This window comes from Kitasatospora sp. NRRL B-11411, from assembly GCF_000721345.1.
Classification (GTDB): Bacteria; Actinomycetota; Actinomycetes; order Streptomycetales; family Streptomycetaceae; genus Kitasatospora; species Kitasatospora cineracea.
This window is the reverse complement of record NZ_JOGH01000065.1, coordinates 1-41,082: the sequence shown is the minus strand read 5'-3', so window position 1 is coordinate 41,082 and position 41,082 is coordinate 1. Positions and strand designations below refer to the sequence as shown.

General features: G+C 76.5%; 36 protein-coding genes and 1 pseudogene. 14 read left to right on the top strand and 23 right to left on the bottom strand.

What is annotated here, in order from left to right; translation table 11 throughout:
* The first annotated feature begins 410 nt into the window (after nucleotides 1–410).
* A complete protein-coding gene (locus IH44_RS0125200) occupies nucleotides 411–1,886 on the top strand; it encodes a SulP family inorganic anion transporter (protein WP_030461999.1) in 1,476 nt (491 codons plus the stop codon).
* Between the two features lie 65 nt (nucleotides 1,887–1,951).
* Here the strand turns inward: IH44_RS0125200 and IH44_RS0125195 are convergent, their stop codons facing one another.
* Nucleotides 1,952–2,755 carry a DUF1206 domain-containing protein gene (locus tag IH44_RS0125195; RefSeq protein ID WP_030461998.1) on the bottom strand — a complete coding sequence of 268 codons (804 nt, stop codon included), beginning with the start codon at nucleotides 2,753–2,755 and terminating at the stop codon, nucleotides 1,952–1,954.
* Nucleotides 2,756–2,821: 66 nt separating this feature from the next.
* On the bottom strand, nucleotides 2,822–3,091 hold the full coding sequence (locus tag IH44_RS0125190; RefSeq protein ID WP_030461997.1) for a hypothetical protein: 270 nt from the start codon (nucleotides 3,089–3,091) through the stop codon (nucleotides 2,822–2,824).
* 179 nt (nucleotides 3,092–3,270) lie between these two features.
* Between IH44_RS0125190 and IH44_RS0125185 the strand changes: the two genes are divergently transcribed.
* The gene (locus tag IH44_RS0125185) at nucleotides 3,271–3,441 is read left to right on the top strand and encodes a hypothetical protein (RefSeq protein ID WP_030461996.1); all 171 of its coding nucleotides are present in this window, start codon (nucleotides 3,271–3,273) and stop codon (nucleotides 3,439–3,441) included.
* 126 nt (nucleotides 3,442–3,567) lie between these two features.
* On the opposite strand, the gene IH44_RS0125180 is transcribed toward IH44_RS0125185, so the two are convergent.
* On the bottom strand, nucleotides 3,568–4,818 hold the full coding sequence (locus IH44_RS0125180) for a phosphatidylserine/phosphatidylglycerophosphate/cardiolipin synthase family protein (protein ID WP_030461995.1): 1,251 nt from the start codon (nucleotides 4,816–4,818) through the stop codon (nucleotides 3,568–3,570).
* 116 nt (nucleotides 4,819–4,934) lie between these two features.
* Between IH44_RS0125180 and IH44_RS49475 the strand changes: the two genes are divergently transcribed.
* Genes IH44_RS49475 through IH44_RS0125165 form a run of 3 tightly spaced genes read left to right on the top strand, consistent with a single transcriptional unit; the run spans nucleotide 4,935 to nucleotide 8,520 of the window.
* On the top strand, nucleotides 4,935–6,650 hold the full coding sequence (locus IH44_RS49475) for a diacylglycerol kinase family protein (RefSeq protein WP_081967102.1): 1,716 nt from the start codon (nucleotides 4,935–4,937) through the stop codon (nucleotides 6,648–6,650).
* Nucleotides 6,650–7,711, top strand: coding sequence for a YihY/virulence factor BrkB family protein (locus IH44_RS0125170; protein ID WP_081967101.1), 1,062 nt, complete (start codon nucleotides 6,650–6,652; stop codon nucleotides 7,709–7,711). The genes IH44_RS49475 and IH44_RS0125170 overlap by 1 nt, the downstream gene beginning before the upstream one ends.
* Complete coding sequence (locus tag IH44_RS0125165) at nucleotides 7,708–8,520, top strand: phosphatase PAP2 family protein (protein WP_369794991.1); 813 nt, start codon at nucleotides 7,708–7,710, stop codon at nucleotides 8,518–8,520. The genes IH44_RS0125170 and IH44_RS0125165 overlap by 4 nt, the downstream gene beginning before the upstream one ends.
* Nucleotides 8,521–8,537: 17 nt before the next feature.
* Here the strand turns inward: IH44_RS0125165 and IH44_RS0125160 are convergent, their stop codons facing one another.
* From IH44_RS0125160 to IH44_RS0125125, 8 genes and pseudogenes are all read right to left on the bottom strand, one after another.
* Complete coding sequence (locus tag IH44_RS0125160; protein ID WP_051817289.1) at nucleotides 8,538–8,894, bottom strand: anti-sigma factor antagonist; 357 nt, start codon at nucleotides 8,892–8,894, stop codon at nucleotides 8,538–8,540.
* A 67-nt stretch (nucleotides 8,895–8,961) separates the two neighbouring features.
* A complete protein-coding gene (locus tag IH44_RS45620; RefSeq protein WP_369794992.1) occupies nucleotides 8,962–10,602 on the bottom strand; it encodes a SpoIIE family protein phosphatase in 1,641 nt (546 codons plus the stop codon).
* A gap of 144 nt (nucleotides 10,603–10,746) precedes the next feature.
* Nucleotides 10,747–11,649 (bottom strand): annotated as a pseudogene (locus IH44_RS48380) (ATP-binding protein); the annotation flags it as partial.
* Between the two features lie 809 nt (nucleotides 11,650–12,458).
* Nucleotides 12,459–13,643, bottom strand: a complete 1,185-nt coding sequence (locus tag IH44_RS0125145; RefSeq protein ID WP_030461990.1) for an ATP-binding SpoIIE family protein phosphatase — start codon at nucleotides 13,641–13,643, stop codon at nucleotides 12,459–12,461.
* Nucleotides 13,631–14,050, bottom strand: a complete 420-nt coding sequence (locus tag IH44_RS0125140) for an anti-sigma regulatory factor (protein ID WP_030461989.1) — start codon at nucleotides 14,048–14,050, stop codon at nucleotides 13,631–13,633. The genes IH44_RS0125145 and IH44_RS0125140 overlap by 13 nt, the downstream gene beginning before the upstream one ends.
* Nucleotides 14,047–14,424: an STAS domain-containing protein gene (locus tag IH44_RS0125135; protein WP_030461988.1), complete on the bottom strand. Its 378-nt coding sequence runs from the start codon at nucleotides 14,422–14,424 to the stop codon at nucleotides 14,047–14,049. The genes IH44_RS0125140 and IH44_RS0125135 overlap by 4 nt, the downstream gene beginning before the upstream one ends.
* The gene (locus IH44_RS0125130; protein WP_030461987.1) at nucleotides 14,421–15,260 is read right to left on the bottom strand and encodes an STAS domain-containing protein; all 840 of its coding nucleotides are present in this window, start codon (nucleotides 15,258–15,260) and stop codon (nucleotides 14,421–14,423) included. The genes IH44_RS0125135 and IH44_RS0125130 overlap by 4 nt, the downstream gene beginning before the upstream one ends.
* Nucleotides 15,261–15,440: 180 nt before the next feature.
* A complete protein-coding gene (locus IH44_RS0125125; protein ID WP_030461986.1) occupies nucleotides 15,441–15,920 on the bottom strand; it encodes a Dps family protein in 480 nt (159 codons plus the stop codon).
* Nucleotides 15,921–16,188: 268 nt separating this feature from the next.
* Between IH44_RS0125125 and IH44_RS0125120 the strand changes: the two genes are divergently transcribed.
* Nucleotides 16,189–16,593, top strand: coding sequence for an SsgA family sporulation/cell division regulator (locus IH44_RS0125120; protein WP_030461985.1), 405 nt, complete (start codon nucleotides 16,189–16,191; stop codon nucleotides 16,591–16,593).
* 52 nt (nucleotides 16,594–16,645) lie between these two features.
* On the opposite strand, the gene IH44_RS41385 is transcribed toward IH44_RS0125120, so the two are convergent.
* Both IH44_RS41385 and IH44_RS0125110 read right to left on the bottom strand, forming a co-directional pair.
* Nucleotides 16,646–17,071: an ATP-binding protein gene (locus IH44_RS41385; RefSeq protein ID WP_051817288.1), complete on the bottom strand. Its 426-nt coding sequence runs from the start codon at nucleotides 17,069–17,071 to the stop codon at nucleotides 16,646–16,648.
* A 69-nt stretch (nucleotides 17,072–17,140) separates the two neighbouring features.
* Nucleotides 17,141–17,542: an STAS domain-containing protein gene (locus IH44_RS0125110; RefSeq protein WP_081967103.1), complete on the bottom strand. Its 402-nt coding sequence runs from the start codon at nucleotides 17,540–17,542 to the stop codon at nucleotides 17,141–17,143.
* A 288-nt stretch (nucleotides 17,543–17,830) separates the two neighbouring features.
* On the opposite strand from IH44_RS0125110, the gene IH44_RS0125105 reads away from it, so the two are divergent.
* From IH44_RS0125105 to IH44_RS0125080, 6 genes are all read left to right on the top strand, one after another.
* Nucleotides 17,831–19,447: a PP2C family protein-serine/threonine phosphatase gene (locus tag IH44_RS0125105; RefSeq protein WP_051817287.1), complete on the top strand. Its 1,617-nt coding sequence runs from the start codon at nucleotides 17,831–17,833 to the stop codon at nucleotides 19,445–19,447.
* A complete protein-coding gene (locus tag IH44_RS0125100) occupies nucleotides 19,444–20,685 on the top strand; it encodes a B12-binding domain-containing protein (protein ID WP_063759678.1) in 1,242 nt (413 codons plus the stop codon). The genes IH44_RS0125105 and IH44_RS0125100 overlap by 4 nt, the downstream gene beginning before the upstream one ends.
* Nucleotides 20,682–21,020: an STAS domain-containing protein gene (locus IH44_RS0125095; protein ID WP_030461980.1), complete on the top strand. Its 339-nt coding sequence runs from the start codon at nucleotides 20,682–20,684 to the stop codon at nucleotides 21,018–21,020. Before IH44_RS0125100 ends, IH44_RS0125095 begins: the two co-directional genes overlap by 4 nt.
* Nucleotides 21,021–21,100: 80 nt before the next feature.
* Nucleotides 21,101–22,345: a cytochrome P450 gene (locus IH44_RS0125090; RefSeq protein ID WP_030461979.1), complete on the top strand. Its 1,245-nt coding sequence runs from the start codon at nucleotides 21,101–21,103 to the stop codon at nucleotides 22,343–22,345.
* A 76-nt stretch (nucleotides 22,346–22,421) separates the two neighbouring features.
* Entirely contained in the window at nucleotides 22,422–23,516 is a 1,095-nt protein-coding gene (locus IH44_RS0125085; RefSeq protein WP_081967100.1) for a TIGR03557 family F420-dependent LLM class oxidoreductase, read from the top strand.
* Between the two features lie 82 nt (nucleotides 23,517–23,598).
* Nucleotides 23,599–23,898 carry a WhiB family transcriptional regulator gene (locus tag IH44_RS0125080; RefSeq protein ID WP_051817292.1) on the top strand — a complete coding sequence of 100 codons (300 nt, stop codon included), beginning with the start codon at nucleotides 23,599–23,601 and terminating at the stop codon, nucleotides 23,896–23,898.
* Here IH44_RS0125080 and IH44_RS0125075 read toward each other — a convergent pair.
* Nucleotides 23,879–24,331 (bottom strand): STAS domain-containing protein, encoded by a 453-nt coding sequence (locus IH44_RS0125075; RefSeq protein WP_157852457.1) that lies wholly within the window; start codon nucleotides 24,329–24,331, stop codon nucleotides 23,879–23,881. The two genes, IH44_RS0125080 and IH44_RS0125075, sit on opposite strands and share 20 nt — an antisense overlap.
* Nucleotides 24,328–24,561: a hypothetical protein gene (locus IH44_RS0125070; protein ID WP_030461975.1), complete on the bottom strand. Its 234-nt coding sequence runs from the start codon at nucleotides 24,559–24,561 to the stop codon at nucleotides 24,328–24,330. Before IH44_RS0125070 ends, IH44_RS0125075 begins: the two co-directional genes overlap by 4 nt.
* Before the next feature lie 133 nt (nucleotides 24,562–24,694).
* On the opposite strand from IH44_RS0125070, the gene IH44_RS0125065 reads away from it, so the two are divergent.
* A complete protein-coding gene (locus tag IH44_RS0125065; protein WP_030461974.1) occupies nucleotides 24,695–25,003 on the top strand; it encodes a helix-turn-helix domain-containing protein in 309 nt (102 codons plus the stop codon).
* An 81-nt stretch (nucleotides 25,004–25,084) separates the two neighbouring features.
* Here IH44_RS0125065 and IH44_RS0125060 read toward each other — a convergent pair whose 3' ends face one another.
* Together IH44_RS0125060 and IH44_RS0125055 are read right to left on the bottom strand one after the other, a co-directional pair.
* Nucleotides 25,085–25,267 carry a hypothetical protein gene (locus tag IH44_RS0125060; protein ID WP_030461973.1) on the bottom strand — a complete coding sequence of 61 codons (183 nt, stop codon included), beginning with the start codon at nucleotides 25,265–25,267 and terminating at the stop codon, nucleotides 25,085–25,087.
* Between the two features lie 116 nt (nucleotides 25,268–25,383).
* On the bottom strand, nucleotides 25,384–25,653 hold the full coding sequence (locus IH44_RS0125055; protein WP_030461972.1) for a DUF4235 domain-containing protein: 270 nt from the start codon (nucleotides 25,651–25,653) through the stop codon (nucleotides 25,384–25,386).
* A gap of 189 nt (nucleotides 25,654–25,842) precedes the next feature.
* Here IH44_RS0125055 and IH44_RS0125050 point away from each other — a divergent pair, with 189 nt between their 5' ends.
* A complete protein-coding gene (locus IH44_RS0125050) occupies nucleotides 25,843–26,583 on the top strand; it encodes a hypothetical protein (protein ID WP_030461971.1) in 741 nt (246 codons plus the stop codon).
* Between the two features lie 21 nt (nucleotides 26,584–26,604).
* On the opposite strand, the gene IH44_RS0125045 is transcribed toward IH44_RS0125050, so the two are convergent.
* From IH44_RS0125045 to IH44_RS0125020, 6 genes are all read right to left on the bottom strand, one after another.
* Nucleotides 26,605–27,051, bottom strand: a complete 447-nt coding sequence (locus IH44_RS0125045) for an SRPBCC family protein (RefSeq protein WP_030461970.1) — start codon at nucleotides 27,049–27,051, stop codon at nucleotides 26,605–26,607.
* Between the two features lie 38 nt (nucleotides 27,052–27,089).
* The gene (locus IH44_RS0125040; protein WP_035956307.1) at nucleotides 27,090–28,694 is read right to left on the bottom strand and encodes an NAD(P)/FAD-dependent oxidoreductase; all 1,605 of its coding nucleotides are present in this window, start codon (nucleotides 28,692–28,694) and stop codon (nucleotides 27,090–27,092) included.
* A 178-nt stretch (nucleotides 28,695–28,872) separates the two neighbouring features.
* Nucleotides 28,873–29,592: a CBM20 domain-containing protein gene (locus tag IH44_RS0125035; RefSeq protein ID WP_030461968.1), complete on the bottom strand. Its 720-nt coding sequence runs from the start codon at nucleotides 29,590–29,592 to the stop codon at nucleotides 28,873–28,875.
* A gap of 318 nt (nucleotides 29,593–29,910) precedes the next feature.
* On the bottom strand, nucleotides 29,911–32,373 hold the full coding sequence (locus tag IH44_RS0125030; protein ID WP_051817286.1) for a SpoIIE family protein phosphatase: 2,463 nt from the start codon (nucleotides 32,371–32,373) through the stop codon (nucleotides 29,911–29,913).
* 64 nt (nucleotides 32,374–32,437) lie between these two features.
* Nucleotides 32,438–36,517 carry a HAMP domain-containing protein gene (locus IH44_RS0125025; RefSeq protein ID WP_030461966.1) on the bottom strand — a complete coding sequence of 1,360 codons (4,080 nt, stop codon included), beginning with the start codon at nucleotides 36,515–36,517 and terminating at the stop codon, nucleotides 32,438–32,440.
* Nucleotides 36,518–36,711: 194 nt separating this feature from the next.
* The gene (locus tag IH44_RS0125020; protein ID WP_081967098.1) at nucleotides 36,712–40,794 is read right to left on the bottom strand and encodes a SpoIIE family protein phosphatase; all 4,083 of its coding nucleotides are present in this window, start codon (nucleotides 40,792–40,794) and stop codon (nucleotides 36,712–36,714) included.
* Nucleotides 40,795–41,082 lie beyond the last annotated feature (288 nt).

Sequence of the window (41,082 nt, the reverse complement as noted above, 5' to 3'; positions counted from 1 at the left end):
CCCCCGCGCACCCCGCCCCGACGACCGCCGACGGCCCCAGACCGGCCGCGCTCGCGCGCCTCCAGGTGTTCCGCTGCTGAGCGGCCCCGCGAGCCGACGGCCGCCGTCCGCGCACCGGCACCCCCCGACACCCGGGGCCGCCCGGTCGCGGTGACGCCCCGTCGGCACGCTCCGCTGCCCACCGACAGCACCCCCGTCCGGCCCGCGCCGGACGGGCGGAAGGAGACACCGATGCGACCGTCCCCGCCCCACCCCGCCCGCGCCCTCCCGCCCGGAGAGGCCCGCGCCCTGTGAACACCACCCCGAACCCCGACCGCGCCCCCGGCCGCGACCCGCTCCCCGACCGCGCCCCCGGCCACGCCCCGCTCTCCGACCTCGACCCCGACCTCGACCCCGGCCGCGCCGCCGCCCTGCGCGGGGCGCTCGCGCACTGGCGGCAGGACCTGCCCGCCTCGCTGGTGGTCTTCCTGGTGGCCGTCCCGCTGTGCGTGGGCGTCGCCGTCGCCTCCGGCGTGCCCGCCGAACGCGGGCTGGTCACCGGCATCGTCGGCGGCCTGGTGGTCGGCCTGCTGCCCGGCAGCAGCCTCCAGGTCAGCGGCCCGGCCGCCGGTCTGACCGTCCTCGTGTTCGACGCGGTCCAGCGCTTCGGACTCGGCTCGCTCGGCGTGCTGGTGCTGGCCGCCGGACTGCTCCAGATCGCCATGGGGCTGCTGCGCACCGGCCGCTGGTTCCGGGCGATCTCGCTCTCGGTGGTGCACGGCATGCTGGCCGGCATCGGCCTGATCCTGATCCTCGGCCAGCTCTACGCCGTCTCCGGGCGCACCGCCCCCGGTAGCGGCGCCGGGAAGATCGGCGCCCTGCCCGCGCTGGCCGCCGACTGGTTCACCGGCCGGGCCGCGACCACCGCGCTGGTCATGGCGGCCGCCACCGTCGCCCTGCTGACGCTGTGGCGGCGGCTGCCCGCCCCCGTCCGGGCGGTGCCCGCCCCGCTGGCCGCCGTGGCCCTCGCCGCCGCGGCCACCGCGCTGTTCGGCCTGGACGTGCCGAGGGTCCGGGTGGACGGCCTGTTCGAGGCCGTCGCGCTCCCCACCGGCGACGGCCTCGCCGCGGTCGCGGGCACCGCCGGGCTCGGCACCGTCCTCGCCTTCGCCCTGATCGCCTCCGCCGAGAGCCTGTTCAGCGCGGCCGCCGTCGACCGGATGCACCACGGGCCGCGCACCGACTACGACCGCGAACTCACCGCCCAGGGCATCGGCAACACCCTGTGCGGCCTGCTCGGCGCGCTCCCGATGACCGCCGTCATCGTCCGCAGCGCCGCCAACGTCCAGGCCGGGGCCCGCACCAGGACCTCCCGGGTCCTGCACGGGCTGTGGCTGCTGCTGTTCGCGGCCCTGCTGCCCGCCGTCCTCGGACTGATCCCGCTCGCCGTGCTCGGCGGCGTACTCGTCCACGCCGGGGCCAAGCTCATCCCGCTGCGCCCGGCCGCCGCCCTGTGGCGCGGCCACCGCGGCGAACTCGCGGTCCTCGCCGTCACCACCGCCGCGATCGTCCTCACCACCCTCTTCGAGGGCGTCCTGATCGGTGTGGCCCTCGCCGTCGCCAAGAGCGCCTGGCAGACCTCCCACCTGCACATCGACCTCGCCGACACCGGCCCCGGTGGCCCGCTGAAGGTCCGCCTCAGCGGGAACGCCACCTTCCTGCGCCTGCCCCGCCTGCTCGACACCCTCGAATCCCTCCCCACCGGCCGCCCTGTCGAACTCGACTGGACCGCCCTGCGCCACCTCGACCACGCCTGCCGCACCGCCCTGCTCACCTGGGCCGCCCGCCACGCCGCCCACGACCCCGCCACCGTCAGCTGGCAACCCCCGCTCACCGTCACCACCTGACCCGCCACCCCGGCGCGGCGCCGTTTCCCGGTGCCGCGCCGGGGCGAAGGTTGCCCGCCGCGGCGCTAGAAGCGGCGCCAGCGGGCGGAGGCGAAGGAGAAGACGCCGTACAGGACCAGCCCGCCGGCCACCGCGCCCAGCAGCCACGGGCCCGGGGCGCCGGCGGCGAAGGCGCGCAGGGTGTCGTCCATGCCCTTGGCCCGGCCCGGGTCGAAGCGGACGGCCGCCACCACCACGAACACCCCGGCGGCGGCGTAGACCGCGCCGCGGGCCAGGTTGCCGGACAGGCCGGTGCCGGTCACGGCGGTGCGGGTGCGCGGGTGCATCGACGCGGTGTCGAGCTTGCGCAGGAAGCGCCGCTGGAGGGCGCGGACGGCGATGACCGAGCCGACGGCGGCCAGCACCAGGCCGGCGGCGCCCACCAGCCAGCGGCCGCCGGGGCGGGCCAGCGCGGTGGCGGTCCAGTCCCGGGAGGCGGAGTCGCTGTCGGACCCGCCGCCGGAGCCTGCCGCGTACGCGGCCGTCCCCCAGGCCACCGAGGCGTAGAAGACGGCCCGGCCCGCCGACAGCACCCGGGACCCCGTCCTCTTCCGGCCGGCCTCGCCGAACACCGCCGCCGACACCCGCCACAGGGCCATCCCCGCGAAGCCCGCGGCCAGCGCCCACAGCAGCACCGCGCCGAACGGCCGCACCGCCACCTGGTGCAGGGCCCCCTGCCGGTCGGCGTCCTCCCCGCCGGACCCGAACGCGATCCGCAGGGCCAGCACGCCGACCAGGGCGTAGACCACGCCCCGGGCCACGAAACCGGCCCGGCCCGCGGCCCTGGTGACCCGGCCCAGCCGGGAGTGGTCGGATCCGCTCGCTCCCATGCCCGTCCTCCTTCTTCCTTCTTCCTGCTGGCTGCTGCCCGCGGTCTCCCGGGTTTCCGGGACCGCTCAGCCCAGGGGACGGGCGCGGGTGACGAGGTTGCCGAGGGCGACGTAGACGACGGCGGGCAGGCCGTAGTCGAGCAGGACCTGCCCGGTGTGGTGGGACACGGTGAACAGGCCGCGGGACCAGCCCGACAGCCAGTCGGCGACGCTGTGGAACCAGTGCACGAGGGGGTTGTCCTGATTGGCCCCGAAGAGGTCCAGCAGGATCCAGATGACCAGGATGGCCGCGGCGGCGTGCGCCAGTGCGGATATGACCGAGGTAGTCCGTCTCATGGGCGTCGCCTTGCCCGCCGGGGCCTTCACAAACCGGTTGCCTTCCAAGGGAGTTCGCGCAACGGGGTGCCCGGCGACCCTACGGCGGGACGAATCCGGAGGAACCTGCATGTACCGCCCGGAACGGGGCATGCGGCGGGTCGTCCGAGAACTGACGCACCACCACCTGGAGGTCCTCCGTGGTTCCCCTTCTGCTGGTCCTGCTGCTCACCCTGCTGCTGTTCGGCGCCGGATTCGCCCTGAAGGCCCTGTGGTGGGTGGGCCTGTTCGTGCTCGTGGTCTGGCTGCTCGGGTTCGTCTCCCGCGGCACCACGGCGGCCGGCAGCCGCGGCCGCTGGTACCGCTGGTAGCGCCACCGCCACCGCCACCACCGTCCGCCGGGGCGGGCACCCCCGCGGGGGTGCCCGCCCCGGCGCGTTCCGCGTCCCGCGGGCCGATGCGCTTCGCGGGGCCGACGCGTGGGGGCCGACACCGGGTCAGAGGAAGTGCCGGATCGGGGCGGTGGCCGCCTCCTGCACCCGCCGGAGCGGGCCGCGCCGGTGCCAGCGCTCCGGGACGACGGCCTCGCTGCGCGCCAGGTCCTCGTCGAAGTGCCGGTCCAGGACGGCGGTGAACCCCGCGTCGACCACGGCCAGCACCACCTCCTCGTCGTGGTCCAGCGAACGGCGGTTGAAGTTCGCGGAGCCGACCACGGCCGCCGCCCCGTCCACGGTCAGCACCTTGGCGTGCATCATCGTCGGCCCGTACCGCCAGACCGTGGCCCCGGCGGCGCCCAGCCGGCCGAAGTGGCGCTCGCCCGCCAGCTGGCACACCCGCTTGTCGGTGTGTCGCCCGGGCACCAGCAGGTCGACCGCGACGCCCCGGCGGGCCGCCTCGCAGAGCAGGTCGACGAAGTAGTCGTCGGGCGCGAAGTAGGCGGTCGCCAGGCGCAGCCGCCGTTCGGCGGAGGAGATCACCACCCGCATCAGGGTCTGCAGGTCCTGCCAGCCGACGGCGGCCGAGCCCCGCACCACCTGCACCACCGAGTCGCCCGGCTGCTCGTGCTCCTCGAACCGGTCCGTCGCGTCGTACAGGGTGCCGGGGGCGCACTCGGCCCAGTTCTGCGCGAAGGCCGCGGCGATGCCGTCGACGGCGGGCCCGACCACCCGGACGTGGGTGTCGCGCCACTCGCCCGGGTGCCGGGCGTCGCCGCACCACTCCTCGGCGATGCCGACGCCGCCGGTGAACGCCGTCCGGCCGTCCACCACCAGGACCTTGCGGTGGCAGCGGTGGTTCTGCTTGAAGGGCGACAGCCGCACCGGCCGGCGGAACCAGGAGATCCGGACGCCCGCCCCCTCCATCAGCTCGATCAGCTCCGGTTCGATCAGCCGGCTGCCGAACCCGTCCAGCAGCAGCCGCACCCGGACGCCCTGCGCGGCCTTGCGGGCCAGCGAACGGGCGAAGGTCCGGGCGATGTCGCCGCGCCAGTAGACGAACGTCATCAGGTCGACGGTCCGCCGGGCCCCGTCGACGGCCTCCAGCATCGCGGGGAAGATCTCGTCACCGTTGCGCAGCGGCGTCAGCAGGTTGCCCTCGGTCGCGGCGATGCCCAGCAGCCCCTCCAGTCGGCGGCGCAGCACCCGGCCGCGGTCCGCCGCGGCGGACGCGGGGGCCGCAGCCGGTACCGCGGCGGGCGCGGGCGCGGGCGCGGGTGCGGGTGCGGGTTCGGGGGCGGTCTCGGTGGTCATGGGTCCCTCCGTCCGGGGCCGGTGGCAGTGGCGGGCGCTCGGTTACCCGCTGCGCCGTGATCGACTCCTGACGTCCGGGCGGGGATGAAAACCGCGGACCGGGGGACACGGGTGCCATGACGAGGACACAGGGGCGGACGGCGCCGCTCGGCGTGCTGGCGGCGGTGGCCGGGCAGGGAACGGTGCTGGTGGCCGCCGGGCTGCTGGTCACCCACCCGCCGGGCGGCTGGTGGGACCCGGCCGAGGACGGGCTGGTCGCCCGGCTGGCCGACCACCGCACCGCCGCCCTGACCACGGCCAGCAGCTGGCTGTCCGGGCTGGCCTTCACTCCGGCGATCGTGACGGTGACGGCGGCCGTCGCACTCCTGCTGCTGCTCCGGCACCGGCCCCGCCCGGCGGCGCTGCTCGCGGGCGCGGTGGCGCTCCAGGCGGCGCTGTTCGTGACCGCCGCCCACCTGGTGGACCGGGCCCGGCCGGACGTCGTCCGGTTGGACGGCGCGCTGCCCACCTCCAGCTTCCCGTCCGGGCACGTCGGGGCGGCCACCGCGCTGTACGGCGGCCTCGGCCTGCTCGCGCTGCACCGGCTCCGGGGCCGGTGGCGGATCCTGCTGTGCGCCCTGGCGTGGACGGTGCCGCTGCTGGTGGCGGCCAGCCGGCTCTACCGCGGCATGCACCACCCCACCGACGTGCTGGCCGGCGGGCTCAACGGGGCGGCCGCCCTGTGGGTGGTCGCCCGGGCCCTGCCCGCCCGCGCCCACCGGGCCCCGGCCGCCCCCGCCGCCGCGTCCCCGGCCGTCCCGCTCCCGGTCGCCCTGGTCTACAACCCGGTCACGGTGGACGGCGCCCTGCTGGAACGGCTCTGCGCCGTGCTGACCGCGCACGGCCACCGGCCGCCCCGCCGCCTGCCGGGGGCGGCGGAGGACAGCGGCCGGGCCGCCGCCGAACGGGCCCTCGCCGGCGGGGCCCGACTGGTGGCGGCCTGCGGCGGCGACGGCACCGTGACGGCCTGCGCCGAAGTCCTGGCCGGCACCGGCGCGACCCTCGCGGTCGTCCCCTGCGGCACCGGCAACCTGCTGGCCCGCAACCTCGGCCTGCCCACCGACCCCGAGGCCGCGCTGGCGGCCGCCCTGACCGGCCGCACCCGCCGGATCGACCTGATGCGGGCCGAGGGCGACGGCCTGCCCGCCCGGGCCGCCGCGACGATGGCCGGCATGGGGCTGGACGCCGCCGTGATGTCCGACACCGGCCGCGCCCTGAAGCGCCGCCTCGGCTGGCCCGCGTACCTGCTCGCCGGGGCCCGGCACCTGGGCGACCGGCGCTTCGCCCTCACCGTCGCCGTGGACGGCGCCGAACCGGTGCACCGGCAGGTGCGGGCCGCCGTCGTCGGCAACGTCGGCACGCTCCAGGGCGGCGTCCGGCTGCTGCCCGCCGCCGCGCCCGACGACGGCCTGCTCGACCTGGTCCTGGTCCAGCCGCACGGCCCGCGCGGCTGGTGGCAGGCCCTGCTGGCCCTGCTCACCGGCGACCGCCGCCCCGGCCCGGACGCGCCCCTGGAACACTTCCCCGGCCGCCGGATCACCCTCACCGCCGACCGCGCCCACCCGCGCGAGTGCGACGGCGACCCGGTCGGCGAGGGCCGCGCCCTCACCCTGACCGTCCGCCCGGCCGCCCTGCGGGTCCGCGTCCCGGCCGACCCGGCCGAACAGCCCGACCCGGCTGAACAGCCCGACCCGGCTGAACAGCCCGACCTGGCTGAACAGGCCCAACCGATCCGGTCGGCCGGGCAGCCCGACCGGCCCGGCCGGGCCGCCGTCCGACGGGAGGTGGCCTGATGGGTACGGCCAGCCGGGTCCGACCCGGCCGGGAGCACCTGTCCGCGGACGAGGCCGTGGTGGTGCTGCGCCGGCGGCCCTGGTGGCCGCTGGCCCGGGACGCCTTCCTGCGGTTCCGGTACGCGGACGGGTTCAGCCACGCCCGGGCCCTGGCGTTCCAGGTCGTGCTGGCGCTGGTGCCGTTCGCGCTGGCCGTGGTCGGGCTGGCGTCCTCGCTGCACGGCGGCCCGGTCGGGCAACTGGTCGCGGCGAGCATCCAGCGGATGGTCCCGGCGTCCAGCGCCGACCTGGTGCGCGAGGTGCTCGACCGCAGCCGCCACCGCACCGGCGGCACCCTCGCGCTGTGGTTCGGCGCGCTGTTCGCGCTGGTCAACCTGGTCACCGCGATGTCCCAGATCGAACGCGGCGCGAACCGGATCTACGGGATCGAGCGGGACCGGCCGTTCGAGCGCAAGTACGGGCGGAGCCTGCTGATGGCGGCGGGCGCCGGCCTGCCGCTGGGCGTCGGCTTCCTGGTGCTGGTGGCCGGGCCGCAGGTCGCGGCGGCCGCCGACGAGGTGTTCGGGCTGGGCCCCGGCACCGCCGCCGCCTGGACCCTGCTGCGCTGGCCCGTCGGCGTGCTGCTCACCCTCGCCTCGGCCGCCGTGGTCTTCCGGCGGGCCCCGCGCCGCCGCCAGCCCGGCTACAGCTGGCTGGCGTTCGGCGCGGGCGTCCACCTGGTGCTCTGGCTGGCCGCGACCTGGCTGCTGAGCCTCTACCTGCGCCTGAGCGGCTCCTTCGACGCCGTCTACGGGCCGCTCAGCGCCGTGTTCTCGCTGCTGGTCTGGGCGTACCTGACCGCGATCGCGCTGTTCCTCGGCCTGTCCTTCGCCGCCCAGCTGGAGGCCGACCGCACCGGACGGCCCGACCCGGTCCTGCCCGACCCGCTGGCCCCCGGCCACCCGGCCCCCGGTTCCTCCGCCCCCGGCCACCCGGCCCCCGACCGCACGCCGTCGGCCGCCCCGACCGCCCCGACCGCCCCGGCTGCCCCGAGCACCGGCCCCGAGAGGACGCAGCAGTGACCCGCAGCCCCGCCCACCGCCGTCCCGCCCGGCTCCGCCCCGCGCTCCGCCCCGCGCCCCGCGCCGCGCTGCGCACCGCCGACCTGCGGCTGGGCGAGCGCCTGCTCGCCGCCGTCGCCGCGTTCGCGGTGGCCGCGGTGCCGGCCGCGCTGCTGCTGGTGCTGATCGAGGCCCACTGGGCGCCGCTGCACCGGCTCGACGCGGGCGCGGCGGCCCGGCTGCACACCGCCGTGCGCGACCACCCGGCCGCGCTGTCGGTGCTGCGCACCCTCAGCGACGGGGTGTGGGACCCGCTGACGATGCGGCTGCTGGTCGCGGCGGCCGTCGCCTGGCTGCTGTGGCGGCGGGCCTGGCGGCTGGCGGTGTGGGCGGCAGCCACCACCGCCGCCTCGGGGCTGATCGGCTGGGCGGTCAAGGCCGCCGTCGCCCGGGCCCGCCCGGCGCTGCCCGACCCGGTCGCGCACGCCCCCGGCTTCTCGTTCCCGTCCGGGCACGCGATGACCGCCGCCACCTGCTGCACCGTGCTGCTGCTGGTGCTCTCCCCGGCGCTGCGCCTGATGTGGCGGCGCACCGCCCGGGCGGTGGCCGGGCTGAGCGTGCTGGGCGTGGGGTTCACCCGGGTCGCGCTCGGGGTGCACTGGGTCAGTGACGTGCTCGGCGGGTGGCTGCTCGGCCTGGCCCTGGTCGCCGCCACCGCCTGGGCGTTCGAGGGCTGGCGGCGCGACACCGGCCGTCCCGTCCCGCCGCCGCTCGCGCAGGGGCTGGAGCCCGAACTCGCCCCGCACGGCCCGGCGCGGCCCGAGGAGTGAGCGCGGCGCGCGGGGCCTCAGCCGCCCGGGCGGAGGGCGCCGACGGCGGCGTCGACGGTGTCGTACCGGGGCAGCAGCCGGTCCACCCCGGTCATGGTGAGCAGCCGGCCGACGTCGGCGCCGGTGCCGACCAGGGCGAGCGAGGTGCCGGCCTCCCGGGTGCGGCGGAACGCGAAGAGCAGCTCGGCCACGCCGAGGGAGTCGCAGAACCCCAGCAGCGCCAGGTCCAGGACCAGCGGCAGCGACTCGGCGGTCCGCTCCACGGCCCGGTGCAGGCGCGGCGCGGTGTGGTGGTCGAGCTCGCCCGCGAGCACGACGACGGTCGCCCCCACGGGATGGGTGCGGACCTCGATGGTCAGGTCGTACTCGGGCACGGGGGGCTCCGGACGGTGCGGGACGGGCTTGCGGGTGGAGGGAGGGGGAGCGGCGGGGGCCGCGCGGTCACTGCAGCCGGGCGACGAGCAGCGCCACGTCGTCGGTCTGCGCCCGGGCGAACGAGGACAGCAGCAGGTCGCCCGCCCGATCCAGCTCCGGCGGGGCGTCGGCGAAGGCCTCCCGCAGGGCGTCCAGACCGGTCTGGAGGTGCTCGCCGGGCACCTCGATCAGGCCGTCGGTGACCAGCAGCAGGGTGGTGCCGGGCTCCACGGCGCACGTGACCGGCGGCGGCTGCGGGACGTTCAGGCCCAGCAGGATGCCGTGGTCGGTCAGGTAGCGGGCGGAGCCGTCCGGGAGCCGCAGCAGCGGCGGCAGGTGGCCGGCGTTGGCGACCTGGATGCTGCGCCGGTCCGGGGCGATCAGCACCAGGCACACCGTCGCGGTCAGGCCGGGGCGCAGCCGGGTCAGCAGGGTGTCCAGCCGGTGCAGCAGGGTCTGCGGGTCGTGGCCCTCGATGGCGTAGGCGCGCAGCGCGTGGCGCAGCTCGCCCATCGCCATCGCGGCCTCCAGCGAGTGCCCGGCCACGTCGCCGATCGCCAGCAGCAGCCCGGCCGGGGTGTCGATGGCCTCGTAGAAGTCGCCGCCGATCTCGCTGCGCGCGGAGGCCGGCTCGTACCGCACGGCGAGCTCGACGCCCGGCACGGCGGGCAGCCGGCCGGGCAGGAAGCTGCGCTGCAGGGTGAGCGCGAGGGCGTGCTCCTCGGCCTGGCTGCGCTGGGCCTCCAGGGCGAGCGCGGCGGCCTGGGTGAGCTGGGGGAGCAGGCCGCGCTCGTCGGGGGCGGCGAGCGCGTCCCGGTCGGCGACCACGGCGAGCAGCGGCCGACCGGGTTTGGTGCGGGCGACCACCAGCGCGACCGGGCCGGCCGGGAGCCCCGCGCCGTCCAGGCCGTGGTCGGCCAGCACGGCGCGCCACGCGTCGGCGTCCAGCAGGGCGGTGTCGGTGCCGGTGGCGTCGCCCAGGGTCTGGTGGGCGAGCACGTCGAGCAGGACGGGCGGGGCCGCCAGCAGCCGCACCGCGCCGTCGCCGGGGTGCGCCGGGTCGTGGTGGGCCAGGTGCAGGGTGTCGCGGTCCGGCCCGAGGGCGATCGCGGTGGCCCGGGCGGCGCCCAGCCGCACCGCGCCGAGCACCGCCGCGGTGACCAGCGCGTCCGGGTCGGTGGCGCCGTACAGGGCGAGGGTGCTGCGGTGCAGGGCGGCCACCCGGGCGGCCAGCCGCTCGGCCCGCCGGCGGGCCCGGGTGTAGCGCAGCACGGCGGTGACGGTGGCCTGCAGCTCGGCCGAGTCGATCGGCTCGGTCAGGTACGCGTCGGCGCCGCGGTGCAGGCCCTGGGTGCGGTCGCTGGCCTCGATCGCGGTGGCGGAGATGTGGACGACCGGCAGCGCCGCGGTGCGCGGTCCGCGCTTGATCCGCTCGCACACCTCGAAGCCGGTCATGTCGGGCAGGCTGATGTCCACCACGGCGATCTCGGGCAGTTCGGGGGTGGGGGTGCGCTCCAGCAGCGCGAGGGCCTGGGTGCCGTCGACCGCCTCGACGACGGTGTGCCCGGAGCGGCGCAGCCAGCTCCCGACGATGTACCGGGTGGTGTCGTTGTCGTCGAGCACCAGGACGGTGGCGGGTCCGGCGTCGGGGCTGGTGCTGGTCACGATCCGTCCTCGGGCGGGATCGGCCGCCGCGGTGCGGCGGGCCGGGGGGGCGGACAGGGCGGCGGCGATCCGGGCGGCGGTCAGTCCGGACTTGGGCAGCACGGCGCGGGCGTGCGCCAGGCGGGCGCGGTCGGCGGCGCCGAGCGAGGCGGAGGTGAGGATCACCACCGGGATCTGCCGCAGGGCGGGGTCGGCCCGCAGGTCGGCGAGGACCCGGTAGCCGTCGACCTCGCCCAGGTGCAGGTCCAGCACGATCCCGTCCGGCCGGGCGGCCCGGACCGCGCTGAGCGCGGCCGCGCCGTCGTGGGCCTCCACCACCCGGTCGGCGATCTCGTGCAGCAGCGGGCGCAGCACGTCCCGGAACGCCGGGTCGTCGTCGACGGCCACCAGCACCGCCCACCGGGCGCCGGCCGGCGGCGCGGGGTGCGCGGGCAGCCGGACGGTGATCGCGGTGCCCCGCCCGGGGGCGCTGTCCAGGTGCAGCGTGCCGCCGAGGATCTCGGCCAGCCGGCGGGCGTACGGCAGGCCCAGCCCGGTGCCGCGGCGCCCGCGCTGGTGCGGGCCCTTCACCTGGTAGAACTCCTCGAAGACCCGTTCGTGCTGGTCGGGCGGGATGCCGACGCCGGTGTCGGTGACGGTCAGCACCAGCACCGGGCCGCCCCCCGGGGCCTGCTCGACCCGGGTGTCCAGCCGCACCGACCCGTGCTCGGTGAACTTCAGCGCGTTGGACAGCAGGTTGCGCAGGATCCGCACCAGCATCGTCTCGTCGCCGAGCAGCGGCTCCGCGCCGGCGGGCGCCGGACCGATCCGCAGCGCCACGCCGGGGCGGGCCAGGCCGCGCAGCGTGCCGTCCAGGTGCGCCAGGACGGCGCGCAGGTCCAGCGCCGCCCACTGCGGTTCGAGGGTGCCGGACTCCGCCTTCGCCACGTCCAGCAGCTCGTCCACCAGGGCGAGCAGGGTGCGGCCGGAGTCGGCGATCAGCGACAGCTGCCGGGCCCGCTCCTCGGGCGGGGCGCCGGTGTCGGTGCGCAGCAGCTCGGCCAGGCCCACCACCGCGTTGACGGGCGTGCGCAGCTCGTGGCTGACGTTCGCCCAGAACCTGCTCTTGGCCTCGCTGGCCTCGCGCAACTGCCGTGACTTCTCGTCGAGTTCGGCGTACAGCGCGACCACGCCCCGGTTGGTCTCCTCCAGTTCCTCCGACAGTTCCGAGTACAGCGCCAGGACGCCCCGGTTGGTCTCCTCCAACTCGCTGTTCAGGCGGCGCAGTTCCTCGCGCTGGGCGCGGGTCTGCTCCAGTGCGGTTATCAGGTCGCGGGTCTGCGCCCGGGAGTCCTCCAGGGCGCTGGGGCCGGTGTGCTCGGCGAGCAGGCGGCGGGCCCGGCCGACCGGGTCCGGGTCCGGGCCCAGGGCGGGCCCGAGCCGCTGCTCGATCCGGACCAGGCCGCCGGCCCGGGTGTGCTCGTGGTGGGTGGACAGCAGCCGGCCGGACGCCTCCAGCGCCTCCGCCGACAGCCGGTGCCCGCCCCGCCAGGTCAGGGTGACCCGCAGGGCGGCCGGCAGCCCCGGCCGGAGGTCGAACGCGGCGAACAGGCGGTCGGCGCCGAGCAGGCCGCGGCCGAGTTCGCTCAGCGCGGTGGCCAGCCGGACGGCGTCCTGGCCGTCCGCGCCGAGCAGGTCGGCGACGGCGCGGGCGCTGCGGCGCAGCGCGAAGGTGTCCTGGACGGTGCCCACGGACGCGTTGCCCAGGTGCACGGACGGCTGCGGCGCGAGGTGGTCCTCCGGCGCGGTGCGGTCGCCCCGTGCGGTGCCGTCGTCAGGCAAGGTGCGGTCGTCCGGTGCGGGGTGGTCGGTCGGTGCGTTCACCAGGAGCCCTTCGTGACCACCACGCCCGCGTCGTCCCGGCGGACCCCGGCCTCGCGCAGCAGCAGCGCCGCGGCGGTCACGGGCAGGTGGGAGAACAGGCCGGGGACGTCGGCGGCCTTCCAGCGGTCGGTCAGCCCGTCCGAGTGCAGCACCACCGCGCTGCCGGGCGGCAGGGCCTGCCGGACGGTGTGCGGGGCGGGCAACTGGTGGCCGACGATGCCGGGGGAGGAGGGCAGCGAGCGCCGCGTCCCGGTGGCGGTGTCCACCACGAAGGCGCTGACGTTGCCGACCCCGCAGAACGCCAGCCGGGCCGCGGCGGGCTCGACCAGCGCGACGGCCACCGCACCGCCCCGCCCGCCGCGCAGCACCCGGTGCAGGTCGGCCAGCACCTGCTCGGGCTGCTGCGCGCAGCCGCGGTGGAAGGCCGCGACGGCGTCCGAGGCGGCCCGGGCGGCGAGCGGGCCGTGGCCCAGGCCGTCGCAGAACATCAGCAGGAACGCGCCGGCGCTCCCCGCCCGCCCCGGCCCGGGGTCGGCGTGCGGGCGCGGCGCCCGGTTGGTCAGCACCGACCAGTCCAGGCGCCCCGCCGCGGCCCCGACCGCCGGGGCGGGCGCCTCCACGGGTACCGGGGCGGCCCCGGCCGGCCCGAGGGCGCGCACCGCCCAGGCGTCGCCGCACAGCTCCTGGCCGCTCATCGGCCGGGTCAGGCCGGCGACGACCGGCTCGCCCGCGGCGGCGGCCCGCCCCGCCGGGGTGCGGTTCCAGAACCGGGCGGTCAGCACGGTGCCGCGGCCGGGCAGCGAGTGCAGGTCGAAGGCGTCGGCGAGGCGGGCGACCGCGCCCAGGCCGATGCCCAGGGTCGGGCCGGAGGAGTAGCCGTCGGCCAGCGCCGCGGGGACGTCCGCCATCCCCGGCCCGCTGTCGACGGTGAGGAACTCCAGCGCCGCCTCGGTGTCGGTGCGCACCACGCGCAGCACCATCGCCCCGTCCACGGCGTGCCGCAGCAGGTTGGTGGCCGCCTCGCTGACGGCGAGCGCCGCCTCGGCGGCCCGCTCGGGCAGCAGGCCGATCCGGTGGGCGAGCTGCCGGGCCGCGCTGCGGGCGGCCGCGGGCAGCGAGTCCGAGTGCCGGAACCAGGCGGTGTCCTCGCACACGGCCAGGGCGGGGGTCACCGGGCCCACTTGGTCACCGACACCCTCGTCCCGGAACCGGGCTCGCTGTGCAGCTCGAACTCGTCCACCAGCCGGCGCGCCCCGCTCAGGCCCAGGCCCAGGCCGCCGCCGGACGTCCAGCCGTCGGTCAGCGCGAGGTCCAGGTCGGGGATGCCGGGGCCGCTGTCCTCGAACACGGCGTGCACGCCGACCCGGGTGCCGCTGCGCACGCCCGCGCAGCGCATCGAGCCCCCGCCGCCGTAGACCAGGGTGTTGCGGGCCAGTTCGCTGGCGGCGGTGACCAGTTTGGTCTGGTCCACCAGCGACAGCCCGCACTGCTGGGCGTACGTGCGGACGGTCTGCCGGGCCCGGACCACGTCGTCGTTGGAGCCGATCGGCACGGTCTGCTCGTCCTCCACCACCCGCGGCCCGGTCACGGGCGGGCCGTACGCGCGGTACGGTCGCGTTCCAGCAGCGCCAGGCCCTTCTCCAGGGTGAGCGCGGTGCGCACCCCGCCCAGCGAGAGGCCCAGCTCGACCAGGGTGATCGCCACCGCCGGGCGCATGCCGACGACCACCGTCTCGGCGTCCAGCATGCGCGAGATGGCGGCGGTGTTGGCCAGCATCCGGCCGACGAAGGAGTCGACGATCTCCAGCGCCGTGATGTCGATGACGACGCCGGTCGCGCCGGTGGCGACGATCCGCTCGGCCAGGTCGTCCTGGAGGTCCAGCACGATCTGGTCCTCCAGGTCGACCTGGATGGAGACCAGCAGCACCTGGCCGATCTTCAGGACGGGGACGCGGTCGCTCACCGGTCGCCGCCCGCCTGCACCGAGGTGCCGCTGCGCTGCAGGACGTGGCGCAGCGCGTCGGCCAGGGTGGCCTTGGTGACGATGTCGCCGAACTGCACGCCGAGCGCGACCAGGGTCTGCGCGATCTGCGGGCGGATGCCGGAGATGGTGCACTCCGCACCCATCAGCCGGGCGGCGACCACGGTCTTCAGCAGGTGCTGGGCGACCTCGGTGTCCACCGCGGGCACCCCGGTGATGTCGATGATCGCGTGCTCCGACCCGGAGTCGACCAGGCTCTGCAGCAGCTTCTCCATCACCACCTGGGTGCGCGCCGAGTCCAGCGTGCCGACCAGCGGCACCGCGACCACGTTCTCCCACAACTTGACCACCGGCGTGGACAGTTCGAGCAGCTGCTCGGCCTGCGCACTGATGATCTCCTCCCGGGTGCGGGCGTACGCCTCGATGGTGAACAGGCCGAGCGCGTCCAGCAGCCGGGTCAGCTGCAGGTACGCCGTGATGTCCTCGGCGGTGCTGGCCGTGGTGGGTTCCAGCACGTCCTTGCAGGCGAAGACGCTGACCGCCGTCTCGGCGGGCGTGAAACCGTACCGGGCCCGGCTGCGGGAGAGCTCCACCAGCAGGGCGCGCACCTCCGAGTACGACTCGTCCTGCCAGTCCAGGCCGCCCTTGCCCAGGGCCTGGACCAGGGCCTGGTAGAGGTCCGTCAGCTCGCGCTCCAGCTCGGCCCGGCTGATCCGGCCGCCCAGCGACGCGGCCACGGCCGCCACCCACTGCTCCTGCACCGCATCGTCCCGGGTCAGCAGCTCCACGAGCCGTTCGGACGCATGCTCCAGCGCCATCAGGCGTTCTCCTCGCTCATCGGGCCCCGTGACCGGGGGACCTCGGCCGTCGCACGACGGCGCGCGGTGGACCCCGACCGGTCGGGGTCCACCGCGCGCCGTCTGCCCCGTCCGCCACGAGGTATGCAGCGGCGGACGGAATTGTTTTCCGCCGCCCCCGGAGGGGCCGGCGGGTCGGGGTCAGCCCCTGGTCTCGTGCTCGGCCCGGAACATCCAGGCGTGCTTCTCCAGCGCCGCGGTCACCGTGATCAGCAGGTCCTGGGTGACCGGATCGGCCTCGCCGGTCTTGGCGATCCGCTCGCGCATCCGGGCGACCACCGCCGAGAGGGCGCCCACCAACTGCCCCACGACCGCGGTGTCGGCCTGCCAGCCGGAGGGCGCCCCGGGCAGGCCGCCGGCCGCGACGGTCGCGGCCCGCCCGTCCGGGCTGACGCCGATCGCGGCGGCCCGCTCCGCCACCTGGTCGGCGAAGTCGCGGGCGGTGGCCACCACCTCGTCGAGGTGCAGGTGGACCGAGCGGAACCGGGGGCCGTACAGGTTCCAGTGGGCCTGCTTGCCGGTCAGGGACAGGTCCACGAGATCGACCAGGGCGCCCTGCAGCGCCTCCCCGGCGGTGTCGCGGTCGGGTCCGTCCAGCGGGCTGCCGGTGGCGATGTCCATCGTCGTTCCTCTCCAGGTCGGGGGCGGCCGGCGAACACCGGCCGCCGCTCGGCTGCCCGGTGCGGCGGAACGGAAACACCGCGGCCCGTCCGGATGACGGTTCCGCATTCCTGGTGTGGATCGCCCGGACCCGGGTAACCGCGCTGCGCCGCCCGGTGCCGGCCCCGGCCGACGCGCCACCGGCCCGCCCGCACGAGCACGAACGCACGAGCACGAACGCACGAACACGAACGCACGAAGCCCGCACGAAAAGGAATGGGGACCCCGCATGCCCGTCGCCGTGTCCAGGCCGATCTCCGTCACCCTCCCGGAAGGCCCCTACCCCCACATCCGGCTGGTCGGCGAACTGCGCTACGACACCGCACTGCCCTACGGCGTGGGGCTGGCCTTCCCGCCCCGCGGCCCCGGCGAGGAGGACATCGTCTGGTGGTTCGGCCGGGACCTGCTCGCCGAGGGCCGCCGCGCCCCGAGCGGCGAGGGGGACGTCCGGGTCGCCCCCGGCCCGGACGGCCGGGTCCTGATCACCCTGGGGAACGGGACGGACCGGGCGGTGATCAGCGTCCCCGCCGACACGGTCACCCGGTTCCTCGCCGACGCCTTCGCCGAAGTGCCGCCCGGCGCCGAATCCACCCACCTCGACCTCGACTTCGGCCTGGCCCGGCTGCTGGCCTGACCCGCCACCACCCGCAGGGCGCCCCACCGCGCCCGCGCGCCCGTCCGGCGCGTCAGGCCGTCAGCGTGACGCGGATCCGCTTGCCGCCGCCCGGCAGGCGGTGGATCTCCCAGCCGGTGCTGAGCAGCTTGACCAGGGGCCAGCCCCGGCCGCCCAGCCGGGTCGGGTCCTGGAGGTTGGCGGCGTCGCCGCGCGGGTGGGCGTCGGCGGCGTCCTCCACCTCGATCGTCAGCACCCGGCCGCCGCCGCTCGTCCGGACGGCGAACCCGGTCACCCCACCGGCGTGCCGGATCGCGTTGGTGACCAGCTCGGTGACGGCGAGCCAGGCGTCGCCGCGCAGGCGCTCACCCGTTCCGGGACACCGGGCGAGCGCCTCGGTGACGGCGGTCCGGGCCTCGGCCGCGGTGCGCACCGCGGGGCCCGGACGGGCGGTTGCCGGGGGGCGCCGCCAGGTCGGGTCGGCCTCGGCACGGAACATCGGTGACCTCGCATCGGACGGGACGGGAACGCTTCCTTCAGGTGTCCGGCTGCCCGGACACCGCGGAGATCACACCGGCGGAACCCGCGGCGAACGGGGGACGTCCGGCCCGGACGCGCCCCGCACCGCGGCGTCCGCGTCCGCCGCGAGGTGCAGGTGGTCCGCGGCGCAGGACAGGTCGAGCAGCCTGCGCACCGGCTCCCGCAGCGGCCCGGCCAGCACCAGCCGCCCGCCCGCCTCCGCCATCCGGCGGTGGGCGGTGAGCAGACCGTGCAGCACCGAGGAGTCGGCGAAGGTGACCTCGGCGAAGTCCACCACCAGCAGCCGCGGCGGACGCTCCAGCGCGGCCGTCAACCGCCGGACGAACTCCTGCGAGTCCTCCCAGTCGAGCTCGCCCCGGGCCCGCACCGTCCCGACGTCCAGCGGCTCCGCCCCGGCCGCCCCGTACGCCCCGTACGTGTGATCGGTCATACCGGGCATGCTAGTGGGCCCCCGCCCGGCGGCCGACACCCCTCCACCCGGCGGCTGCCACCGCTCCGCCCGGTGCCTGCCGCGGCCCCGCCCGGCGCCTGCCGCGGCTCCGTCCGGCCGGGGCCCGACGCGGCAGCCGATAGCATGGCGGTTCGGGTGCGGCCCGCCGGACTCGTCCGCAAGGGCGGGCGGGGCGCACCAAACCCGCCGACCGCGGCGGACCCCGTGGGGTCCCGGCCGGCCGACGGAAACCCAATTGCGAGGTGAGGGCCCGTCAGGGCCCGGACGATGGCATCTTCGACTTCCCCCGCCGCGACCGCCGACTGGGAGTCCCTCGCCGACTCCCCGTACCCGGTGGCGGTGCTCGGCCCCGACGGCGGACTGCTGCACGCCAGCGACAGCGCCCACCGCCTGCTGGCCGCCCCGGCGGGCACGGTCCCGCACTGGCTGCGCCGGGCCCACCTGGACCTGCCCGCCGACGGCACCCCGCCGCGGACCGTCCGGCACACCGACCCGGTCGCCGGCCGGATCGAGGCGCACCCCTCGCCCCGCCCGGACGGCAGCGCCGTGTGGTGGTTCGTCGTCCCGGAGGGCCTCCCGGGAGCGCTGCCGCGGACGGCCGGCGGCGGCACCCACGACTGGGAGCTGCTGACCCGGCTGTCCGGCCTGCTGCTGTCCTCGCTGAACGTCGACCGGATCCTGGAGACGGCGGCCCGCCAGGCCGCGCTGCACCTCGCGGACGCCGCCGTGGTGGTCGCCCCCGGCTCCGGCCGGACGCTGCGCTTCGTGACCTGCCTGCGCGGCGGCGACCCGGCGCACGTCCAGGTGCGGGCCGACCCGGCCGAGGTCCCCGGACTGGCCGAGGCGCTGCAGGGCTTCCCGCCGGTGCCCTCGCGGTGGATCGACCCGGACGCCACGCCCCGCTGGCTGGTGCCCGCCGGGTTCGGCCGGGTCGGCTCGGTGCTGGTCACCCCGCTGCCCGGGCACGGCGTCCCCGCCGGGGCGCTGGTGCTGCTGCGGGCGGCGGGCGGCGGCCCGTTCCCCGCCGACGAGGAGGTCTTCGCCCGGATGTTCGCCGCCCGGGCCGGCGCCGCCGCGTCCGCGGCCGTCCTGTACTCCGAACAGGCCGCCGTCACCGACCTGTTGATGCGCGAACTGCTCCCGCCCCGGCTCGAACACCTCAACGGGGTGGACTTCGCCGGCGGCTACCGGGCCTCGGTCGACCGCGACCGGATCGGCGGCGACTTCTACGACGTCCGCCCCGCCGCCGACCCCGACGGCGAGACGCTCGCCCTGCTCGGCGACGTCAGCGGCAAGGGCCTGGAGGCCGCCGTCATGACCGGCAAGGTGCGCAACACGCTGCACGCGCTGCTGCCGCTCGCCGACGACCACGGCCGGGTCCTGCACCTGCTCAACCGGGCGCTGCTGACCTCCCACCACACCCGTTTCGCCAGCCTGGTGCTGGCCTCGGTGCGCCGCGAGGACGACCGGGTCCGGGTCCGGCTGTCGGCCGCCGGACACCCCGCGCCGATGGTGGTCCGGACGGACGGCCGGGTGACCGAGTCCACCACCCTGGGCAGCATCGTCGGCGTCCTGCCGGAGGCCACCACCCGGACCGACACCGTGCTGCTCGACCCCGGCGAGGCGTGCGTCCTGTACAGCGACGGGATCACCGAGGCCAAGGGCGGGCCGACCGGCCGGGAGCAGTTCGGCGAGGACCGGCTGCGCCAGGCGCTCCGGCAGTGCGCGGGCCTGCCCGCGGAAGCGATCGTGGAACGGGTGCAGATGCTCACCGCGCAGTGGCTCCGGGAGGGCCGGCACGACGACATGGCGGTCATGGTCATCGCCGCGCCCCCGCGCGGCCACGTGGCCGTCACCGGCGGACCGCGGGGGCGCGCGGCATGAACGTCAACGCACCGACCGGCACCCTCACCTCCGCCGCGGACGCCCCGGCACCCGCCGCGGACGCCCCGCCGTCCCGGCCCGCCGCCGCGCCCGTCCGCTCCGGGGAACCGACCGGAGAACTGACCGAGGAGCTGTGGCAGGCCGTCATCGGCGGCGACCAGGCCGGGGCCGCCGCCCTCGCGGTGCGGGCCCTGGAGGACGGCCTGCACCCGGAGGCGCTGCTGCTCGACGTGATCGGGGCGCTCCAGGCCCGGGTCGGCCGGGAGTGGGCGGCCGACCGGATCACGGTGATCCAGGAGCACGCCGCCACCGCCGTCAACGAGCGCGTGGTGGCCGTCGTCTCCGGCCACCCCGCGTTCGCCGCCGCCACCGGCCCGCAGCGCCCCGGCCGGATCGCGGTGGCGTGCGTCGACGGCGAGTGGCACGCCTTCCCCGCCCGGCTGCTGGCCGAGGTGCTGGCGCTGCGCGGCTGGCGGGTCGACTACCTGGGCGCCCAGTGCCCCACCCCCCACCTGATCGCGCACCTGCACCGCACCGCCCCCGACGTGCTGGCCCTGTCCGCCTCGCTGCCCACCCGGCTGCCCGCCGCGCACACCGCGATCACGGCCGCCCAGGCCGCCGGCGTGCCGGTCATCGCGGGCGGCGCGGCGTTCGGCCCCGACGGCCGGCACGCCCGGCTGCTCGGCGCCGACGCCTGGGCCCCCGACGCCCGCGCCGCGGCCGCCCGCCTCGCCCGGGGACTGGCGCTGCCCGCCTCCCCGCACCAGCCCGTCGACGACCTCCCGCACCTCGCCGACCAGGAGTACACCCTGGTCGGCCGGAGCGCCCGCGAACTGGTCGCCGGCGTGATGGCCGCCCTGGAACGGGAGCACCCCGCCGTCCGCTCCTACACCCCGCTCCAGCGCGAGCACACCCTCGACGACCTGGCCCACGTCGTCGAGCACCTGGCCGTCGCCCTCTACACCGGCGACCCGGAGCTCTTCACCGCCTTCACCGGCTGGACCGGGCAGGTCCTGCGCGCCCGCTCCGTCCCGGACACCCTCCTCGGCTTCGCGCTGACCTCCCTGCGCGAGCAACTGCGCGACCTGCCGCGCAGCGTCGCCGTCCTGACGGCCGCCCTGCCGCCCGCGGACACCGTCCTGCCGCCCGCGCTTGCCGGCCCGCCGTCCGCGGACCCCGCCCCGCCGTCCGCGGACACCGCCCCGCGCCCGCTGCCGACCCCGGGAACCCCCGCATGAGCACCAGCCCCGTCCCCCCGCCCCGGCCCACCGCCGGACCGTCCCGCACCGCCACCGTCCCGGTGGAGGGCGAGCTCGACCACGAGAGCTGCGGGGAGCTCCTCCGGGCGGTCGCCGCCCACCTGGCCGCCCGCCCCCGGGTCGACGTGGTCCGGGTGGACTGCGGCGGCATGTCGCTGTGCGACTCCATGGGGCTGTCCGCGCTGCTCCAGGTCCGCCGCGACGTCGACGCCGCCGGCCGCCGCCTGCTGCTCGACCACCGCCCCGCCCACCTGGAGCGCCTGCTGCGCCTCACCGGCACCGCCGACTACCTGCTCACCGACCGGCCGGACTGACCCCGGGCCCCGGCCGCCGGAGGGAGGGCCGCCCGGGCGAGGGGCGGTTTCCGATCTTCCGGCCGGGGCAGCCGACGGTCATGGACCGACGACACCGCCCCCGGGGGGACAGCACCCTCCCGCTGCTGGCCCGCGGCTACGCCTGGCTGCCCGACCTGCGCCGCCGCCACCCCGGCCCGGTGGTGCGGGTCCGGCTGGCCGGCCGGCCCGCGGTCGCCCTGCACGGACCCGAAGCCGTCCGGTTCTTCTACGACGAACGGCATGTCCGGCGGGCGGGCGCGCTCCCCGAACCGGTGCGCAGCACGCTCTTCGGGCACGGCGCCGTGCACTCCCTGGACGGCCGGGCGCACCAGCTGCGCAAGGCGATGTTCCTCTCGCTGCTGGCCGATCCCGCACAGGTCCGCGCGCTGGTCGACGAGGTCGGCCGGGCCTGGGACGCCGCGGTGGAGCGCTGGGCCGGACAGCCCCGGGTGGTCCTGCTGGACGAGGCCGCCCGGGTCCTCACCGAGGGCGTCTGCCGCTGGGCCGGCCTGCCGCTGCCGCCGGACGGCGCCGCCGCGTTCGCCGCCGACCTGACCGCCATGGTCGACGGCTTCGCCACCCCGGGCCCGCGGCACTGGCGCGGCCGGCTGGCCCGCCGCCGCCGTGAGTCCTGGATCGCCGGGACCGTCGAAGCGGTGCGCGCCGGCCGCGCCGGGCTCCCGGCCGGCTGCCCGGTCGAACGGGTGGCGCTGCACCGGGACGCGGACGGCGAACCGCTGCCGCCGCGGGTGGCGGCCGTCGAGGTGCTCAACCTGGTCCGGCCGACCGTCGCGGTCTGCTGGTTCGTCGCGTTCGCCGCCCACGCCATGCACCTGCGGCCGGAGGCCCGCGCGGCGCTCGCCGGGGGAGAGCCCGCCCACGCCTGGGCGTTCGCCCAGGAGGTCCGCCGGTTCTACCCGTTTGCCCCGTTCGTCGGCGGCCGGGCCGCGGCCGACCTCACCCACCGGGGCGAGCCGATCGCCGAGGGCACCCTGGTGCTGCTCGACCTGTACGGGCAGAACCACGACCCGGCCCTGTGGGGCGACCCGTACGCCTTCCGGCCCGGGCGGTTCCTCGAGCGCCCCGACGACGTCGCGCAGTCCGTCCCGCAGGGCGGCGGCGACCCGGCGGCCGGCCACCGCTGCCCCGGCGAGGCCGTGGTGGTCGGGCTGCTGGAGGACCTCTCCGTGCGCCTGGCCCGGCTGGAGTACACGCTGCCCGCCCAGGACCTGACCGTCCGGCTCGGCCGGATGGTCGCCCGGCCGCGCAGCGGCTTCGTCATCGAGGCGGTCCGCGCCGGGTGAGGCGCGCCGCCGGCCGGAGCACCCGGGAGCACGGGCGGGACGAGAGACGGTACGGACACCGAGTAGAGGAGACGTGATGACCGAGTACGGGTTCTTCCTGTCCTGCGAGGAGTTCACCCCGCAGGAACTGATCCAGCAGGCCGAACGGGCCGAGGCCGCCGGGTTCACCCGGCTGGCGATCTCCGACCACTTCCACCCGTGGAACGAGGCGCAGGGCAACAGCGCCTTCGTCTGGTCGGTGATCGGCGCGCTCTCGCAGGCCGTCGACCTGCCCGTCACCACCCTGGTGACCTGCCCCACCGTCCGCCTGCACCCGGCGGTCACCGCCCAGGCGGCGGCCACCTCCAGCGTCCTGCTGGACGGGCGCTTCACCCTCGGCGTGGGCACCGGCGAGGCGCTCAACGAGCACGTCCTGGGCGACCGCTGGCCCTCCTTCGAGGAGCGCGCCGAGATGCTGGAGGAGGCCGTCGAGGTGATGCGCGAACTGTTCACCGGCTCCCAGGTCAGCCACCGCGGCCCGCACTACACCGTCGACAACGCCCGCCTCTACACCGCGCCGCGCGGCCGGCTGCCGATCCTGGTCTCCGGGTTCGGCCCCAAGGCCGCCGCCACGGCCGGCCGGATCGGCGACGGCTTCGTCACCATGACGCCCGACGCCGAGCTGGTCGCCGTCTTCCGGGACGCGGGCGGCGCGGGCAAGCCCGTCGTCGGCGGGCTGAAGGTCTGCTGGGGCACCGACCGGGACAAGGCGGTCGACGAGGTGCACCGCCGCTGGCCGACCGAACTGCTGCCCGGCGAGCTCGCCCAACTGCTGCCCACCCCCGCGCACTTCGAGCAGGCCAGCCGACTCGTCACCCGCGAGATGGTCGCCGACGCCGTGACCTGCGGCGACGACGTCGACGCGCACGTCGAGGCGGTCCGCGCCTACGAGCGGGCCGGCTTCGACGAGGTGTACGTCGGGCAGATCGGCCCCGACCAGGACGCCTTCTTCGCCGCCTACCGGGACCGGGTGCTGCCCGCCCTGCGCGGCACCGCCGGCACCGGCGGCGCGCACCCGCCCCTGGAGACCCCCGAGGCCCGGATGACCGCGGAGGGCGCCCCCGCCCCCGACGAGCGCGCCAAGGACGCCGGGGACGGCCCCGAGTTCGCCCCCACCGATCCCGGACACTGACCCGGCGGAACGTGCATGACCTGCGGCGGGGCGGTTAGACGGCGGTTGTTCGATCCCCCGTTCGGAAGGCAACGTCGTGACCATGGTCTCCCGCCTCCCCGGCGCACAGGCGCACCACTGGGACTGGCAGCTCGAAGGCTCCTGCCGCACCGTCGGCAGCGAGGTCTTCTTCCGACCCGCGAGCGAGGGCCGCGCCGAGGCCCGGCAGCGCGAGCAGGCCGCGAAGCGGGTGTGCGCCGGCTGCCCCGTCCGCCTGGAGTGCCGGCGCTACGCCCTGGCCGGCCGGGAGCCCTACGGCGTCTGGGGCGGCCTGACCGAGGGCGAGCGGCGCGCCCTGCTGGTCCGCCGCGAGCCGGGGGACGTCATCCCCAGTGCCGCCTGAGACCGGGGCGGGACGGAGCGGGGCCGGACCCGGGCGGACGGGTCCGGCCCCGCTCCGTTCGGCGCGGCGCCGGATCGGGGCCGCCGTCCTCGACCGGCAGGAACGGCCCGGCCCGGGTGATGTCCAGGACCCGGCGCACGCAGGCCGAGGGGGAGTCCAGGGCCATCGCCACCCCGAGCACGGCCGCCGCCTGCCGGGCGCGCAGCAGGGTGTCCAGTGCGGAGGAAGTGAAGAGGTCGACCGCCCGCAGGTCGATCCGCAGCCGCTCCGGGCGGCTGCGCAGCCCGCGGTGCAGGGCCAGGGCGAACGCGTCCTGGTTGTCCTGGTGGAGGGCGCCGACCAGGGCGCACCGGACGGTGGTGCCGGTGCGGCGGGTCTCGATCCGCAGGTCCGGCGCCCGTACCACGGCTGTTCGGCGGGGGCGCCGGGTCACGTCACCGTGCCGGCCGGGGTCTGCGCGGCCGCCCGCAGGATCTCCCACAGCGCGAGGGCGTTGCCGCGCAACTGCTCGGTGACCGGGGCCCCGGTCTCGGCGGCCGCGAGGTAGGCGCTCACCCCGGCGATCGCGTACCCCAGTTGCGGCGGCAGGCCCCGGACGGCACCGCTGCCCGCAGTCAGGACCGCGGTGAGGCGGTCCAGTTCGGCTCGGGTCGGGGCTTCCACTGCATCGCCTCCGGGGTACCGGTGCGGGAGACCGGAAGGTCCACTCTCCTCGCACGCACGACATACGTCAATGAATGCACGAAAATTATGTCATGCATTCCGAGTCGTGAAGCACGCTGCCTATCCTGGGGCGGTGGAGAGAGCCGCCGAAACCAGCCGCCAGTGGACGTTCCTCACCAACCACGCCAGGGTGCTGATCCAGATCTACCGCGACCCCGGCATCCGGGTGCGCGACATAGCCGCCCGCTGCCTGCTCACCGAGCGCGCGGTGCAGCGCATCATCTCCGACCTGGAAGAAGCCGGATACCTCTCCCACGAACGCCGCGGCCGCACCAACCACTACCACGTCATCGACGGCCAGCTCCGCCATCCCGCCGACGCCGGCCCCACCATCGCCGAACTGCTCTCGGCCCTGCTCACCCCGCCGCCCGGAACGGCCTGACCCGGGGGCCCGGCCCACAAGGCCGTCCCGGCCCCCGGCCGCACGGGCCGGGAACCGGGACGGCCGCGCCCCGGCGGCCGCTCAGGGCGCCTGGACGTCCGCCGACGGCGGCTCGGGCTCCTCGTCCTCCCGGCCCTCCTCGGCCTTGGCCCGGACATCGGCCGGGGTCGGCGCGGTGATCTCGCGCTCCTCGGCCGAACGCTCCCGCACGCTCTCCCCGGACGCCTCGTCGGCGGCCCGGTCCTTCCCGTCCTGCGTGGTCATGGCTGCTCCTCTCCGTCCCGGATCGGTCTCCGATCCGTCTCCGACCGGGACACCGGGCGGCTACCCCCGCCACCGGCGGCCACACCGACCCGGCCGGGCGGGCCCGGCCCGGTCCCTCAGCCCGTCGGCCACACCCCCGTCACCCGCCGCCACGCGGTTGCCCCCGACCGGTCCACGGCCGCCTTCACCAGGGCGAACAGCGCGCCCTGGAGCGCCGCCGCGGTCAGCACCTGCCGCCAGCCCCGCTCCTCGTCGGTCGCGTTCGGGGTGTCCTCCTCGTGGGCGATCCGCCGCCACACCTGCTTGAACACCGCCCCGGCCACCACCCCGCCGAGCGCCCCCACCACCATGCCGACCGGCTTGTACACCACTGCTGCCGCCTTCATGCGGGACTCCTCTTCTCACCACCCGCGGCCCTCGCGCACCGCCCGGAACCCTCCGGCGGCTGCCCGGCCGCCCGCACCGCAAACCGCGCCGCGCTGCCGCTCTCCCGCAGTCGCCGGGCCTGCCGGGCGTGGACGGCCGGTGGCGGGGCAGGCGCTGGGGGCATCCGCCCCGACCGGAAGGACCCGCAGATGAGCAGTGGCGAACGGCACCTCAACGACCACCGGGCGAGAGCGCGGCGACGCTCCCCGCGCCACGAACGCCGGGGCGAGGCCCGGCTGCCCGCGGTGCTCGCCACCCTGGCGGCCGTGCTGCTCTACCTGGTGCTGCCGGAGCAACTGCTGTTCGTCCCGCGCTTCGTCCTGCCCGGCCTGGAACTGCTGCTGCTGGTCCCGCTGATCGCGGTCAACCCGCGCCGGATGACCCGGCAGAACCGCTTCTCCCGGATCGTGTCGCTGACCCTGGTCGCCCTCATCGGCATCAGCAACCTCGTCTCGCTCGGCCTGCTGGTCAACGCCATGGTCACCAGCAAGGCCCAGGAGGGCGGCCCGCTGCTGCTGGCCGCGCTCCAGGTGTGGGCCACCGGCATCGTCGTCTTCGGCCTGGCGTTCTGGGAGCTCGACCGCGGCGGCCCGGTGATGCGCACCCAGGCGGAGCGCTCCGACCTGCCGCTCGCGGACTTCCGGTTCTCCCAGGACGAGAACCACGACGCCGTCGAGGAGGTCGCCGACGGCGCCAGCCGCAGCAGCGACTGGGTGCCCACCCTGATGGACTACCTGTACGTCTCGGTGACCAACTCCACGGCCTTCAGCCCCACCGACACCATGCCGCTGTCCACCCGGGCGAAGGCCCTGATGGCCGTCGAGAGCATCGCCGCCCTCATCACCTCGCTGCTCGTCATCGCCCACGCGGTGGGCGTCCTCGACCAGTAGCGCCGCCCCCGCAGCGCCCCGTCACCCCGGCGGGGCGCCGTGGTGCGCCGCGTTGCGGGCGAGGTTGGTCAGCAGCCGGCGGTTGCGCAGGTGGAGGACGAACTCGGTCAGCGGGTTCTCCAGCCGGGCGCCGAGGCCGCGCAGGGGGTGCTCGTCGAGGATCAGCAGGGTGTGGCGGTCCCAGGGGATGAGCGAGAAGGCGATCCGGGCGGTGCCGAAGGGCGCCGCCGCGGCCTCGAGTTCGAGCCGGCGGCCGGGCTCGCAGATCCGGACCACGCAGGTGTCCTCCAGGGCGGCCGGCCCGAGGCCGACCAGGAACCTGAGGCGGGCCCCGACCTCGGGCCAGTGGTCGTCCGCGTCCAGGACGTCCTGGGTGCCGACCACCCACTGCGCGTAGCTCCGGGGGTTCGACAGGACGTCCCAGACCTGCTCGGGCGGGGAGTCGATCAGGCGTTGGCGCTGTGCCATGACGGGTCCGTTCCCTTCGTGCGGGGCGGGGGAGGGGTTCAGCGGTGCGGGCCGGCCGCCGGCAGGAAGCGGGCCGGTGAGCGGCGGTGGGCGTTCAGGGCGGCCCGGGCGGCGTTGGCGCCGCACGCGCCGTGGACGCCGCCGCCGGGGTGGGCGGAGGCGGAGGCGAGGTAGAGCCGGGCCACCGGGGTGCGGGGACCGGCGGTGCCGGGGACGGGCCGCAGGAAGAGCTGCTGGTGCGGGGCCGCGGTGCCGCCGTTGAGGGCTCCGCCGACCAGGTTCTCGTCCAGGGAGTGCAGGACCGGCGGGGTGAGGATCCGGCGGGCGGCCACCAGGTCGCGGAAGCCCGGGGCGAACCGCTCCACCTGGCGCTCGACCCGGTCGGCCATCGCCTCGCCCTCCCGGCGGTCCCACCGCCCCGTGATGCCGTCGGGGCCGAGGTCCGCGGTGACGCGCTGCGGCACGTGCGTGTAGGCCCAGGCCGACTCGGTGCCGCGGGGCGACCGGGTGGGATCGGCCACGGTCATCTGGCCGAACAGGGCGAACGGGCGGGCCGGCAGCCGCCCGGTGAGGACCTGGTGGGCGTAGTCGCCGAGCTCGTCCAGGTCGGCGCCCAGGTGCACCGTCCCGGCGCGGCCGGCCGCGGGCGCGCTCCAGGGGACGGGACCGCGCAGGGCCCAGTCGACCTTGACGGTGGCGAAGTCCCACTGGAAGCGGCGCATGTCCCGGCGCAGCGACCCGGGCAGGTGCTCCCAGCCGACCAGGCCGCCGTACAGGGCGGTCGCGGCGGTGTCCGCGAGGACGGCCCGCCCGGCGCGGTGGCCGCGGCCGTCCGCGGTGCGCACGCCCAGCGCCGTCCCGTTCCGGACCACCACCTCCCGCACCGGCTGCCCGCAGTGCACCTCCCCGCCCGCGGACTCCAGCCGGCGCACCAGCGCCGCGGTCAGGGCGGAGGCCCCGCCCACCGGCACCGGCCAGCCGTACCGCCGGCCGAGCATCGCCATCAGCCAGCCGAACGCGCCGCTGCCCGCGGCCTCGGGCAGCAGGTCGGCGTGCAGGGCGCAGCCGGCCAGCAGCAGTCCCGGGCCCTCGCCCTCGAACTCCTCCTCCGCCAGCCGCCGCACCGGCAGGGCCAGGAAGCGCGCCAGGTCGAGCAGGCCGGCCGGCCGCAGCCGGGCCGCGATCGCCGCGCCCGGCCGCACCGGCGGGAACCGGGTGAGCAGGGCGTTCACCAGGTGCGGATCCAGCCGGTCCCAGCGGTCGGCCAGGCGCTGCCAGGCCGCGGCGTCGTGCGCGCCGAACATCCGCTCCAGCCGGTCCGGGTCCGGCGCCCCGCCGTCGCGGTGCAGGGTCGCGCAGTGGCCGTCCGGGAGCGGGTGGGCGAGCACCGCCGGGGCGTGGCTCCAGCGCAGCCCGAACCGGTCGAGCCCCAGCCCCCGGATCGCCGGGGAGGCGACGGCCAGCGGGTGGAAGGAACTGAACAGGTCGGAGACGAACTCCGGGTCCACGCCCCGGTCGCTGCGCACCGCGCCGCCCGGGGCGTCGGCGGCCTCCAGCACGACCACGTGCCAGCCTGCGTCCGCCAGCAGGTTGGCCGCGACCAGCCCGTTCGGGCCGGACCCGATCACGATCGCGTCCGCCATCTCGGCCTCCTCGGGTTCCTCGGGTTCCGCGGACTCACCGGCCCCGCGCCTGCCCCACCCGCCCGGATCGCACACCGGATCGCGCGACGGATCGCCCACCGGATCGCGCGCGGCAGGGCCGCCGGGCGCTCGTGGCGCCCGGCGGCCCTGCGTCGTCCCGGCCTGCGGCCGCCGGCCGTCAGCGCCAGGTGTCGTCGGCGGTGAAGGTGCCGGTGGGCGGGGTGGTCGCGGTGCGGTTGTCGCCGCTCTCCCAGACCACGCTGCCGTCGGGGTTCTTGAGGAGGTACTTGTACGCGATCGGGGTGTTGGGCGGCAGCTGCAGGCCGGCGCTCCACACCGGGTAGCTGCCGCTGCCGGTGGTCAGCGGGACGGCCTTCGCCGGGTCCCAGCCGCCGAGTTCGGCGAGGTCCCCGGCCAGGTACAGGTTCTGCCCGTAGGCGGTGGTGGCGGTGGCGTGGAAGGCCGCCGCCACGGGGGCGCCGTCGCTGACGTTCCAGCGCTCGTCGATCGGGCTGATCGTGCCGGGCGCGTCGGTCACGGAGCGGTTGGGGATGCTCTCCCAGGTCACGGCCCCGGTGCTGCTGCGGATCAGGAACTTGTACTCGGCAGTGGTGCCCTGAATGATCTGGAAGTAGCCCTTCCAGGTCGGGTACGTCTGGGCGGTGGTCTGCAGCGGGACGGCGGCGGCCGGGTTCCAGTTGCCCAGCTGGGCGGTGTTCCCGCTGATCAGGACGGTGTCGCCGGGCTGGGTCCGGGCGGTGACCGTGACCCAGAGGGTCGCTTCGGCGGTGGCGGCGCCCGCGGGCGCGACGGCGCCGAGCAGGCAGGCCAGCAGGACGGCCACGAGCAGGAGCGGACGCCAGCCGGCGGCTGCGGTGCGGGGCGGTGCGGTGGTCATGACTCTTCCCGTCTCTTCGTCTCGGTACGGGCGCTGACGTGGTGTCAGCGCCGCTTGATCACAACACGAAATAAACGGAACGGGTCGGAAAATCGCCCTCCGAGCGGCTCTTGCTGTCAATTTCAGGTCATCTTGCGGGGCTGTCCCGGCTTTTGCCTTCAAGAGGTGAACGATCGGCGGTCTGCACTGGTCGCCGGGCCGGAGGCCGGTCCCGGCCGCGGCGGCGTCACCGCGCCGTGGGGCGGAGGACATCCGGGCGTCATGAAAGAAGCCCTGCAAGATGGCGAAAAACTTTTCATCCGGGGGCGGCGGCCTGCCCTACCGCACCTCGAAGCCGACCAGGCAGGTGTCGTCGTCGGTGTCGGCGCCGCTGAAGCGCAGCAGGTGGTCCAGGTGGGCGTCCAGCGCGGTGGCGCCCTCGCGGGGCGCGGCCTCGGAGAGCGAGACCAGGTTGGCGAGGGAGGCGTGCAGCCCCTGGTCGCGGCGCTCGATCAGGCCGTCGGTGTACATCACGATCCGGTCGCCCGGCTCCAGCGCGAGCTCGCTCTCCTGGTAGTCGGCCCGGTCGATCACGCCCAGCAGGATGCCGTCCACCTGCGGCAGGCACTCCGCCGCCCCGCCGCGCAGCAGCACCGGCGGGAGGTGCCCGGCCCGGGCCCAGCGCAGGCGGCGGCGCTCCGGGTCGTACAGGCCGCAGACCGCGGTGGCGGTGACGTGGTCCGTCAGGTGGTGCGTCACGCTGTTGAGCCAGGCCAGCAGCTGGGCCGGGCCCGCCCCGGTGGCGGCCAGGCCGCGCAGCGCGTTGCGCAGCGCCACCATCCCGGTGGCCGCCTCGATGCCGTGCCCGGCGACGTCGCCGACGCACAGCAGCACCTGCCCGGAGGGCAGCGGCAGCGCGTCGTACCAGTCGCCGCCCACCAGGTGGTCCTTCTCGGCGGGCCGGTAGCGCACGGCGACGTCGAGGTTGTTCAGCGTCCGCGGGCCGACGGTGGGCGGCATGATGGCGTGCTGCAACTGCAGGACCAGCCGGTGCCGCTCGGCGGCCTGCTGCTCGGTCTGCGCCAGCTGGTCGCGGGTGGCGGCGAGGGCGACCTCGGTCCAGTGCTGCGCGGAGACGTCCTGGTAGGCGCCGCGGACCGCGCTGAGCCGGTCCAGCCGGTCGTGGACCGGCTCGGCCACCACCCGGATGTGCCGGGTCACCCCGTCCGCGCGCTGCAGCCGGAAGGCCGTGGACGCCGGGCGCCGGTGGTGCAGCAGGGTGCGCAGGAAACGGCCGACGGCGTCCACGTCGTCCGGGTGGGCGTGGTCGGCCAGCCGCTCCAGCGCGATCGGCCGGTCGGTCGGCGGCAGGCCGTACAGCTCGAACAGGGTGTCGTTCCAGACCACCTCGCGGGTGGCCAGGTCCTCCTCGAAGCCGCCGATCCGGCCCAGGCGCTGCGCGTGGTGCAGCAGCCGGGCGATCTTCGGGGTGCTGTCGGCCAGCCGCCACAGCACGGTGACGTGGCGGCCGTGCCGGCTGATCGACACGTACGCGTCGGTGCGCAGCGGCACCCCGTCGACCAGGGCGGTCAGCCGCATCCGCGGGTCCTTGAACGGCGTCCCGGTGGCGTGGACGTCCTCCACCGCCTCCAGCAGGTTGCCCTCCTGCGCGGCCAGCGGGTACGCCTCCAGCAGCGGCGAGCCGACGACGGCGCCGGTCGGGCGGCCGGCGAAGTCCACGAACGCCGGGTTGGCGTGGCGGATCACGAACCGCGGCGGGAAGGCGTCGTCGGCGGGCTCCAGGATCATGCACGGGTCGAGGATCCCGTCGACCAGCCGGCCGAGCTCGTCGAGCCGCCCGGTCCCGGGGGTGTCCTCCGGGACGTCCCCCGCCCAGTCCTCCAAGGTGGCGGCGCACAGCTCGGCCAGCGCCTCGAACTGCCGGTGCAGCGACTGCGACCAGTCCGGCAGCTCGTCGCGCCAGCACACCTCCAGCACGCCGATCAGCCGCCCGCCGACGCCCGCCGGGACGGCGACCCGGCCACCGCCCGCCTCGTGCCGGCCGATCGACGGGACGGCCGCGTCCGCCAGGGTGCGGTACGTCACCGGCGCCCGTTCGTCCAGGGCCCGGCGGGCCGCGGTGACCACCCCCGGCGGCACGTGGCGCCAGCGCCGGGCCTCCGCGTCGGCGAAGCCCGCACTGCCCGCCAGCGCCAGCGACAGGTCCGGGCGGGCCGCCCAGATCGCCACCGCCACCGCGCCGAGCGGGCGCAGCGCGTGCTCCAGCATCGCGCGGGCCGCCGCCGCCGCGTCGCTGCCGCTCAGCGCGTCCGCCTCGGTGTTGCGCAGCCGCACCCCGACCCCGGTCGACGCCGGGCTCGCCGCCCGCGCCACGAAGTCCCGGGCGGCCTCGGAGATCTTGTCCGCGGCGGCCCGGTTGACCAGGCCCGCGGCCAGCTCCAGCGGGGTGGAGCCGGCCTGCTCCGCCAGCAGGTGCAGCTGCTTGGCGGCCTCGGTGGGACCGCAGCGCAGCCGCTCCACCAGGACGCCGACGGCCATCTCCACCACCGACCGCCCCGCGGCGTGCGCCTGCGCGTCGTCGAGCTGGCGGCGCAGCTCCTCGACGGTGTCGGCCAGCCGGCCGATCGCCCCGCCGACCGCCGCCGTCCCCGCCGGCCCTGCCGGCGCCCCGGCGGGCGCAGGCAGGGACGGCGGGGCGGGCCGCTGGGCGCCGATCAGGCCGGAACCGGTCGGCGTGGTCGGCAGGCCCTGGTCGGGGCGCGGCTCCCGGGACTGGTGCACGGCGTGGACTCCTGCGGTTCTGCTGGACGGACGGACGGACGGACGGGTCGGGGCGGGACGCGGGCTACCGGCCGAGCCGGGCCTTGATGCGGTCGACCAGCTCGTTGGCGTCGACCGGCTTGGTGATGTAGTCGCTGGCACCGGAGCCGAGGCTCTTCTCCCGGTCGCCGACCATGGCCTTGGCGGTCACGGCGATGATCGGCAGCGCCGCGTGCTGCGGCATGGCGCGGATCGCCGCGGTGGCGGTGTAGCCGTCCATCTCGGGCATCATCACGTCCATCAGGATCACGTCGATGCCGGGGTTGGCGGCCAGCGTCTCCAGTGCCGCCCGGCCGTTCTCGGCCTGCAGCACCCGCATGCCGTGCAGCTCCAGGATGCCCGTGATCGCGTACAGGTTGCGGTCGTCGTCGTCGACGACGAGCACCAGGCGGCCGCTGAGCGCGGAGTCCACCCCGGCGGCCTCCTCCGGCAGCACCTCCTGGAAGGCCCCGCGCACCGGCGGGACGTCACCGGGGTGGTCGGCGGTCATGTGCAGGGCGATCCGCTCGCGCAGCTCGTCCAGGCTGGAGATCACCTCCAGCGGCTGGTTCCCGGTCGGGGAGAGCGCCTCGGCGTCGCCCGGCGCCCCGCGGTTGCTGTGCACCAGCACCGGCACGCCCTGCAGCGCGGGGTCGCGGTCCATGTCGCGCAGCAGCGCGGTGGCGGCGCCCTCGGGCAGGTCGAGGTCCAGCACCACGCAGTGCGGGAGCGCGGACGCCAGCACGGCCGCGGCCTCCGCCGCGCCGACCGCGGTGACCACCTCGACCGGGCGGCCCGCCCCCGGCCCGGTGAGAGCGGCCGCCCCGGTGAGAGCGGCCGTCCCGGCGGTGGCGTTCTCGGCGACCAGCGACAGCAGACCGCCCCGGCGGTCCTCCACGACCAGCAGGCGGCGCGGCTGGAGCGCCGCCGGGCCCTCCTCGGCGGCCTGCCGGGGGAGGTCGGCGACCGGAGCGGCCCCCGCCCCCGCCCGCGCCCCGGCCTCCGGCACGAGGAACTCCGGCCGGGAGACCGGCAGGAACAGCGTGAAGGTGCTGCCGGTGCCCAGCACGCTCTCGACGGTGATCGCACCGCCCAGCAGGTAGGCGATCTCCCGGCTGATCGACAGGCCCAGGCCGGTGCCGCCGTACTTGCGGCTGGTGGTGCCGTCGGCCTGCTGGAAGGCGCCGAAGACGGTCTCCAGGTGCTGCGGCGCGATGCCGATGCCGGTGTCGGAGACCCGGAAGGCCAGCACCGGGCCGCCGCGGCGCACGCCCTCGGGGACCTGCTCCTCCGGGGCGAGCCCGATCCGCAGGTCGACCCGGCCCCGCTCGGTGAACTTCACCGCGTTGGAGAGCAGGTTCCGCAGCACCTGGCGCAGCCGGTAGTCGTCGGTGACGAGCTCCTCGGGCACGTCCGGGGCCGTGCGCACGGTGAAGGCCAGGCCCTTCTGGCCGGTCAGCGGCTCGAAGGTGGCCTCGGCGTAGTCCAGCAGGCTGCGCAGCGCCACCGGCTCGGGGGTGAGGTCCATCTTCCCCGCCTCGACCTTCGACAGGTCGAGGATGTCGTTGATCAGCTGCAGCAGGTCCGAGCCGGCCGAGTGGATGATGCCCGCGTACTCGACCTGCTTGGCCGTCAGGTTCCGGGTGGGGTTCTGGGCGAGCAGCTGGGCCAGGATCAGCAGGCTGTTGAGCGGGGTGCGCAGCTCGTGGCTCATGTTGGCCAGGAACTCCGACTTGTAGGTGGAGGCCAGCGAGAGCTGGTGCGCGCGCTCCTCCAGCTCCTGCCGGGCCTGCTCGATCTCCAGGTTCTTGGTCTCGATGTCCCGGTTCTGCGCGGCCAGCAGGGCCGCCTTGTCCTCCAACTCCGCGTTGGACGCCTGGAGTTCCTCCTGCCGGGCCTGCAACTCCTGCGAGCGGGCCTGGAGTTCGGCGGTCAGCCGCTGCGACTCGCCCAGCAGCTCGTCGGTGCGGGCGTTGGCGACGATCGTGTTGAGGTTGACGCCGACGGTCTCCATCAGCTGGTCCAGGAAGGCCCGGTGGACGGCCGCGTACGGCCGGACCGAGGCCAGCTCGATCACGCCGAGCACCTGGTCCTCGACCACGATCGGGACGACCAGCAGTGACAGCTCCTCGGTGCGGCCGAGGCCGGAGGCGGCCGCCAGGTAGCCGGCCGGCAGGGCGTCGACGGCGATGGTGCGCCGGCTGCGGGCGGCCTGGCCGACGAACGACTCGCCGAGCCGGAAGCTGGCCGGGCGCTCGCCGTCCGGGTACGCGTACGAGCCGATCAGCCGCAGCACCGTGCCGCGCTCGCCCTCCTCGGCCAGGTAGAACGCGCCGACCTGGGCGCCCACCAGCGGGGTGAGCTCGTCCATCACCGCCTCGGCGACCGCCCGGACCTGCCGGGTGAGGTTCCCGGCCAGCTCGTTGACGTTCTCGGTCAGGCGCTTCCAGGTGCCGGAGACGCCCTCCACCTCGGCCTGCCCGCCCAGGCGCCCCTCGCTGCCGACCTCGCGGGCCACCCGGGTGACCTCGGCGGCGAACGAACCGAGCTGCTCCACCATGGTGTTGATGGTGGTCTTGAGCTCCAGGATCTCGCCCCGGGCGTCGACGTCGATCTTGCGGGTCAGGTCGCCGTTGGCGACCGCGGTGGTGACCTGCGCGATGTTGCGGACCTGCGAAGTGAGGTTGTGCGCCATGAAGTTGACGTTGTCGGTGAGGTCCTTCCAGGTGCCCGCGACGTTCGGCACCCGGGCCTGGCCGCCGAGGATGCCCTCGGTGCCGACCTCGCGGGCCACCCGGGTCACCTCGTCGGCGAACGCCGACAGGGTGTCCACCATGGTGTTGATCACCCCGGCCAGCGCGGCGACCTCGCCCTCCGCCTCGACGGTGATCTTCTGGCTGAGGTCGCCGCGGGCCACCGCGGTGGCGACCTGCGCGATCGAACGGACCTGGCCGGTCAGGTTGGACGCCATCACGTTGACGTTGTCGGTCAGGTCCTTCCAGGTGCCCGACACGCCCCGGACGGTGGCCTGCCCGCCCAGGTTGCCGGCCGTGCCGACCTCGCGGGCCACCCGGGTCACCTCGTCGGCGAACGCCGAGAGCTGGTCGACCATCGTGTTGATGGTCTCCTTCAACTCCAGGATCTCGCCCCGGGCGTCCACCCGGATCTTCTGCGTCAGGTCGCCCTTGGCGACGGCCGTGGTGACCTGCGCGATCGCCCGGACCTGCGCGGTCAGGTTGTCGGCCATCACGTTCACCGACTCGGTCAGGTCGCGCCAGGTGCCCGAGACGTCCCGGACGTCGGCCTGGCCGCCGAGCCGGCCCTCGGTGCCGACCTCGCGGGCCACCCGGGTGACCTCCCCGGCGAACGAACTGAGCTGGTCGACCATCGTGTTGATGGTGTCCTTGAGCTCCAGGATCTCGCCGCGCGCGGCGACGGTGATCTTCTGCGACAGGTCGCCCTCGGCCACCGCGGTCGCCACCTGCGCGATCGAGCGGACCTGGCCGGTCAGGTTGCCCGCCATCGAGTTGACGCTGTCGGTCAGGTCCCGCCAGGTGCCCGAGACGCCCTTCACGTCGGCCTGGCCGCCCAGGATGCCCTCGGTGCCGACCTCGCGGGCCACCCGGGTCACCTCCCCGGCGAACGAACTGAGCTGGTCGACCATCGTGTTGACGGTGTTCTTCAGCTCCAGGATCTCGCCCCGGGCGTCCACGGTGATCTTCTGCGACAGGTCGCCCTTCGCCACCGCGGTCGCCACCTGCGCGATGTCGCGCACCTGGGTGGTGAGGTTGCCCGCCATCGCGTTGACCGAGTCGGTCAGGTCCTCCCAGGTGCCGGACACCCCGGGGACGACGGCCTGGCCGCCCAACTGCCCCTCGGTGCCGACCTCGCGGGCCACCCGGGTCACCTCGGAGGTGAACCGCGACAGCTGGTCCACCATGCCGTTGAAGACGGTGGCGATCTCGCCCAGCAGCCCGTCCGCGTCACCGGCCAGCTTGGTGCTGAAGTCGCCGTCGCGCACCGCGGTCAGACCCGCCAGCAGCAGCCGGAGTTCGGCCTCGCCGATCTCCGACCGGTCGGCCGCCGCACCCGGCCGGGAGTCCTGCGGGGTTGTCGAGCCAGCCATCGAGAAGCTCCGCCTCCTGCCACACCCGGCCGTCCGACCGGGCAACCGATCAAGCGCTCGGGACACCGGGAACGGCTTTCGCAGCCGCCAGTCCCGGGACCCCGGGCGAGGCTACCCCAGCCCGCCCAACGGCAGAAAACCCGCAGGTCGGAGGGGTTTCGAACAGTAGCCGCCGACCACGCCCCGCCCGGCCCTCAGCCGGGGAGCGCGGTCTGGACCACCACCTCCGGGCCGCCCCCGGCCGGCACGACGGCGACGCGCAGCCGGTCGGCGCCGGCCCGGGCGGTCAGCCGCACGGTGCCGCCCCGGCCGGCTCCGGTCAGGGCCCCGGTCAGGGCCGCGACCCCGGCGGCCGCCACCTCCCCGACCGCCCCGGCCGGGACGCCGCACTCCACCAGCCAGGCCCGCAGGGCCGCCGCGGCGGCCGGCACCTCCGCCGGCCGGGCCGGGAAGGACCGCACCAGGACGGCGGGCTGCCGGTACAGCAGGACGGCGACGTCGTCCTCGTAGCCGTCGGCCGGGCGCAGCAGGCCCGTCACGTGCCCGGCCAGCTCGGCCGTCGGCAGGCCGGAGCCCGCGACGAGCGCCCGGCCCGCCCGCGCGATGCCCTCCGCCAGGCCGTCGCGCCGCCGCTCCACCAGCCCGTCCGTGTACAGCAGCAGCGTGGAGCGGCCGGGCAGGACGGTGACGGCCTCCGGCCGGGGCAGGCCCGGACGGACGGCCAGCGGCAGGGCGCGGCCCCCGTCGAGCAGGACGGTGGAGCCGTCGGCCAGCGCCAGCACGCCGGGCGGGTGCCCGGCGCTGGAGTGGCGCAGCTCGCCCGTCACCGGGTCGAGGACGCCGCAGAAGACGGTGGTGCAGACCGCGCCGGGAACGCCGGCGGCGAACGCGTCCAGCGCGGCGAGGGTGCGGGCCGGGTCGGGGTCCTGCAGCAGCAGCGCCCGGCAGGCGCTGCGCAGCTGCCCCATCACGCTGGCCGCGGCCAGCCCGCGCCCGACGCAGTCGCCGACGACGATGCCGGTGCGGCCGTCCGGCAGCGGCACGGTGTCGTACCAGTCGCCGCCGACCTCCAGGGGCGGGGTGGCCGGCTCGTAGCGGGCGGCGAAACCCTCCGGCAGCCGGTCCGGGCCCAGGATGGCCCGCTGCAGGGCGATGGCCGTCTCGCGCTGCTGGTCGATCCGCCGGGCCCGGGCCAGCCCCTGGGCGAGCCGCCCGCCCAGCAGGGAGAGCAGCAGCTCGTCCTCCCGGGTGAAGGGACGCGGCTCGTCCAGCTCCACCGCCAGGACCAGCGGACCGTCCGGCTGTTCCAGCCGGATGCCCGTCCCGGCGGGCCCGGCCACCGGAGTGAGGGCGGGCCCGGCGGCCAGCGCGGTCAGCGCCGCCCGCCGCTCCGCCGGCAGCTCGGGCCAGTCCGGCCCGGGCCCGGCGGCGGTCAGCCGGGCCGGGGCCCCGGCCCGGTCGAAGCGGACCGCCACCACCCGGCGGGCGCGCCACAGGCCGCGCAGCTCGTCCAGGGCGCAGGCGAGCGCCTCCTCGGCGCTGGTGACCCGGGCCAGGCAGTCGGCGAGCGAGGCCAGGGCGCTCTCGCGCTGCACGGCGTAGTGCTCGGCGGTGACGTCCCGGATGGTGCCGACGGTGACGGTGCGCCCGGTCGCCGGGTCCGGGACGCGGTTGAAGGTCGAGTGCGCCCAGACCCGGTGGCCGTCGCGGTGGACGGCGGGGACGGTGGCGCTGCCGCGGTCGTGCGCGCCCGCGTGGGCGAGCGCGTCGGCGGCCTGCCGGCGGGCGTCCGGATCGGTGCCCGGATCCGCCCACCACGGGTGCGGCGGCAGGTAGGGCAGCCCCTCGGGGCCGTACCCGAGCAGGTCGGCGAACGCCGCGTTCACCCGGGTGACGGCGCCGTCCTCGTCGCAGACGAAGAAGGCGTCCTGGAGCGAGTCGACCAGCGCGTCCTGCCAGCGGGCGTGCTGCTCGCGCAGCCGCGCCGACCGCAGCGCGGCCCGCACCCGGGCCAGCAGGTCGACCGCGGCGAAGGGCTTGACCAGGTAGTCGTCGGCCCCCGACTCGAAGCCGTCCACCGCGTCCTCCCGCCCGGCCCGGGCCGACAGCAGCAGCACCGGCAGCGCGGCGGTGCGCGGGTCGGCGCGCAGCGCCGCGACGAGCCGCAGGCCGTCCGTGCCGGGCATCATCACGTCGCTGATCACCAGCTCGGGGGCCTCGGCGCGGACGGCGGCCAGCGCCCGGTCGCCGTCGCCGACCGCGGTGACCCGGTGGCCCGCGCCGCGCAGGACACGGGTGAGGTAGTCGCGCATGTCGGCGTTGTCGTCGACCACCAGGACGTGCGCGGCCGCACTGCCGGTGCCGCCCTCCGCCCCGGCGGCCGGCCGGGGCTCCGCGGGCCCGTCGTCGGGGCCCCCGGTGGGGCGGTGCTCCCAGCGCAGGGCCTCCTGGACGAACGGCTCGGCGTCCGCGCGGTCGGCGCCCCCCGGGGCGTCCGGGGCGGCGCGGCCCTCCGCGGACGGGCCGGCCGCCAGGGGCAGGCCGACGGTGAACGCGGTGCCGCGGCCCGGCTCGGAGGCGGCGGTGATCGTCCCGCCGTGCAGGTCGACCAGCTCCTTGACCAGGGCCAGGCCGATCCCGCTGCCCTCGTGCGAGCGCGCCCGGCCGTCCTCGACCCGGTGGAAGCGGTCGAACAGCCGCGGCAGCTCCGCGGCCGGAACGCCCACCCCGGTGTCCTCGACGGTGACCAGGGCCCACCCGTCCCGCTCGCGCACCCGCACCCGCACCGTCCCCTCGAAGGTGAACTTCAGGGCGTTGCCCAGCAGGTTGAAGACCACCTTCTCCCACAGCTCCGGATCCACCGGCACCGGGGCGCTCAGCGGCGCGCAGTCCACCTCCAGCACGAGCCCGGCGCGCTGCGCCGCCGAACGGAACAGGGCGGCCAGCTCGGCGGTGACCCGCGCCAGGTCGACCGGCTCCGGGCGGGCCCGCATCCGGCCCGCCTCGATCCGGGAGAAGTCCAGCAGCGTGTCGACCAGGCGCCCCAGCCGCAGCGCGTTGCGGTGGACCGTCTCCAGGTCCTCCCGGACGTCCGGCCCGGCGTCCGCCAGCCGCTGCCGCAGCCCCTCCACCGGACCGGAGATCAGCGTCAGGGGGGTGCGGAACTCGTGGCTGATGTTGGAGAAGAACACGGTCTTCGCCCGGTCCAGCTCGGCCAGCTGCTCCGCGCGCCGCTGCTGCGCCTCGTGGCCGCGGGCGCTGGAGACCCCCGCCGCCAACCGGCCCGCGACCAGGTCGACGAAGCCGAGGTGGGCGTCGTCGTGCGGGCGGTACCGGTTGAGGCCGACGACCAGGACACCGACCGGCCCGTCGGAACCCGGGCCGTTCAACGGCACCAGCCGGGCCTGCCGGGGCGGCTCCTCCCACGCCCCGCGCGGCAGGTCGGCGAACCGGTCGCCGGTCAGCGGCACCGACACCGCCCCGTCCCGGCGGACCGCCCCCACCGGCCACGGGCCCGGCTCGCCGGGCCCGATCCGGGCGGGCGCGGCCGGGTGGCCCGCCGGTACGCCCGAGGAGGCGGCCAGGCGGGCGCCGCCCCGCTCGTCGAACAGGTACGTCAGGGTGAAGGGCAGGTCGTACGGGTTGCGGGCGAGCTGCTCGGCGCTGAACGCGAGGAACTCGCCCTCGGCGCGCACCGCCCCCGGGTCGGAGCCCAGGTCGCGCAGCGTCGCCATCCGGCGCTCCGCGACCACCCGCTGGGTGTCCTCGCTGACCACGCACAGCACGCCGACCACCGCGTCGGCCTCGTCGCGCAACGGGCTGTAGGAGAAGGTGTGGTAGCTCTCCTCGGGATAGCCGGAACGCCGCAGCCGCAGCGGCAGCGCCTCGTCCCAGGTCGCCTCGCCCTCGGTCAGCACGTGCTCGATCCGGGGCCTGGCGTCGTCCCAGACCTCCGCCCACACCTCCCGGAACGGGCGGCCCAGCGCCCACGGGTACTTGTCGCCGAGCGTGTCGCGCCGGTACGCGCCGTTGCAGAAGAACGTCAGCTCCGGCCCCCACGCCATCCACATGGCGAACCGCGAGGACAGCACCAGGTCCACCGCCGAGCGCAGGCTCTGCGGCCAGCCCGCCGGGTCGCCCAGCGGCGTGGCCGACCAGTCCACCCGCGCCAGGTCGGCGCCCACCACCGGATCGGCGCCGAACACCCCCCGAGCCCGCTCCCGCCCCACCGGGTCCCTCCCTCCGGGCGCCGCCGACCGCGGTGCCACCACCTGCATTGTGCCGGGCACGCACCCGGTGCCCCTCCGGCTGCCCGCTCCGCGCCCGGACAATCCCGCCGCCCCGCGCCGGCCGGCCCGCGCCCTCCTCGGCCGCCGCCCGCCCGCCGGGGCCCGGGAGGGGGAGGGCCTAGCATGGCTGCCATGACCGACCACACCCCGGGACCGCCCGAGGCGACGGTGCTGCGCCTGAGAAAGTGTGGGGTAATTGGCTGGCTACTGATCGTTGAGGTCGTCGGCAAGGCGGCGGGCTGCTTCGGTCTCGATGGGACCGCGTGGTTCGATCTC

Excerpts from the sequence above, each read along its gene's own strand:
- IH44_RS0125125 (WP_030461986.1), bottom strand. The coding sequence starts at position 15,920 with ATGGACATCGCCACCGGCAGCCCGCTGGACGGACCCGACCGCGACACC.
- IH44_RS0125060 (WP_030461973.1), bottom strand. The coding sequence starts at position 25,267 with ATGACCACGCAGGACGGGAAGGACCGGGCCGCCGACGAGGCGTCCGGG.
- IH44_RS0125055 (WP_030461972.1), bottom strand. The coding sequence starts at position 25,653 with ATGAAGGCGGCAGCAGTGGTGTACAAGCCGGTCGGCATGGTGGTGGGG.
- IH44_RS0125195 (WP_030461998.1), bottom strand. The coding sequence starts at position 2,755 with ATGGGAGCGAGCGGATCCGACCACTCCCGGCTGGGCCGGGTCACCAGG.
- IH44_RS0125110 (WP_081967103.1), bottom strand. The coding sequence starts at position 17,542 with ATGACCGATCACACGTACGGGGCGTACGGGGCGGCCGGGGCGGAGCCG.
- IH44_RS0125080 (WP_051817292.1), top strand. The coding sequence starts at position 23,599 with ATGGTCTCCCGCCTCCCCGGCGCACAGGCGCACCACTGGGACTGGCAG.
- IH44_RS0125130 (WP_030461987.1), bottom strand. The coding sequence starts at position 15,260 with ATGGCGCTGGAGCATGCGTCCGAACGGCTCGTGGAGCTGCTGACCCGG.
- IH44_RS41385 (WP_051817288.1), bottom strand. The coding sequence starts at position 17,071 with ATGTTCCGTGCCGAGGCCGACCCGACCTGGCGGCGCCCCCCGGCAACC.
- IH44_RS0125020 (WP_081967098.1), bottom strand. The coding sequence starts at position 40,794 with ATGCAGGTGGTGGCACCGCGGTCGGCGGCGCCCGGAGGGAGGGACCCG.
- IH44_RS0125170 (WP_081967101.1), top strand. The coding sequence starts at position 6,650 with ATGGGTACGGCCAGCCGGGTCCGACCCGGCCGGGAGCACCTGTCCGCG.
- IH44_RS0125035 (WP_030461968.1), bottom strand. The coding sequence starts at position 29,592 with ATGACCACCGCACCGCCCCGCACCGCAGCCGCCGGCTGGCGTCCGCTC.
- IH44_RS0125100 (WP_063759678.1), top strand. The coding sequence starts at position 19,444 with ATGAACGTCAACGCACCGACCGGCACCCTCACCTCCGCCGCGGACGCC.
- IH44_RS0125190 (WP_030461997.1), bottom strand. The coding sequence starts at position 3,091 with ATGAGACGGACTACCTCGGTCATATCCGCACTGGCGCACGCCGCCGCG.
- IH44_RS0125105 (WP_051817287.1), top strand. The coding sequence starts at position 17,831 with ATGGCATCTTCGACTTCCCCCGCCGCGACCGCCGACTGGGAGTCCCTC.
- IH44_RS0125040 (WP_035956307.1), bottom strand. The coding sequence starts at position 28,694 with ATGGCGGACGCGATCGTGATCGGGTCCGGCCCGAACGGGCTGGTCGCG.
- IH44_RS0125120 (WP_030461985.1), top strand. The coding sequence starts at position 16,189 with ATGCCCGTCGCCGTGTCCAGGCCGATCTCCGTCACCCTCCCGGAAGGC.
- IH44_RS0125085 (WP_081967100.1), top strand. The coding sequence starts at position 22,422 with ATGACCGAGTACGGGTTCTTCCTGTCCTGCGAGGAGTTCACCCCGCAG.
- IH44_RS0125025 (WP_030461966.1), bottom strand. The coding sequence starts at position 36,517 with ATGGCTGGCTCGACAACCCCGCAGGACTCCCGGCCGGGTGCGGCGGCC.
- IH44_RS0125095 (WP_030461980.1), top strand. The coding sequence starts at position 20,682 with ATGAGCACCAGCCCCGTCCCCCCGCCCCGGCCCACCGCCGGACCGTCC.
- IH44_RS0125045 (WP_030461970.1), bottom strand. The coding sequence starts at position 27,051 with ATGGCACAGCGCCAACGCCTGATCGACTCCCCGCCCGAGCAGGTCTGG.
- IH44_RS0125050 (WP_030461971.1), top strand. The coding sequence starts at position 25,843 with ATGAGCAGTGGCGAACGGCACCTCAACGACCACCGGGCGAGAGCGCGG.
- IH44_RS0125090 (WP_030461979.1), top strand. The coding sequence starts at position 21,101 with ATGGACCGACGACACCGCCCCCGGGGGGACAGCACCCTCCCGCTGCTG.
- IH44_RS49475 (WP_081967102.1), top strand. The coding sequence starts at position 4,935 with ATGACGAGGACACAGGGGCGGACGGCGCCGCTCGGCGTGCTGGCGGCG.
- IH44_RS0125180 (WP_030461995.1), bottom strand. The coding sequence starts at position 4,818 with ATGACCACCGAGACCGCCCCCGAACCCGCACCCGCACCCGCGCCCGCG.